Genomic DNA, 57,671 nt, shown 5'->3' with positions numbered 1-57,671 from the left:
TCGGATTGATCGAGAGCCTGCGCGAACCCGGCGACGGGCTGATCGTCTGCGGCGATTTCAACGTCGAGCCCGAGAGCGAGACCCTGAAACGCCTGAAAGCGCTGGGCCTGCGCGAGTTGGTGACCGAGGGCGGCTTCCCCGGCACGCGCACCGCCAGCTACAGAAAGCCCGGCCGTTTCGCGGATTACCTGCTGGTGAGCGACACCATCGATGTCCAGCATTTCGACGTGCTCTACGAACCCGAAATCAGCGACCACTGTCCGCTGGTGCTGGAGTTCTAAGATCCCTCACCGCAAAAGAAAAACCGGGCCCGAAGGCCCGGCTCTCAAGTCACGAGGTATCGCCTCTGATGGGCGGTTATTCGATCGAGACGGCCACGAAGCGCGGGTCGCCACCCGAACGGACCATCAGCAGCAGCGTGCGACGACCGGCATCACGGGCCCCATCGAGCGCCGTTTGCAGATCGGCGACCGAGGTCACCGGCTGCTGGCCGGCCTCGGTGATGACGTCACCGGCGCGCAGGCCCTTCGCCTCGGCATCCGAGCCTTGCTCGACACCGCGAACCACGAGGCCGTTGATGCCCGGCTCAAGGCCCATATCCGTGCGCATCTGCTCGGTCAGCGGGGCCACGTCGAGGCCCAGGATCGTCGAGGGCTCGACGGCATCCGGTGCCTGGCTGGAGCCCGACGCAGGCGTCAGACGCTCTTCGTCGCGCTGGGCGAGGGTGATCTTCAGCTGCTCTTCCTGACCATCGCGGAACACGGTCACGTCGACCTCGCGGCCCACGCCGGCATCGGCGACACGGCGCACCAGATCACGGGTGTCCGCCACTTCCGAGCCGTCGAAGCTGAGGATCACGTCCCCGGATTCAACACCGGCAGCCCGCGACGGGCCATCCATGACCTCGGTCACCAGCGCGCCACGGGCGGCGGGCAGGCTCAGGGCCTCGGCCACATCGGCGGTCACGTCCTGGATGCGCACGCCCAGCCAGCCGCGACGGGGCTCACCGTATTCGCGCAGCTGGAACACCACGCGCTCGACGACATGCGAGGACATGGCGAAACCGATGCCGATCGAGCCGCCGTTCGGCGACAGGATCGCGGTGTTCACGCCGATCACTTCGCCGCCCATGTTGAACAGCGGGCCGCCCGAGTTGCCGCGGTTGATGGCGGCATCGGTCTGGATGAAGTCGTCGTAATTGCCCTGCAGCGCGCGGCCACGGGCCGAAACGATCCCGGCCGAGACCGAGAAGCCCTGACCCAGCGGGTTGCCGACGGCCAGCACCCAGTCGCCCACGCGGGCCGCTGCCGAGTCGCCGAAGTTGACGAAGGGCAGTTCGTGATCGCTTTCCACCTTCAGCAGCGCGATGTCGGTGGCGGTATCGGTGCCCACCAGCTCGGCGTCGAGGCGGGTGCCGTCGAAGAACTCGACCTCGATCTCATCGGCACCTTCGATGACGTGGTTGTTGGTGACGATGAAGCCATCGGCCGAGATCACGAAGCCCGAGCCCAGAGCCTGGCTCTGACGCGGACGCGGCTGCTGACGGCCGTTGCGGTTGAAGAAGTCATTGAAGAAATCCTCGAAGGGGGCGCCTTCGGGGAGTTGCGGCATGGTCTGATCGAGATTGGCCGCGACGGTCGTCGAAGTGGTGATGTTCACCACTGCCGGGCTGACCTGATCGGCAAGGTCGGCAAAACTGACGGGACGGTCCTGCGCCTGCAGGGGCAGCGCCATGGCAGCCACGAGCAGCACCAATCCCAGGAAGTTCAGCCAGCGCAGCGCGATCCAGCCCGGCGCGGTCCGCGCAAGAGCGATTGCGCGAGGCGCCTGAGCGCGGGGGGCGCTCGCCTGGTGATGCGTCATGTTGATTTCCCCTTGAATGCTTGAAGACCCCGGGTCCCTCGCCCGGGGGCATTCCCGAACTTAGGAGCATTGTCGGCGAGTGCAAACCCGCATTGGCGCTTTCAAGCGAAGGTGAAGCCTGCGTGACGGACCTGAGAGGAGCGCGATGTTGGCAGGCGACATTTCATCCGCCGCACAGCTCTCGCACGCCGCAATCCTATCGAAGTCGCTGTGAAGGGAGGTTTTTTCGGGCGCAGCGACGTGCCGGAACTCCTTCTTGGCGAGGGTGGAAACCCTCTTGTCCTTCCGGATCACGGACAATATACGGGACGACGGAGACGTGGCCGAGTGGTCGAAGGCACACCCCTGCTAAGGGTGCAGACGGGGAACCGTCTCGAGGGTTCGAATCCCTTCGTCTCCGCCACACAATCCATATAAAGCATTGTTTTGGGTTGTATTTTCGGCATTCTGAGTCCAGCCGTCCCCCATTCTGTCCCCCAATCTGAGCCAGGCCCAAGTGCTACCACTGCAGGGCGCTTGCTCGAGGCTCCACCTTCCGGAACCCTTGTTCATCTCACGGCGCACCTGGCCTTTAGGGTCCCTTTAGGCAAAAAGTTGGGCCTCAGTGGTTATCATGTTTCAGGTGCAGGGCAGGCGGGTGAGGCGAGTACCGATCGTCCTTGTGTAGTTCAGTTTGTATCTGGATCAACAAAGACCTGAGTGGACATAGTGATGCAGATCTGACGATAGAGCTGCACGCGGCTGTATTCAGCAAGTTTCAGGGTACCTTTAGGTGGAGTTTGGACACCGTTTTGTCTTTAGGTCCGGGGCGCTTCAAGGCTTGAACTTGGAGCCCTGAATACAAGAGATTTCAGCCCCCGGATGCACCGAGGCTGAGACCGCTGTGGGTCGGGCGCCCTGATGGAGCACAGACACCGGTGCGCAGTTTGACTATGACTTAGCCTCGAACCATACCGGCTTGGTCGACTGCGGCATCTTGGCGATTGAGAAGGTAATGCCGATACTCCGCTAGAGCCGCCCGGCGAGGGCCTGCAAGATCGTTCTCCAACTCGTCGATCTTTCGCAACGCACTCGGGATGGTGGTCCATGGCGCTTCGTCGCGAAGCAAGTGGTCAGCGAATTCTTTCTGGATTTCCCGGCGCTCACGCACGGGGATGACCTGGGGCCACTCTGAACACACCATCCAGCGAGCGAGATGACGAGCCCTTGGATCCTTAAGGTCGGCGATTCGTTCCCATTTCTCTGCGGGTGAGCCCTTGTGAAAAGCGTCCAAAGCTGGACGGTCTGTCAGGGTGGGGAAGAACCCTCCGGAATAAAGCTGCTCACAGACATGCTCAGGGGGGCCGAACGAAGACCGGACGCGATCGGCTGCAGCCGCCAGCCGAAAGGCGAAAGCGGCGTCGACCGATACTCGGTCAATCAAGCGTGTGTCGAGCAACGGAATCGAAACAAGGTTTTCCACCGTCGCGCGATGAAACACCATCGGTGTTGTATTTGCCTTGACGCGAACCAGAACCGGATTCCTTCCTTTGTTCGAAAGCTGCTCCGCAAGGGTTGCAACGTCCATCTGAAGAACTCGGTCTGCGTCGTTCCCTAGCACCACACAAAGCCACGAGTTGGGATCTGTCCGGTCGGCCATGATGGGCAGGATAGACCGGATCAGCGGTGTTCCTGCATCGTAGTCCCAACTCACCTGAACCAAAGGCTCGCGCGCCTTCAGCATGAAGAGCACCTCGCGCTTTCGCCGGTTGCGAGCACAGAGGTCCCAAGCTTTGGGTGCACTGTTCCAGATGCGTATCGCAAGGTTCATGGTAGCCTGCACGTCACCAAGAGCGTCATGCGCGTTGTAGCGGCCGGTGCGATTCGCCGAGGAGAGAGCCTCGAGCTTGAAGGACGGCTTGCCGTCGGAACCACGAGGTACGGTGAAGGAACCAGGGGAAAGGGCTGCAATAGCCCGCGCCATGACCAGTAGGTCGACTCGCTCGCTGCCGTGCGTTTGGGTGACGTAGGGTGCGCGAAGATTTCCGAAAAAGCTGTGTCTGAGTAGTTCTTCATCGTAGCTCAACCCGTTGAAGGTCATGACAACGGAGGGAGCGTTAGCAAGAATGTCGGCATGGACGCGTCCGATGAACTCGTAGTGCGAAAGCGAGCTGCTTTGGATCCGAGAGATGGTCTGCCCGGTGACGAGAAGCGCTTCCGGATCGGGGAGCACATAGCGGGGAAGGCGCCCGCGCAAGTTGGTTACACGTAGCCGATTTCCGTCGGAATCGTAGGTACAGGCTGCGAACTGAAAAGGGCGATCGAACCGAGTGTGCACGCCTGTTGCTTCGGTGTCGTAGACATAGATATTCTGCATGAGGAGTTTCCTGGATTTGGGAGTGTAAAGGAAGGGAACCCGGAGCAAGGAACACGGCATTTGCCGTGATCCCCCAGCGCGCTCTTCCGCGGGCATGGTTCTTCACACCCCAAAAAAAATCCGCCCCAGCTTGTGGCTGGAGCGGTCCCAATTGGTGACGAAAGTGACGAAAGTGAGAGTTTCTACATTTATCGATTCAGGAGATCAGATCATGGGAAAACTAGTGTTTTCCGTAGGATGAAATGGCGCGCACCGTCACTTTCGTCACTTTCGTCATATTGGAGATGCCGCTTCCATAGCGGAAAATGTTTGCCCAGCCAGGCCTGAAGGCCTGACCGGGCTTGAGCTGCGCAATTCCGCTTACGCTTTCTCTTCGATCATTTGCAGTCCGGGGATCGTCATTCCGGTGTTTCGCTGAACCTGGCTGAAGCCCTGCTTTGAGAGGTCCTGAACGAAGCTCTTTCGCTTGTCTGCCTCTATGCCCTGACGCTGGCACCAGATCCGATAATGCTCGTATAGTTCTTGCGTCCTCACTTTGGCCTTTTGATCCTGGAACGTATTCTCCTCAAGGAAGGCCTTCAGCGTATCTTCATCGTCTAGATACTCAACCGATGCGGCCCGGAGAGCACTCGGGACGGCAAGACCGCAATTCTGCCATTGGATAGCGCCCTCGATTGCCCAGCGGAGGATCGCGGGCCCTTCTGCTTTCAGCTTGTCCGCGAGGTTGGGATCGCGCTCCTCCTCCGGAATGGTGACATTGAAGGGGACAAGAACCATCCGCGCCCGCATGGCCGTGTCCACGCCGTTCAAGCGGGGCTTGTCGTTGCCGGCAATCATCAACGTTAGCTGCGGCTTGAAGTCGAAGAAGTCCCCGCGCATGACCCTTGCGCTAAGCACCTCGCCACCGGTTAGGTCCTTGAGGCGCGCTTCATTCCAGGTGGCGTTCCGCGGAATTTCAGAAGCGACGGCAAGGCGTGCGCCCTGAAGCTTGGCCAGCCCCGTCGGATGCTGCTCGTTGCGTGAAGCCATTAGCAGCGAAGAGTCCGTCGTGGTAGCATAGTCGCCAAACAGCCACCTCAGAGTGTCGAGAAACACGCTCTTCCCATTGCGGCCTGAGCCGTAGAGGAAAAAGAACTTGTGCTCGGTGGTCAACCCGGTCGCAGAGTAGCCGCAGAGGCGCTGCAAGAAGGTGATAACATTTTGGTCGCCATCAAAGGCTCTGTTGAGGAACTTGAGCCACAGGCTTGGCTCGGCGCCTTCTGGTCCCGGCGCACAGGCGGTGCATTTGGTGATCAGATCTTCCGGGCGGGCGAGCGCGATCGTCCCTGTGCGAAGGTCGACAGTAAGCCCGGGCGTTCCTAGGAGTAGTGGGTCCCTGTCGAAATGGTCTGACTGAGCAACACTCATCGAATTGGTCGCCACAAGAGAAGCAACGGCATCAATCGTCGATCTGTTCTTCAGGTTTCGGGCTTCCTTCTTCGCCCAAATTATGAGCTTCGCCGCCTTGTCCTGCTTCATCGCACGCGCCTCTATGAGGGCCCTATTGACCAGATCTTTTGCCTCCTTACGAAGGAACTCCCGCGTATGAGAGAGATGGGTCTGTTGGGTGTCCAAGAACCAGCGGCCGTGGTCGTCGTCCCAGAAGTACCACTGTTTCTGAGCTGCTACATAACGCGCCACACGATCAAATGCCAACTGTCCCATGCGCTGAGCAAGAGCATCGTGGCTTAGGTCGATGTCTCGAACTGATGCCTTCTTCAGTGGCTCAGGAGGATTCATGTTGTTGCTTGCCGTGCACGCCGAACCGCACTTTTCGGTGGCATTGGCCCCAGCGCTTTGACGGATGTCCTCCGCCGCTTCGGCGTTGTTGTCACTGTCGGTGTTTTCGGTGCTGCCAACAGAGAATATTGCCAAGTCTTCCTGACTCGTGCTGATTTTTGCGGCGTCTTCTTGGTTTTGGATGCTCGAAGTTAAGCTATTCATGGATCGTCTCCATTGAACGGCCAGGTCAGCAGTGCTAGAGATGTTGTGCAAAGAAGATTATCTTTGGATCACGATCCAGAAATAATTCGAATCTCTACCCCCACTGGCTCTGGCCAGTGGGGTTTTAAATTTGCGTGGTGTTATCGACCCAAGTCGGGCCTTTCGCCAGAGGAAGTGACTGAATCCAGTCGATGACATGCTGCTTGTCCCAAGCAACATGACGTTGCGAGATCTTTAGCGGGCGCGGAAACGCGCCCTCCTTGATCTGTGCGTAGATGGCGGACTTCGACATGCCGGTCATTTTGATGACTTGAGGCATGCGGATCAGTTCCATCGAATTTCCGTTCAAGCTCATTGGGTTCTTCCCATGATAGGGTCCGAGAAGAACTCCGTTGTGCAATCCGATCGCGATTGGCTCCGAGGCATGGCCCGGGGTGCCTTAAACAGGATATTGATTGACCCAGCGGAGTGAAAGCCCAAGCCGATGGCAACATGCCAGTCGGAATGGTCGGCTCTCGGACAGTTGCTGTCTTGGTGAAGAAGACTCGCGCCTAAGCTCGTTGGTCTTTCACTCCAGTCGCGTCTCATGTGATCCGCGAATGAACCCGATATGGCCCAATCGTCCAGGGCGCGCAAGAGGAAAAATAAAGATCTTTCGATCAACTATCAATCCAGGGTGTTGGACGGGCAATGCGGTCTTAGTGAATCAGGCAGCTCACGCGAGCGAAGGGGGGATGGGAAAGGGTGTTGGAGCTAAGGGGCGGGGGGGTAGTTCAGGTGTTCCGCCCTGCCTCAATAACCACATTCCTCTGGTCTTTGAAAATATTTCAGAATTGGTATTAACTTGGACGAACTAGGACTATTCAAAACATCCGTATTCGTTCAGGCGTTCGTGTTCTTGTCACCGGAGGCCCTCCCTCCTGGCTCATGGCCGGCTCCGCTCCGCTGCGCCGACCCGAGCCACCGGTCGGGCGTCTTGGCCCAATCAAGTGATAGGCAGCCAAGGTTGGGGAGTCTGGAATATGTCAGAAATCTATGATGCTCGATTGAGAGTGGGGGTGGGCCCCAGGCAAGCGGGTTGACAGGCCCCCACAGCGCAAGACGATCGACGCCCCCCGCCCCCGGTCACGGAGGGCGGGGATGGCGTCGGTAGACGCCGAGCTGTGGAGGCCTGTCAAGGAGGCTGAAAGGCTCCCGCCCGCTTGGCCGGTCGCGGCCCGAAGGGCGCGCGCGAGACCCGTGGCTCGTGCGCGAGCGGCCGGTCAAGGAACAGATTTTGCGTCAGCAAAATCTGCGGGTGGGACAGCCTCCGACCCCTTGCCGGTTTCCATGACGGCGCGGTTGTGACGTCGCCAAAGTTGAGATGCAACGTTGTGACTTTGATACTTTCCGTCGAAGCGTAAGCGGGGTCCGGATAAAACTGTTGCTGCGCATATCGTTGGGTTCCAGAGGAGGAGAGTGCGGTGCTTTTTGGTGAGCGGGATTGGTGCGTGCCAGCACAATTGCTTACGCGTGCCTTCACTTAGCCTTTGGAACAACCGCTGAAGCACTTCATTGTTAAAGGTCATAGCACCTGATCGAAGGCCGCATCCTACAGCACCGATCCCTAACGCAACTGTACTCTGGCCGCGTGCTGCTCGGCTACACTGGCTCCTGCAACTTGGTCGCAGCCCGCGCGCAGGAGTGAAGGACTGCGCGGCAGCGCGAGCAGAACGCGATGGGGCATTGCGCCTTTGTGCCGCGAGCGTTCTGGTCTTCCGAAGTCTTTCAGCTCACGTGGAGTGAGAACTTTGCGATCGTTGCGGGCGCACGTGCCAAGCTGCAGGTTGTGCTTAAGAAGTTATCGCGCGGCCGGGCCTTCTTGGTTCGTGCTTATTTGCTGCCGACCCACGAGATATTGCTTGACGCCCATTGGCATGCTTTCCGCGTCGTCGGCGGCGTGCCCGGCCGAGGCAACCACGGCAAAATGAAAGCGGCGGTCGACCGCATCGGTCGCGGCAAGTAGCGGCAGTTTAACTTGCGCTTCTTGGCCATTGCCAACCATTATCTCGAGCTGAAGGGGTGTTTTTGGGTCGCGAACGGTTACTTCGCCGCTTATCACCCGTCCTTCTGTGGCTGCAAGGTCGGTTGGTCTTTGCGTCCGCACCGAAGTAAAGTTCAGGAGGACTGCACACCTTCCGCGCCGATTTCGATCTGATCTTCGGCGGATAGTAACCAGGCCGAGAGGAGTTCGGCCGAGGCGACGACCTGATCCGGCTTTCGCAGGGCGCATTCCCACACCGTAGCTACACGCCATACGTCTTCCAGAAGTTTCGCGCTAACGGCGTTGTCCCGAGCGACGTTCGCCTCGAACTTCACCCGCCAGAACTCCGGCCGGGTTGCCGGTACGGTCGCGTAGCGGCAACCCTCGTGTCGGTGCCAGAAGCAGCCGTGCACGAAGACCACGGCGCGGTGCTTCGGAAGGACAAGGTCCGGTCGGCCGTGAACCTTGCTGGAATGAAGCCGGAAACGAAAACCGCGCGCGTGCAATGCCCGCCTGAGAGCCAACTCGGGCCTCGTGTTCTTTCCCCTGATCCCCGACATCATCCGGGAACGGGTCTGCTGGTCCACGATATCGGTCACATCGGTCCTGGTTTTCGTCCGTGAACCTAGTATACACCGGCTGAATGAAATTCGTCAGGAGCCTGATTTGCCTTCCACTTTCGGCATTGTCGATCTGTTCGCCGGCCCGGGCGGTCTTGGCGAGGGGTTCGCTTCTCTCGTCGAGGACGGCTATGAGCCATTCCGGATCGGCATTTCGGTCGAGAAGGAGGCGTCGGCCCATCGGACCCTGACGCTGCGTGCCTTTCTGCGCGAGTATCGTGCACGTCACGGCGTCTTGCCGAAAGAGTTTATCGATTTCCATGCCGGGCGGACATCCGAACCGGACTGGTCAACCGTCGGTGCCGAAGCGTGGCAGCATGCCATCGACGAAGCCCGCGCGCTTGAGCTCGGCACCGGGGCTGCGGCGACCGCCATAGATGGCGCCATCGCGACGCTGAAAGCAAAGTACGACGACACGATCCTGATCGGCGGCCCGCCCTGTCAGGCCTATTCGCTGGTGGGGCGCGTCCGCTCCAGAGGCAAGGTCGGCTACGTCCCGGAGGAGGATGCGCGGCACTACCTCTTTCGGGAGTACATACGGGTCCTCGACAAGCTTCGCCCGGCCGCCTTCGTTATGGAAAACGTCAAGGGCATGCTTTCGTCGACAGTCGAAAGCCGGCTTGTATTCGAGATGCTGATGGAGGATCTGTCCTCGCTCGGCACGGGTCACGCCCATCACTACGAACTTCGTGCCGTCCGGGTAGAGGATGGCAAGGCCAGCCTGCAGGAGGCGGCGCAGCCCTCGGATTTCATCGTTCGCGCCGAGGCGTTCGGTGTTCCGCAGCGTCGCCACAGGGTGATCATCGTCGGCATCCGCTCTGACCTCGCAAGACGTGCCGCCGATGCGGAGATCGCTGTATCGGGGATGGTACGGACCGTCCGCGATGTCATCGAAACGATGCCTGCCTTGCGAAGTGGCATCAGTCGCGGGCGCGACGACGCGGCTGCCTGGCGAGGAGAAGTCCTCGACGCCGCGAAGCTGCTGGCCGGCATCTCCAAGGGGAAGGAGAAACGTGCAATCCGTGAAGCGTTTCTGACCGTCGCGGAGCGAGTGAAGAAGAATCCGCTTACCGTTCGGGCTGCGTCACAGTTGCCAGACGACTATGGCACTTCGAACGATGAGTTGCTGCAGTGGATCGAGCGACCGGAACTTCGCGCGATCGCCCAGCACGAGACGCGCGGGCACATGGCATCGGATCTGGGTCGCTACTTGTTTGCTGCCGTGTTCGGAACCGTCCATCGCTACAGCCCGAAGGCGGCCGATTTCCCTCTGGTGCTCAGCCCCGATCACCGCAACTGGCACAGTGGTGTCTTCAATGACCGCTTCCGGGTTCAGTTGGCGGACGAGGCCTCGACCACGGTCACGAGCCACATCTCGAAAGATGGCCACTACTTCATTCACCCCGATCCGATCCAGTGCCGGAGCCTTACGGTTCGCGAAGCTGCTCGGCTGCAGACATTTCCCGACGATTACCTGTTTCTTGGCAACCGCACGCAGCAGTATGTCCAGGTCGGAAACGCCGTGCCGCCGTTTCTTGCGAGGCAGATTTCTAGAGTGCTACTTTCAGCTTTGGGCTCTTGATCCGTTGGCGCCGAGCAGCGCGGCCTTAGCATCGTCAATTGACCACCAAGGGCGTCGAGCAGGCTCTGATGGTGTGACCGCCCCCCGACGGCATCCGTGTGCCAAAGTGGGTCTGCAAGGATCCACAAAGGAGAGCGGTCACACCATCAGAGCCGTGTCTCACCGATGTCTCGAACTTTTGCCATTTCTGTCCTGACCAAATGATCTCTATTGCTTGATTTCAGGAATGGACAAGGAATGAGGCGAGTAGTCCGCCGCTCTGATTTTGGCCCAAGTGTCTGCACGCTTCGCCACTTCCGAAATCTGCTGGCCCGGGGCAATCCTGTTGAACTCGGCGTTCACGACCACGGCCCAGTCCCAGAGCAGGTCACGCAGAGCGCCAGAAATCCCCTGTCGCATCCAGATCTGCTCGAGGTCCAGCCTGTCGCCGAGTCGATCTGCGACCACCGACACGACGTAGGTTGCGATGTTCACCCATCCTTGGCGGAACACCTCTTTCGCCTCCTTCGTCTTGATCATGCTCTCGATCGCCTTGAACAGAATGACCTTTGCGATCATCCCTCGATACCAACGGGCATCGAGCGGGCTCGGGACAATGGTCGGATCATCATCGAGTGCAGCCATGAAGGCAGCGAAGTTCTTCTCGCCAGCCATAGCGACCTGGTTCGGCTTGCCACGCCACGCTTCATGGTACTTAGCGATATCATTCTTGGAGAGCTTGCGCTTGGGCGGGATCATCTCTTTCAAGTTTCGCCTTTTAGCCGGGGTCGTGCCTTCTCTCAGCAGCATGACGTTGTAGGCGCCAGCTGCGCGCTCGTAGAACCATCGCGTTGCACCGTCAGGGCACCACGTGTCGTTCGCGAGTTTTTCAAGTTCTCGATGGAACGGGCGGTTCGCCGACAGGTCGGACATCTTCACCGCGTTCTGACTGTTCGCATACCGTGACACGTTGCTGATCAGTCTCTCGCGCGCTTCGTCCTGCGATCCCTTGAGGATGATGATCTTGGCTGGGACCATGACATGGCTAAGATCGATGGTACGATCATCGCGGGATGAGAAGTAGATGGTCGAGGTCGTCTGGCCGCCGTTCACGATCTGCAGACCCTTCAGGAAGGAAAGGCCCAGATTACCGTCGTCGGTCCGCTCGAAGGCCGCTTCGTCGCAGACAAGCACCAGGCCATTGTTGAAGGCGAGGAAGTGCTCCGGTTCCTTCCGCAGCGTATCGACGATGCCCTTGTTTACCGCGCGCTTGTTCCCCAGAAAGGTGCGAATATTGGCTTCGAGCAGCGTCGTCCCGTAGCGCAGATAGAGATCCCGAATGAGCTGCCCGGGAATGGCGGTTAGGGGATACTCGTAGTCAGCGTCAGGGTCTGGGACGTGTACGCAGGGGAGTGCCCGACCGATCGACTGGACGAAACTTACGGCCAGTTCGTCTCGCGGTTTGCCCTCGGTGTGGCGGAACAGCCTCTCCATATCCATGGCCTCGACGGCCACCATCTTCTGGTGAACCTCCTTGTTCGAGAACCGTTTGGTCTTGGTCTTGCCATCCGTGATCACGAACACTCGAAGTCGGTCGATGTCGCCCCAGCGAGACCGAATGGTCGCAACCAGATCCCTGACGGGATGCGTCGGATCGATCCTTGCATCGAGATTGCCGCTTGCCGCTCGAAACAGAAAACGAACGCCTTCGCTAGCTGTTGCGGTTGCATCCGAGTCCCTGAGATCGTTCAGTTCTTCGGTCCCGAAATAGTGGGTCACGAAGAGGTCGAGAGCCGTTTCATCGGAGCTCAGCGCATAGCCCGTAATGCGGAGTTTCGCGTTACCGACCTTGCCGCTCCAATGGCAAACGGTTGGTGCCTCGCAGATTCCAGTTTCTGCGACATGCTCCATAACCATTTCCGCAAAAACGAGCTCATCCGAAGGAAATGGGCCTTCCCCAGCCTCTACGCGCTCGGCGACAATGGTCTGCAGGTCGGAACGAAAGTTGCGGTGAAATTCGTCGAGGCTCATGTCAATCCAGTTCAAATTCGTTGATCAATTCGGAAATTCCGATCGAGGGGACTTCGAGCGCGTCGAGGTCGAGCACATATGCAGCTGAGCGGATGGCAGCTGGAAGCACAGCGCGAGTGAGACGCGGCATGTCACCTTCCGCGCGGAATGCCCTTGCGTCCTTCAATGACAGTGTACGCCCGTAGAGCGCTGCATGCTCGTGGAGGTACCCCATCACCATGAGCAGCGCTTCGAACCCGCGTTGCACTCCGGCCAGTCCGAACCTCTTTCGGAGTTCACTCACAAGGCCGACAAGCGAAATCCCGTCGGTACTCTCCTCGAAGCGAAAGGCGCACAGAAAGTTGGGCGCCCTGTCACAATCCAGCTGCTCGATGCTGTTGATCCGCGCAAGGAAGCTGCCGGTCCGGACCGTGCTCTTCACCTCTATCGCGCCACCCCGAACGTGGAAGTCCTGCGCCGCCCGCAACGGCCCTTGCCAGCAGTCTAGAGCACCGGCACCGAGGGAAGTGTCCGTGAGCAGCCTGAGCAGCCACAGCTCACCGAGCAGGCCGATCTGCGCGTCGGACGAGAGTGGGCGGTGCGATCGAGCCATGAACGCCTGCCACTCCATGACACGCTCGATGAAAGCGTCCATCACGTCGCGGTTTGCGGCGTCGGCTGCGGTTTCCAGCGTCCTCAAGACATCGACGGCCATGATGGCGAAAATATCCGGCGACCCCTCAGGCCGCCTCACAAGGGCGATGGCGGTCTTCCCGGCAAAGACGGTCTGACCTTCGATGCAAGAAACGTCGAAGCCTTTACCTTCGGGCAGCCTTGCCGGATTGACTGGCCATGATCCAGGAAAGGCGACGATCAGCGCTTCGCGCCCGAGGGGAAAGTGACAACCCGCCTCGACCGAGACAGTGCCTATTTCGGTGAGATGGACAAAGCGCCAGTCTTCATCGGCTTCCCGGCGCGTGAGTGCTCTCCACGCTCGAGCGAGCCCGTCTTCAGTCCACCCACTCATTGAGGCCTCCCCACAGTACGCTGTTGGCGATGTACTTCGAATTGGAGACCCTTCTCTCAGAGTTGCTTGACGGAAAACTGATTGCCCAAGCGACGACGGGATCGGCATCCTTTAGCTCTTCGACCTCGGCACCCTCGGGATCTAGCAGATAGAGCATCAGGAGACCGCGCTCCCGGCGCGCCCGGACGCCTGCTTCGGTGTCTCCTTCCCCGAGAATATGACGGATCTGCGGACCTCTCGGCTCTGACGGAGGCTCCTTGCCCTCATTGCGATCGGTATCGTTGCGCCACGTCTTCTGGCTAAGGCCGAGCGCAGCCTTCCATTCTGCTTCCGTCAGATCGATGGCCTGATCGCGAGGCGAGATCAGGGTCTTGATAGAATATCGATCCGCATGTTCGGTTGTTCTCCTCCGCTTCAGCATGTTGACCGAAGAGCCGCCGACCTTCCGGTACTTGTCGTCCGGGCTCGTGTCCTTTCCGATCAGGGCAACTGTCCAGTTCGTGAGCTCGCTATCCTTGTTCATCTCCTCGATAAAGTCCGCAATCAGCGGACTCATGATCCGGAAACTGGCAGGGTGGGTTCTGTAGTCCCGCAGGAACGAGATGACACTCAGAGCTGGTACGTCTCGCCACAGTTGACCGTTCCACTTCTGACCTTGTGGAACGAAATGCTGATGATTCAGATCCGTCGATGGACCGAGTGCGTTGATGAACCGATCCGTGGCCTTGAAGTTCGCCGTGATGTCGTCCTTGCGGTTGGGGAACACGATAGTCTGCAGAAGGTCGCCCGAATAAGTCAGCTGCATCGCTCGAGCGTTTCTCATCTTGGCCCGAGAGGTCACCGTCAGCACCGAATGCGATTTCACCCGCAGACCGAACTGTTTTGGTGTGGCGCCGGCCGCGACCATGTTGTCGAACTCCTGACGCAACTCTTCGGCGGCATCGGCGATATGGCCGAACCACTCCACCATTTCCTGCGACGTGTAGAGGCGGCAGACATCGAGGTAGCCGTCGCGGTAGCCGAACCAGCGCCCCATCTGCATGAGTGTGTCATACATTCGCGCGGTCCGAAGGAAGTAGCTCGTACAGAGACCTTCGAGCGTCAGACCACGCGCCAGCTTGTCGCCGCCGATGGCAATCACCTTGAGGCCGGTGGCATCATTCTCGACATAGTCGAGTGCATCCTTGGCCGTGCCGTTGATCTCGCGCACGCGAATGTCGGACAGGATGTCGGGGATGACGGTACGAATATCCTCCCAAGAAAAATCCTCCAACGTTTCACCTTCAACGAGTGCAGAGCGGATTCCCTGCATGCCTAGTCGGAAGGTATTTCCATATTCCTTGCGCATGGACGCCTCGAGGGCCGCAAGCTCGATGCCGCGGGTGTAGCGGCCCTTCAGATCCCGCACGTACTCTGCGACCTGGTTGACGACAGCGGTCTGTACCGAGGTGAAGCGGGTCACGTGGACGAGCATCGATGAGTGTTTGCTTCCCTGTCCGCGCAGCTTCCTCACGGCACAGGCATATAGGAAGGAGCGGATTGCCTCTGCGAGCGAATCCGGCACACGGTCTTCACCTTTCCAACGCGGCTGGTGTCCGTTTCTGTGTGGCTTGATTTCCGGAGATGTCGTGGTCTTGCTAGGCATCCACGACTGGAATTCTTCTTCCATCAAAGGGCGTACGAGCGGCAGCTCTTCGGGCGTGCTTGAAGCCGATCCGAAGACGCGTCCGGGTCCGACATAGTTCGATGGGGCTGCGAGGTTGGTGATGAAGGCTGCCGGGAAAAGGTCCGGTCCGTGCTTCACGGTTTCCCCGCGGTCATGAATGAAGATGTTCGCGAAAGGCGTCGCCGTATAGCCGACATAGGCCTTCCGCGAGAAATGGTGGAGGATCGACCGGATCAACCTGTTGATGGTTTTGGGCTCATGCTCGAGATCCGGGGCGCCAGACTCATCGACGACATCCTCACCGGTGTCGACCGATCCGTGATCCGACTCGTCGTCGATAACGAGCAGCGGTAGATTGGTAACTATTTTGCGTCCGGTTTCGGGGTCGACATGATTGGCGACGCGGTTGCGTATCCAGTGCAGAAGGCGCTCGAGGACGGTTTTGTTCTTTTTTACCACAAACAACCAGGGACGCTGTTCCGGACTGATGTTCATCTTGGCCGCAACCGCAGTGTTGAAGTCGCCCTTGTCGCTTCGATTTGTTGCAGCGTTGGGACGTACCGACACATCCTTGTCGATCAGCCCCACCCCTACAGCAGGAAGCTCGTCGGCATCAGCGATGGTGGCAAATCCGAGGAATCCCTCGTCGAGACGGATTTGGGTCTGGGCTCTCAAGTTGTTGTGCAGGCCGGCCAGCACGATGATGATCTTGTAACCGGCGTCGGCTGCCTTACAGATCAATCCGGTATAGTTGCCCGTCTTGCCTGATTGAACGTGGCCCACGACCAGTCCGCGACGATCCCATGCGCCTTCCCGGGTCGGGTCTTCGAGCTGGGAAAGGACTTCGTCAGTAGCGACATCGAGGGCATCGAGGGCCGTCCACGGGATACGCGATTCCATGTATTCCGAATAGCGCTGCCAATAGGTCCAGCCCTTCTTCCTTTCTGCATCAAGCCAGGCGACATGGTCCTCACCGCTCGACAGGGTGGCGTTCTTGCCCACTGTACGGCTTGAACGACGGATCAGTTCATCGACGAGCGAGTCCCGATCAACAAGAGCGAAATCGTCCTCCATCATGATCGAGAGCTTGGTCAGCTCCTTCTCGATCATTTCCGGCGTGACAGGACTCTGAGCGCGTTCCGCGGCGAGGCGGAGCATGTTCTGAGCCATTGAAAGGATTGAATCGAAGGCCTTCTGGTTTGAAATTGTCATTGGGTGTCTTTCACTTCGAGGGCTGCAACCAGATCGAGGTGCCGGTCGAATGGGGGCGTGCGACCGAGCCGCTCACGCGCCTCGGTCGGGCTTAGGCCGCGGAACTTCACCAGTGCTTCAAACATCGAAGAAAGTGTCTCCATCACTTCATTGGCGGCCGCGCCGGCGAAACCAGTTCTCGGCGTCTCCTTGTCTTCTGCCGTGTCCAGCCAGATGCGCTGCACGGGAACTGTCTCCTCGATCAGTCTCAGAAGAGCGAGAATGTCGGACTTGAGTGGGCCGGCGCGATCGAGGATCGAGGCAACAAGATCATGGTCACGAGCGATCCGGTAGGACGTTCCTTGTGCCGCCCGCCGCGCCTGCCATGCTTCGTCGACTCCGTTCGAGCGCGTGCCTGAGGCCGGGGTCACGTGTCCCGGGGGGGCGAAGACCCGCCGCGCCGTGTCGCGTGTTTCTGTTGCGAGACGATGAAGCTGGGATCGCAGGCGCACCGGCGGGCTGGCCGTCGATTTCAGAACATTGATCTTCCAATCGGCATCCGCGCTGTTCGGGATGTCGACCCGGATACGAGCGAGCCTGTGAGCTTCATCGCGCGGCCATGGCTTGCCGCCATCGCCGAGGCCAAGCCAACCCCCAGCGAGAAGGAGACGCCTGTTGCGGTACACATAGAAACCTTCCTGCTGCGTCCATCCTCCGGGCCCCGCCGCCTCTTCTGGTTCGGCAGTGCCGAGCATGTCGCGATGCGGAAGGACGTGGCATTGCGCGGTGACGCCGGTGGTGTGGAGTATCCTATACTCGGGGCTTTCGAGAGCCTTGCCGGGATGACCGATGAGGTATGGGTCCCAAGGCTTCAACGCTCGGCCATTGAGAGCGAGGCGCAGCGTGGGCAGTTGGCCTTCGATGAGGCGATGGAATGTCATCGCAAGATGCGCCTCCACGCGATCCGCGAGCTCGATCATGTCGGTGGCCGCGAAGCCATCGGTCACGATACGGTCCAGTTTTTCCCAGAGGACGACAGTTCCGTGGGCCATCTGGTCGAGCGGCGCGAGCAGATGCTCTGATCCCGGCGCCGGCCCCTCGAACAGCGGCCACTCGGCGCCTGGTTCCTGACCAATAAGATCGAGGTCCCAGCGCAAGCAAACGACCGGTCCACCTTCCTTCCGACTGGCAACGGTCAGGCGTCGAGCTTGAGAGAAGCTGGCCGTCTTCAGGCCCAGGCCGAAGCGCCCAAGGTCAGTTGCGGCGCGTTCGGCCCTGGGATCGCGAGCACCAAGGCGCATGCCGGCCTCCAGAGCCGCGTCGTCCATGCCGTCGCCGTCATCGACGATTCTCACCCAGCTCTCCGGGCCGGCCCACTCAAGATGAACTGCAACGTCGCGTGCATTTGCGGCGATGGAATTGTCGACCAGATCGGCTAGTGCGGTGGGAGGCGCGTAGCCGAGCCCGCGCAACGATTCGAGCATCGAACCGGCATGTGGAGGTGCATTTCGTACAGTCATTGGCTTTGCTCCCTGTCGGAGTCTGCTAGACCGAGGCGGCTCAGCTTTCCAATCACTGCATTTCGGCTGGTTCCCCCCAGTTCCTGCGCAATCTCACTTGCGCTCAAACCGGCTGCCCAGAGTTCTCTGAGACGACCTACCCGACTTTCAGACCAAGACGCCGGTGATTGCCTCTTTTCCTTCGGTTCCGCTGGGCTGTGCTGCTCTTGCGCAGTCGAAGAGTAAGACTTCGACCCGCGGCTGCTGTCGTAGCCCAGCAACTCTTGGAGCCGACGCTTGCGGCCCGGGTGGGCAAGTCGATCGAGGCCCTTCGCTTCGATCTGACGAATGCGCTCGCGCGTCACGCCGTAGATCTGACCGATTTCCTCGAGTGTCATGTCGGTCTCGCGTCCTATCCCGAAGCGCATCCGGATCACATCAGCCTGACGTTCCGGCAAGTCAGCTAGTGCTTCTGTCACAATCCTTTCGGTTTCCGCCTCGTCGAAGACATCCACTTCTGAAGGCTCGGGCAGCAGGTTGTCCCATTCGTCAAGGCTTACGGGATATTCGGCTTCACGCGGGATGTCGCGGAACTGCCTGACCTCGTCGATTGTCCATTCGAGCTCTTCGGCGAGTTCGAGGTCGGAGATGGCGCCGCTGACCCGAACGTCCAGCTTCTCCAAAGCGCGATCGAGCTTGGTGATCTTCTCGTTCCGATGCACGGGGATGCGGATCGCCGTGCCTTCATCTGCGCGCCATCGCATGACGGCCTGTCGCATCCAGTAAGTGGCGTAGATGAGGAAGCGATAGCCACGTTCGGGATCAAATCGCCTAGTGGAACGCTGCAGACCCATGAAGGCGACTTGGAAGACGTCCTCTGGGTCCTCGCCTTCATCTACGTTCCGCGAGGCAAAACGCCGGACGTATGGCAGATGCTCGCGGATCAGGTGTTCGGTAGCAGATTCGGAGATCAGTATTTCGGCTTCCAACTGACTGGCCCAGGCTTGGCACGCCGGGAACTGTTCCATTCGGCGGACCAACTCCTTCTGGAATGCCAGAGATAGATCCAACGCCTCGAGCGCAGCGAGTGCCTCTCTTCTTCGTTTGCCGTCCATCACTCGGCCGGTGGTTTGCCATGACCTCAGGGCTTCCACGGCGGCCATTACCTCTGAAGTCTCGGCATGGTCCGGACGCGAGGGAATGATGGTTCTCAGGGAGACCGAATTGGGGTCGCGCGCCCCGTCGCGAATGCTGTCCATGACGTCGAGAATCGTTTGGACGGCGGTCTCGGAGCCCAAGATACCTAGCTGGAGTTCTTGCTTGGCCCGCATCATTGGCTCAAGCAGTTGCAGCTCTTCTGATTTCTCCATGACGAATCGCTGTGTTCCGGGCAGCCGCGTCCGACGCGTAAGGGCTGCCTTCATCGCGTCAGCAAGGTCATGGGACGATGTGTCCGAAACCGCGTCCCAGAGCTCGGTATCATGCCCCGTCGCCTGAGAGATATCGAAGCCCGCTGCTTCCAAATTGCGCTGGAGATTGGCACGCAGTTCTTCGAGATCACCATTCCCTTCGGAAAGAGCGACCAGACGGTCGATATCGTCGAGGGAGCAGTGACCTTTTGCCAGAATCTCCTCCGCCCATGTGAGGCAGAGATCTGAGTCGATCGACATGCGCGTGCCGCTTTGGACGACCACTCGTTTGACCGATTTTCGGCCGCGGTTCCGGACCTGAAGGAAGTCACTCTCTCCACCCTGATCGGTCTGCGCCGCGGCGCTGGAGCCGATGCCCTCTCCGGCGATCGGTACGGGTGAGAGATCAAGTTCCCAATCAGCGGCCTCATCATCCAAAACTGCCGGCGATGAGTTAAGCACCGCGACGAATGCTCCTGAGGCCGTCTGGTTTTCAGTCTTGTCAAAGAATTTTTCAGGTTCTTCTTCGGCTTCGAAACTCAGTAGATCCTCGAGTTCTGCATGCTGCACCGGACTGCCTGATGTCACGCTATCTCGTGTGAACTCGACGGGATGCGACGGCTCTGCCTTGGACGAAAAATCCGGGAACTCATTCGTGAGTGGGTCTGTTTGTCCTCTGGCACGGTCATGTATGCCAAGTCTGTGGAGTTCAAACAGCACTGCACCGGGTGTCAGAACTCCTCCGAATGACCTTGCGATCTCGCGGGCACTTTTACCGTCCAACCACATCCGTTTTAGAACGTCGATCCTTGCGGCAGTCCAGAATGTTCCGGCGTGCCATTGACGCAGCGTTTTGGCGTCGGCGTTCTGGGGTCGCTGCTCACCGGCTGGAGTGAAAAGCCGGAGCCTGACTTTGCTAGGTTCTTCCGGCGGGTTCGAAGGGGCGTCGGAATCGACAGGTATCTGTTGACCTTCAGGTGAATCCACGTCCGGGCGCGATTCGTTCAGTATTCCGAGCCGAAACAGTTTGCTCAGGACGGCATTGCGACTTACGCCGCCCAACTCACGCGCAATTTGGTTGGCGCTCTGGCCTTCGGTCCAAAGTGCCATGAGGCGCTGGACCCGCTCTTCTGACCAAGACGAGCTCGCGAGCCCGTCGCGTGCCCTCTGAACTGCTTCATCTCGCACCGATCCGTCTGGAGACGGAGATGTCGCCCTAGAATCGCCCTCGAGCAAAGCCGCAGTGATGCCGTCTTTCGGGTTCTCTTGAACACTTTCAAGCTGTTCAGGCGGTAGCGGTTCGCCAATAAGCGAGTATAGAAGCTGTGCGGCGAGACTGTGGCCCTCTGCCAGAGCGATGTCGGCGGGTGTTTGCTGTTCATTATTCAAGGCCCGAGGATCGGAACCAGAACGCACGAACAAGTCACAAAGCACAAGATTGCCAATGCATGCTGCTATGTGGAGCGGTGTGTCCCCCTTTGCGTCCGTGGCATGAACACGATGAGAGGCAGCAAAATGCGCCAAGTCGTCGACCGTTCCCTCCAGAATCATGCGTAGTTCAGACGTTGTCAGCGGTCCTTGGTCTTCACGCGCATCAATCTGAGTATCTTGACCGTTTGGCTTGAAAGGACCTCCCTCATCTGGAGCCGTACGGTCCCGAGCTTCAGTTGCACTGCCTGCGGAACCCGATGACGCGGTAAGTTTCTCTGACTGTCGATCCGGGGTCGGTAGGACTTGGGCGGATTCGGCAGCATGACGTTCTGGTTCAGGCTTCGCTTGAATGCCACGCCCTAAGAGACGCGAGATTCTATCCATGAACTTCATGGACGGCCTCGCTGTTAAGAAGCACGATCTGTTGATCCTGCGGTCTTCTGGCAGACGGGTCCGTATCAAGCCCGAGCCGTCTGAGCGCGTAGAAGAGGAGCGCGCGTTTCACCTTGATCGTCGCCTTGCCGCCACGCATGCCGTAGTCGAGCGCGATGACCTTGGCCTGCGTCTCCGAGAGTTCAGGGTGGGGACCGATTTCCAGAGTGACTTCGGTATTCCAGTCGCTGTCGTCGTCGGCCAGTGTTTCGCTGTCGCGCGCCCCACGGGTCTCGAGGATTCGTGAGAGTAGGAAGTCCTTGAACGCTTCGTCAGTCAGGCAGAACGCTCGGGTGTGCCACCGGAACCCATCAAACGCGATGGCATGAGGTGCGATCCAGCGCCAGCGAGCCTCCGGCCTCGAGAGGGATTGATACTTGACCTCGATCGCCTCGCAGTGGCGGATGGCGCTGACGACTGAACGGAGCGTCAACGGATTGACCCCACGAGCCGGCATCGGGGCCACGGCGTAGGTCGGGAGATTGGCGATCCAGGAATCCTTTCTGTCGAGGATCGAGTCGGCTACCGACTGCAGCTGGGCAAGATAGCGACTCGCGTCGGGTTCGAGGAACTGCGGCTTGAAGCACGGGCCTCGGACATAGGTCCGCGTGCTCTTGTCGTAGACCATGTTGTCAGGAGCGTAGCCGATGTAACGGTTCAAGTCGGTGGATGCCTGGTTCACCGAGACCCCGAACTGCTTCATCAGATCACTGCGGTTCAGATTTCCCTCCCAGAACAGGCGGAACTCTATGAACTCGAGGCGCTGCTCGACGCCCCAGCGAAGCTCCGACCTGTCGTTGTCCATCTGGCTCTCCGAAACCGGGTGGAGCGCACTGTAACTATGCGCGCCCACATACTGGGCCTCAGGGAGGCTAGCCAAAGCCAGAATGCTGCACAACTTAAAAGAATGCGTTGTGGCGCGTTAAGCCGTGTAGGGATACAGGTTTCTCCGCATCGCAAGTCCGACATCGCTCCCTCCTGCATGGCTTTTCATGCGGTCAATTTGACCTCCATACGGTGTGGCAAGGGCCTGTTTGGCTATTGGGCATGTCGATAGACTTGATACATGTTTGCGAAATCAAGGGACGGCGTAGCGGGCGTTTGCGCCCTCTATCGTTCAATGGTTCCGGTTGTCGAAAGCGTCATGCAAATAGGAATCTCGCCCACGCCTCCATCATCTCGCGCCGGCGCGCCAGCATGTCCGCCCGCTGATAAGCCCGCTCGACCTCGGACCCGATCCAGTGTGCCAAGGCCAGTTCAGCCATGTCTCGAGGATAGCCCCGCTCGGCGGCCCACTGCCGGAAGGTGGACCGTAAGCCATGGGGGACGGCGGGACGCTTGCTGACTGGATCCAAGTAACCCGGTTTGCCGACCCTTTCCTGTGTGGCCTGCATGCGACGCATCACGGCCGACAGGCTCATGTCACTCAGTGCGCCCCCTTGCGGTGCGAAGAAGACGAAAGGGCTGCCTTCCAGCCGCGGCAGGTCATTGAGCAGTGCTACCGCTCGAACGGGCAATGGAACACGATGGGGGCGGCCGTTTTTCATCCGCGTGGCAGGGATCGTCCACACTTCGCCCTGATCGGAGTCGGACGCTATCTCGTCCCATGTCATGCCGCGCACCTCGCCGGACCGCGCAGCGGTCAGGGTGAGGAAGCGGAGGGCGCTAGATGCGGTTCCCTTCTTGCTTTCAAGCTCTTTCCACCAGCGCGGTATGTCAGCCACCGCAAGCGCCGGTTGGTTTTCGCTTCGGGCTATTTTGTTGGGCTTTGGCATGAGCTCTGACAGGTTGCCCTTCCAGCGTGCCGGGTTGTCACCGTCGCGATGCCCAGCAACCGTTGCCCAAGAGAGCACATTCTCGATGCGCCCGCGCAGTCGCGATGCGGTTTCTGTCTTTTGTTTCCAGATGGGCTCGAGGACTCTCAGAACATCCTGCACGGAGATCTCGGCTACATCCTTCCGGCCGAGCAAAGGCGCAGCATAGGTGTCCAAGGTTGAACGCCATTGCTTCCGGTGCTTCTCATTCTTGAATTCGTTGAGCTTGGAGGCAAGGTAAATGTCCACGGCCTCAGCAAAGGTCAGGGCCTGACGTGTCTGCCGCTTCACGGCCAGAGGATCCCCCCCTTGCATGACAAGGCCCTTGTTCTCGAGGGCGCGCTGCCGAGCCACGGCGAGGGAAATCGCAGGCGGGCTCCCAAGACCCACTTCAGAGCGTTTCCCCTGAATTGTGATCCTCTGAACCCAGCGGCGCGATCCATTCGTCTCGACACGCAGGAAGAGGCCATTACCATCGAAGTACTTTCCGGGATTGGTGACGGTCTCGACGAAGCGAGCGGTCAGGGCTTTTTGTGGTCGCCGTCCGGGAGGTCTTGCTGCCATTGTTGTCCCCCAATCTGTCCCCCATATAGTGCGAGATCAGGGCGAACTCAAGAGGACTAACCTGGTCGAAAAGCGCATGTAATCTCATGGTTTGCATGAACTAGTATGGATCGGCCAAGACCGTCGGCGCCGTGGGTTTGGCTGCCTTCGTCTCCGCCATCCATCTTTCTCATCCTTCGTCACGCATCGTTGTTTGCGCAACGATTTTTTTGCACGATCGCAGATTTTCGCTCGATGGCGTGCAATTTGCTGCGCAATTGCGGAACATTTCGCATCTTGTCGATTTGCATTTTTTGCAACCTTTTCGCATGCGATTCACAAACGTTCCGGTCATCTCCATGTACGCAAGCGCGTTCCACGTCGGTACGCGGCGATTGAGCCGCGCGAGTATGTTTGGATTTCACTCCACACTGATCCTGACGATGTGGCGAAGCGTAAAGCGCCTGCGATTTGGGACGAAATGCTGGAAGCATGGGAAGCCAAACTGCACGCCGACGAAGGAGATGCGGAGGCAAGGTTCGAGGCGGCGAAGGATTTGGCGGCTATTCGCGGCTATCGATACTTGCCCGCAGCCGATGTCGCCAAGCTTCCTCGGCCCGAACTGTTCGAGCGTCTGTCAAAGGTAAAGCGCAAGGATGGGTCCATTGACAAGATGGAGGCCACGGCACTTGCCGGCGGCGCACCAATGCCACCGATCACACTCTCTCGGGCTCTCGATGTCTATTGGACGCTTGCGCACGAAAAGACGCTGGGCAAGAGCGGGGACCAAGTCCGCAGGTGGCGCAACCCGCGCATCAAGGCCATTCAGAACCTCGTGCAGGTCATAGGCAACAAGCCGATCTCGGAGATCAGTGCTGATGATATGCTCGACTTCTGAGCTACGCCCCGAAATTCGGACACTGACATAAGCTACGATTTGCAGTCTGCTGATCTTCGACGAGAAGGAGATCAGAGATGTCGAAACGCAAGCAGCACGCGCCTGAGTTCAAGGCGAAGGTCGCTCTGGAAGCCCTGAAGGGTGAAGAGACGGCGGCCGAGCTGGCAAGGCGGTTCGGAGTGCATCCGACAATGATCCATCAATGGAAGCGAGCCCTGCTCGAAGGCGCGTCCGGCGTGTTCGAGCGCGGGGGCCGCAAGAAGCCCGAGATTGACGAGGAGCAGGTGAAGGAACTCCACGCCAAGATCGGGGAGCTGGCGGTGGCCAACTCTTTTTTGGAACGAAAGCTGAAGCCCTGGGGCGGGAAGTGAGGCGCGGCATGATCGAGCCTGACCACCCGGACTTGTCGATCGGCCAGCAGTGCAAGCTGCTGTCGATCGCGCGTTCGTCTTTCGACTACGAGCCCAAGGGCGAGTCGGAGCAGAACCTCGGCCTGATGCGGCAGATTGATGAGCAGTTCTTGGAGACGCCGTTCTTCGGCGTCCGGCAAATGACCTGGCACCTGCGCAATGACGGGCATCTCGTAAACGAGAAGCGGATACGCCGGCTGATGCGCCTGATGGGGCTCATGCCGATTTATCAGAAACCCAATACCAGCAGGCCGGCGAAGGGGCACAAGACCTATCCCTATCTGCTGAGAAGCCTGCGCGTGGATCGCCCGAACCAGGTCTGGTGCTCGGACATCACTTATCTGCCGATGCGCCGCGGGTTCCTATACCTCGTGGCGATCATGGACTGGCACACCCGCAAGGTTCTGTCCTGGCGGATCTCGAACACGTTGGAAACCCAGTTCTGCCCCTCTCGGCAGATTTGCATGGCAAATCGCCTGCCGGGCAATGGTACGACGCGTTGAACGAGGCCATCCACAAGTTCGGCCCGCCCGAGATCATGAACACCGATCAAGGAAGCCAGTTCACATCCTTCGCCTGGACGGATCGGCTGCGTCGATCTGGCGTGCGGATCTCGATGGATGGGAAAGGTCGGTTCCTCGACAATATCTTCATCGAGAGGCTATGGCGCACCCTGAAATACGAGTGTGTCTACCTGCATGCTTGGGAGACCGGTTCGGAGACAAAGACGGCCATCCGGAAATGGATGACCTTCTACAACCACCAGCGCCCGCATTCTGCTTTGGGTGGCCAACCTCCGGCGCTGGTCTATTGGCAGAGAAATGATATCAACCAACCCGATCAGCAGGTGCAACGAGTAGCTTAATTTACGCCAGATCCTGTCCAAGAGATGGGGAGTAGCTCACTCGCCAGCCATGTCGCTCGGAATACCGGCGCGTTTTCCGCTGTCCACCTCTGCCTTTTTGACCTAGGAGTTCAGCGTATTCGCCGAACATCCGATCTTTGCAGAAATCGACGTGAAGGCCTGCCAGCGAGAGCCATGCTGGCCCTCGTGATCAAGGACCATACGCACCGCACGCTCGCGCATTTCAGGGGAAAACTTATTCGTCGTCTTGCTCATGATGCTCCATCCCACTCCAGAGTTGGAGCCTCCGGCAAACCCGGCGCGGTTCAGACCCACAACGCCACAGGATCGCAGTAACTATTGGAGAAAGGGGGAGCAGTTTGCGCGGGCGATGGGGGCGTGACGTGTCTCCGCGCTCTATGGCAGGTGCCTGAGCCTGTTCCTCTTTGCTCTCGCTGTCACCGAGCCCTTCCGGTTGTGATAATCAACAAGTCCGGAACTTAGAGATTCTCGGGCGTGACGATTTCGAAGGCGACCGTGCGCTGCAGGGTGGCTTCGCGGTCGCCCTGGGTGATGACATCGACCATCGTCTGCACGAGTAGTTGCGAGGTCGCCTCGAGCGGATGGCACAGCGCCGCGGTGATCAGGCCCTCGGAAAGGCCCGTTCGCGTCTCCGGCCCGATGTCGCGGCAAATCAGGCGGATGGTCCGCCGGCGCTCCTCGGGGATCTCGCGCAGGGCCCTCAGGACCCCGGCCACGCCGCCGCCGACGATCAGGATGCCGGCAAGTTCGTCCTCGGATTGCAGGATCTCGCGGACCATGCGGTAGGCCTCGTCCGATTCCTCATTGGTCGGGCGGCTGTCATCGACCGTCAGGCGCGGGGCGTGTTCGCGCAGATACGAGCGCAGGCTGGCATCGGCCACGTCCTGGCATTGATAGCGATGGTTGCCGAGGAAGACCGCGACGCGGCCGGGCCCCGACGTCGTCTGCGCAATGAACCAGCCCGCGGTCCGGCCCAGCTTCCAATTGTCGGCGCCGACATAGGCCGCGCGCTCGGGCGCGGATTGGTCGGTGATATAGGTCACGACCGGCGTGCCGCGCTCTCTCAGCGCGCGAATCGCCTGGCCGATCAGCGGGTGATCGGCGGCGATCACCGCGGCCGCGTCGCATTCCTTCCCTAAGGCGAGGAGCCTCGCGGCGATGTTCTCGGGGGTCAGCAGGTCGACGAAATCGATCAGCGGCTCGATGACATCCTGATGCCGGCGGCGGCAGGCCGAGACGATTTCGCGCCCGAAGAGCTGGTAGAGCTCGCGCTTCGACTGTTGCAGCAGGAAGCCCAATTTGTAGGTGGGCACGGTTTTGCGCAACCGGTCCTCGATCGCACCGATGCCATAAAAACCAATCTGTTCCGCCGCACTCTGGACCCGCTGCATGGTCGTGCCGCGTACCGGCGCGGTGCCGCTGAGAATGCGGTTGATCGTCGAGACGGATACACCCGACGCTTCGGCCAGATCAGAGATTGTCGGTCGTTTCATGGCTCCCTCCCTTATGCCGATCTGTATCATTTTGAATGACACTTGATGATACAATCGACACAAAAGATACTATTTGAGCGTATCGCGATGATCAAGCTTTGGGTAACTGTCTGCCTGTCGATACGCTCTGCCGAGGGGGCGGGGCACCGGGAGGAGGAACCCATGCAACTGAAGAACTGGCTCAAGGGTGGCGTGGCCACCGTGGCTCTGACGCTTGCCGCTGGCACAGCGATGGCCGATGGCGCGAATATCTTTGTTATCGGCGGCAAGCCCGACGATCCCTTCTGGTCGATCGTCATGCGCGGCGCGATGGATGCCGGCATCGTGGTCGAGGCCCAGGGTGGCTCGGTCACCTGGCTTGGCCCGCAGAACTACGACAATCTCGGTGTCGATGCCGCCGAACTGATCCGTCAGGCGATCGACCAGGGCGCTGACGCCATCGTCGGCCCGGATTGGGTGCCGGAAGCCATGGACCCGGCCTTCGAGGCCGTCGTTGCCGCCGGTATCCCGCTGGTGATCTACAATGCTGGCGGTCTGGCCGCGGCAGACCGTCTGGGCGCGATGAACTATGTGGGCTCGGATGATTACCGCGCTGGTGAATCGGCCGGTGCCTATATGGCCGAGAACGGCAACACCAACGGTGTCTGCCTGAACACGCTGCCTGGCGCGGCCAATGTGGAAGCCTTCTGCTCGGGCTTCGTCGACGGCATCACCGCCGCGGGCGGCACCGGCGACGTGCTGCCGCTGCCGGCGACCTCGTTCGGGTCGGCCACCGCCGTGGCGCAGGCTGTGCGCGCGCATCTGCTGCAGCACCCCGAAGTCAACGCGATCTTCGCGGTCGGCAATGTGGACTCGAACTCGGCCGTCAGCGGCATCGCGCAGGCCGGTCGCGCCGGTCAGGTGCAGGTCTGCGGGATCAACTTCGACGAGTCGATCCTGAACAACATCGCCAATGGCACGCAGCTTTGCGCCATCGACCAGCAGGGGTATCATCAGGGCTTCATGGCCGTGTCGATCCTCAATGGCTACGTCAATTACGGCCTGTCGATCCCGACGCGCGAGATCCTGACGGGTCCGGGCATCATCGACAGCTCGAACGTCGAAGCCACGATCGCGGGCGTCGCCGCCGGCACCCGCTGATCCCGAAACGGTGATCCGGGCCCGCCCCGCTCCCGGGCGGGCCCAAGATCCGCGCGCCGGAGAACCCGGCTCGCGACGCTGGCAAGGACTGGACGATGAGCAACGAGACCCTTCCCACCCGGACTGCACGTCCCGGGGCCGGGGCGGCGCTGATGCGCCTGACCCGCCGACCCGAGACCGGGGCCGTCATCGGCCTGATCGCGGTCTATACCTTCTTCGCTCTGCTCGGCGGACCGGTCTTCACCGGCCCTGCGGGCTTCGCCAGCTGGCTGAACATCGCCGCCGAGATCGGCATCGTCGCGCTGCCGGTGGGCCTGCTGATGATCTCGGGCGAGCTCGATATCTCGGTGGGGGCAACGATCCCCGCTGCCTCGCTGACCACGGCGATCCTGGCCGGGCATTATGACCTGCCGGATTACGTGGGCGTGCTCGGCGGGCTGGGCGTCGGGCTGATGATCGGCTTCGTCAACGGCATGCTCCTGATCCGCACGGGCCTGCCCTCGCTCATCATCACCATCGGCACGATGTTCGGAGTGATGGGGCTGACGCTGGGTCTGACGGTAATGATCGCGGGTTCGACCGGCGTGTTCCTGATGTCCGACGTGGCCACCCGCTTCGTGCTGGGCCAGTTCATCGGCGGCATGTTTCAGGTGACGATCTTCTGGTGGCTGGCCTTCGTCGCGGCTTTCGGCTTCCTGCTGCATGTCTCGCCGGTCGGGAACTGGATCTTCGCTTTGGGCGGCGACCGTGTCTCGGCCCGCAATGCCGGCATCCCGACCGACAAGCTGACCGTCGCGCTTTACATGATGTCGGGCTTCTGCGCGGCCTTTGTCGGGGTGAGCCAGGTCGTGGTTTACAACAGCGCGCAGGTGCTGGCGGGGCAGAGCTTCATCTTCAACTCGATCATGTGCGTGGTCATCGGCGGCGTGCTGCTGACGGGCGGCTTCGGCTCGATCGTGGGCATCGTCATCGGCACCATGACCTTCTCCATCGTGAACCAGGGCGTGTTCTTCACCGGCATCGACCCCAATGTCGGCTCGGTGATCATCGGCGCGCTGCTTCTGGTCGCGGTCATGACCAATGACGGTTTCCGGGCGCTTGCCCTCAACCTGACCTCGAAGAAGAAGTGAGGGCCGGAGAATGCAACTGATCGCACGTTTCCTGACCCAACCCGCTGCTGGCGCCTTCCTCAGCTTCCTGGGCATCATCCTGTTCTACGTCCTCTTCGGCGGCGTCGACCTCGGCAACCTTGCGGGCGCCGCCAGCTGGGTGAACCTCGCCGCCAATCTCGGCATCGTCGCCATCCCTGTGGGCCTGCTGATGATCTCGGGCGAGCTCGATATCTCCATCGGCGCGATGATCCCTGCCGGGTCCATGACCACTGCCATCCTGTCGGGCTATTACGACCTGCCGATCATCGTCGGCATGCTGGGGGCCCTGAGCTTCGGGGCGCTGGTCGGGCTGGTCAACGGCTTGCTCACGGTGCGCACATCGGTGCCGTCGCTGATCATCACGCTGGGCACGCTGGTCGCGATGCAAGGCATCGTCCTTGCGGGCTCGGTGCTGGTCACGGGGGCTGCCAGCGTGCCGCTCGCCGCGCCGGACTGGGCGAAGTTCCTCTTCGGCCAGCTCATCGGCGGCAGCCATCAGGTCGTCATCCTGTGGTGGCTGGGCTTCGCGCTGCTGATGGGCTTCGTCGTCCACCGCACGCCCCTGGGCAACTGGCTCTTCGCGCTGGGCGGCGACAAGGAAAGCGCCCGCAATGCCGGGATCCCGGTGCGCGGGATGACCATCGGCCTGTTCATCCTCTCGGCGACCTCAGCGAGCTTCGTCGGCATGTGCCAGGCGATCCTGTTCAACTCGGCGCAGGTCTCGGGCGGCATGAGCTACATCTTCAACACCGTGGTCAGCGTGGTCGTCGGCGGTGTGCTGCTGACCGGAGGCTTCGGCTCGGTGCTGGGGATCGTGCTGGGCACGCTGACCTTCGCCATCGTGAGCCAGGGCATCTACTTCACTGATATCGACCGCAACTGGTCGAACCTGATCATCGGCGCGACGCTGCTGCTGGCGGTTCTGATGAACGAGAGCTTCCGCAAGTTCGCGCTGAACTATTCCCCCCGCAAGAAGGCGAGGAACTGAGCCATGAGCGATACCACTCCTGTCCTGGAACTGCGCAAGGTCGACAAGTCCTTCGGGCCCATCGACGTCCTCCACGAGATCTCGCTGAAGGTCCGCGCGGGCGAGGTGCTGTGCCTCCTGGGGGATAACGGCGCCGGAAAGTCGACGCTGATCAAGACCCTCGCCGGTGTTCACAAGCCAACCCGCGGCGAGATCCTGATGGATGGCGAGGCCGTCACCTTCGACCGGCCCAAGGATGCGGCTGATCGCGGCATCGCCACCGTCCACCAGTTCGGCGGCACCTTCCCGTTGATGTCGATCGGGCGTTCCTTCTTCGTCGGGGTCGAGCCGACCAAGGGTTGGGGGCCGTTCAAGATCTTCGACCGCAAGACTGCGAACGAGATCGCCGTGAAGGCGGTGCGCGATTTCGGCATCACCCGGATCGAAGATGGCGACCGGCTAGTCGGCGGCCTCTCGGGCGGGGAACGCCAGTCGCTGGCCATTGCCCGCGCCGTCCATTTCGGCGCCCGCGTGCTGATCCTCGACGAGCCTACGGCGGCTTTGGGCGTGAAGCAGGCGGCGCATGTGCTGCGCATCGTCGGCGAGGCGCGCCGCCGGGGCCTCGCGGTGATCTTCATCACCCATCAGGTGATGCATGCCATGGCCGTGGGTGACCATTTCGCCGTGCTGATCCGCGGCGCCATCGCCGCCGATTTCCGCAAGGGAGAGAAGACCCGCGAAGAGATCACCGACCTGATGGCCGGTGGCGAGTCGATGGCCGATCTGGAGGCCTCGCTCGACACCTACATGGAAAACCACGAGGGCCACGCACCCCAGCCCGCCGCCTGATCCGACCGACCGGCCCGATGGGGCCGCACCCTGAATGCTCCCTCACCCGCAGGACGCGGGTGGGTTGATCCCCTGCACCCTGAACCAAGGACAGTTGAGATGAAGATCGCCCTCGACCCGTTCATGCACCGCCACCTCAGTCTCGAGGATCTGCCCTTCAAGGTGAAGGAGCTGGGTTTCGACTGGATCGAAATGAGCCCACGCGGCGATTTCCTCGAATGGTTCAAGGCGCCCCGCGTCTTCCCCGAGCGGATCCGCAGCTTCAAAAAGGCCCTGAAGGACGCCGATGTCGGCATCGCGAGCCTGCTGCCGATGTACCGCTGGGCCTCGAATGACGAGACCGAGCGTCAGGCCGCCGTGAAGCATTGGAAGCGCGCCATCGAGATCTGCATCGAGATGGAAGTGGACACCATGAACTCGGAATTCGGGCGCGGCCCGCACCCCGACAAGGGCGGCTGCTATTGCTGCCACACCGGCTCGATGATCGAGGCCTGCGAGGATGCCTGGTGGCGCTCGATGGAAGAACTCGTGCCGATCTTCGAACGCGAGGGCATCAACCTGCATATCGAGCCCCATCCCGAGGATTGGTGCGAGACCCTGCAGCCCGCGCTGGACATCATCCGCACGGTCAATAGCGACCGGGTGAAGTTCCTCTATTGCGCGCCGCACACCTTCTATTTCGGCGACGACACCAAGGCCATGCTGCGCGAGGCCAAGGACGTGCTGGCTCATGTCCATGTCGGCGACACGTTCAACCACAAGGCCAGCTCGGGCCTGCGCTACATCCTGAACCCGCCGGGCACGCAGGCGCGCGTCCACCAGCATCTGAACATCGGCCAGGGCGAAGTGCCGTGGGACGATTTCTTCGGCACGCTGCACGAGATCGGCTTCGACGGGATCATGACCTCCTGCGTCTTCGCCTGGGAAGACAAGGCAGACCATTCCGGCAAATTCCAGCGCGCGGAAATGCAGCGCTACATCGACAAGTTCTGGGGGACGAAATGACGCTCAAGGTTGGGGTCATCGGCACCGGCATGATCGGGCAGGATCACATCCGCCGCCTGACGCAGGTGCTGTCCGGCGTGGCCGTGGTCGGCGTGACCGACATCGACCGCGCCCGCGCCGAAGCCGCAGCACCCAAGGGCGCCGAGGTCTTCGAGACGCCGCAGGCGCTCATCGCCTCGGACAAAGTGGAGGCCGTGGTCATCTGTTCCTGGGGCCCGGCGCATGAGGAGCAGCTTCTGGCCTGCATCGCCGCCGGAAAGCCGGTGTTCTGCGAGAAGCCGATGGTCACCTCGGAAGCCGCCGCTTTGCGCGTGATCGAGGCCGAGGTCGCCTTTGGCCGCCGCCTCGTGCAGGTGGGGTTCATGCGCCGCTTCGACGCCGATTACCGCCGCCTGAAGGCGGTGATCGACGGCGGCAGCCTCGGCGCGCCCTTGATGTATTACTCGAAGCATCGCAATGCCGCCGTGCCCGAGGGGCTCTATACCTCGGAGATGCCGCTCAACGACACGCTGGTGCATGACGCGGATATCGCGCGCTGGCTCCTGTCCGACGAGATCGTCGGCGTCGAGGTCCGCCTGCCGCGTCGCTCGCGTCAGGGCGGCGAGTTGCGCGACCCGCATCTGGTGCTGCTGCACATGGAGAGCGGCGCGATCGTCGATGTCGAGATCTCGGTCAACATCGCCTATGGCTACGACATCCGGGGCGAGGTGAGCTGCGAGCAGGGCATCGCCGCGCTGCCGAACCGCCCCGCCGCCGTGGTCACCGACAAGAACGGCATCCGGCAGGCCATCCCCGAGGATTGGCGCGAGCGCTTCATCGAGGCCTATGACCAGGAATTCCGCGAATGGATCGTCGCGGCCGGGCAGGGGACGGCGACCGGCCCCTCGGCCTGGGACGGCTATGCCGCGACCCTGACTGCCGATGCCGCCCTGCGCGCCGTCGACAGCAAGGCCTATGAGCCCCTCACCATGATCGCCAAGCCCGCGCTTTACCGCGCCGGTGCGGCCTGAACGCTGCGCAGGAGAGCGAGCGATGAAACTGTCCATCTGCACCGACGTGATGGGGAACCTGTCCTTCACCGACATGCTCGACAAATGCGTCGCGCTGGGGGTCGAGGGGATCGAGATGACGGGCGGCGGCTGGTCGAAAGGCCCGCATTTCCGCGCTGACGAATTGCTGGCCGACAAGGGGCTTCTGAAGTCGAAGCTGGCCGAGATCGAGGCGCGCGGGCTGAAGATCGCCGCGCTCAACTGCTCGGCCAATCCGCTTGATCCGGGCGCGATGGGCAAGCGGCATCTGAAGGAAATGAAGGAGACGATCACGCTGGCGGGCGAGATTGGCGTGGAAACCGTGGTCACCATGTCCGGCCTGCCCGAAGCAGCGCCCGGCGACATGGTCCCGAACTGGCTGGTCTACACCAAGTCCTGGCCCGACGAGATGCCCGAGCGCGACCGCTACCAATGGGAGGACCGCGCCTTCCCGCTCTGGCACGACCTCGTCGCGCATGGCAAATCCGCCGGGATCAAGCGGTTCGCGCTGGAAAACTTCTCGGCCATGCTGGTCTGGAACCCCGAGACCCTGTTCCGCCTTCGTAACGAGGTCGGCCCGACCGTCGGCATGAATCTCGACCCCTCGCATCTGTTCTGGAAGGGCGCGGAGCCCATCGCCGTCGCCCGCGCGCTGGGCGAGGCCATCCACCATGTCCACGGCAAGGACACCCGCATCGAGCGCGGCGTGGCCGATGTGAACGGTCTTCTGGAGCTGAAGGACGTGACCGACGTGAAGAACCGCGCCTGGAACTACGTCGCGGTCGGCGCCGGGCATGACCTGCAATACTGGAAGGAGTTCTTCTCGGTCGTCGGCATGATGGGCTACGACGGCTGGGTGTCGCTGGAGATGGAGGATTTCACCATGTCCACCGAGGCCGGCATCCGCTCGTCCATCGATGCGCTCCAAGCCTCGATCATCCGCTGATGTACAAGTTCATCATCACCCTCGACCTGCAGCCCGGCACGCGCGACGCGGTGATCGCCCGCGCGCCCGAGGCGCAAGAAGCGACCCGCGCCGAGGCCGGTTGCCTGATCTACGATTTCTACGCCTGCACCGACGATCCCGACCGCATGGTCTTCGTCGAGGCCTGGGTCGATCAGGCGGCACATGCGTTCCATCTCGAGCAGGCGCATACCAAGCGCTTCATCGCCTTCCACGAACAATTCCACCGCAAGCTGACTTTTGAGACCGTCAATCCGGCGGCCTGACCGGCTGAGACAAGGGCATCGACCATGACCAAGACCCTCGACGTCATCACCATCGGGCGCGCCGGCGTGGACCTTTACGGGTCGCAGATCGGCGGGCGGCTCGAGGATATGGGCTCCTTCGACAAATATATCGGCGGCAGTCCGACCAACATGGCCTGCGGCACCGCGCGGCTGGGCCTGAAATCGGGGCTCATCACCCGCGTCGGCGACGAACATATGGGCCGCTTCATCCGCGAGGAGCTGGTGCGGCACGGGGTCAATGTAGACGGCGTGAAGACCGATCCGGCGCGGCTGACGGCGCTGGTGATCCTCGGCATCCGGGATCAGGAGCAGTTCCCGCTGATCTTCTACCGCGAGAATTGCGCCGATATGGCGCTCTGCGAGGACGATATCGACGAGGCCCATGTCGCGTCCTCCCGTGCCGTGGTCGCGACGGGCACGCATCTGGCGCATGAGACCCCGCGCGCGGCGGTGCTGAAGGCCCTGCGCTTGGCGCGGGCGCATGGGGGCCGCACGGCGCTGGACATCGACTACCGGCCCAACCTCTGGGGCGTGGCCGGGCATGGCGACGGCGAAAGCCGCTTCGTCGAGAGCGCGCGCGTCACCGCCAGCCTGCAGGAGGTGCTGGGGGAGTTCGACCTGATCGTCGGCACCGAGGAGGAATTCCACATCGCCGGCGGCTCGACCGACACGATCACCGCCCTGCGTGCCGTCCGCGCGGTCTCGGGCGCGACGCTGGTCTGCAAGCGCGGCCCGATGGGCGCCGTGGCCTTCGAGGGCGCGATCCCGGATAGCCTCGATGACGGCCAGACCGGGCCGGGCTTCCCGATCGAGGTGTTCAACGTGCTGGGCGCGGGCGACGGCTTCATGTCGGGCCTGCTGAAGGGCTGGCTCGATGACGAGGATTGGCCGACCGCGCTGAAATACGCCAATGCCTGCGGGGCCTTCGCGGTCTCGCGCCATGGCTGCGCGCCTGCCTATCCGTCCTGGGAAGAGCTGCAATTCTTCTTCCAACGCGGCGTGGTCCGCCCGGATTTGCGCAACGATGCGGAGCTGGAGCAGGTCCATTGGGCAACCAACCGCCACGGTGATTGGTCCAGCGTGAAGACCTTCGCCTTCGATCACCGGATGCAGCTGGAGGAAATGCCCGGCTATTCGCTGGAAAAGGGCGGCGCGTTCAAGCTTCTCTGCCTCAAGGCGGCCTCGCAGGTGCAGGACGGCCAGCCCGGCTATGGGATCCTCTGCGACAACCGCATCGGACGGGCGGCTTTGCATGCCGCCTCGGGCTCGGGCCTCTGGATCGGTCGGCCGACCGAATTGCCCGGCTCGCGTCCCATCGAGTTCGAGCCCGAACTGGGCCCCGACATGGGCCAGCTGCGGGAATGGGCGCGCGAGAATGTGGTGAAGCTTCTGGTCTTCTGCCACACCGATGACAGCGCCGAGACCCGCGCGCTGCAAGAAGCGCGCGTCAAGCGGCTGTTCACGGCGGCGCGGCGCAACAACTTGGAATTCCTTCTGGAAATCATCCCGTCCAAGGTCGCTCCGGTCGATGACACGACCAGCGCCGTGCTGATCCAGCAATTCTATGACGCGGGCATCTACCCCGATTGGTGGAAGCTCGAACCCTTCAAGACCGAGGCCGCCTGGGCAAATGCCGTCGCCGCCATCGAGCGTAACGATCCGCGCACGCGGGGCATCGTGGTCCTCGGCCTTGACGCGCCCGAGGCCGAGCTGGCCGCGAGTTTCGCGCTGGCCGCCAAGCAGTCGCTGGTCAAGGGCTTCGCGGTCGGCCGGACGATCTTCGGCGATGCGGCGCGTGGCTGGATGAAGGGTGAGATGAGCGATGATGAGGCCGTCGCGCAGATGGCCGGGCGCTATGCCCGCCTGTGCGACATCTGGGACAAGGCGCGACTGGATGCGCGCCGCAATGCTGCGTGAGGGTTGGGACATGACGAAAACGATCCGGCTGACCGCCGCTCAGGCGATGGTGAAATGGCTCTCGGTGCAAAAGACCGAGGAGGGCGAGCGCTTCATAGAGGGGATCTGGGCGATCTTCGGCCATGGCAACGTGGCCGGCATCGGCGAGGCGCTGCACCGCTATCGCGATGACTTCCCGACGTGGCGCGGGCAGAACGAGCAGACCATGGCGCATGCCGCCATCGCCTATGCCAAGACCAAGCGGCGGACGCGGGCGCATGCGGTGACCTCGTCCATCGGGCCGGGCTCGACGAACCTCGTCACCGCTGCGGCGCTGGCGCATGTGAACCGGCTGCCGCTCTTGATGATCTGCGGCGATGTCTTCGCCAACCGCCGCCCCGATCCGGTGCTGCAACAGATCGAGGATTTCGACGATGGTACGGTCAGCGCGAATGACTGCTTCAAGCCCGTCGTGCGCTATTTCGACCGCATTACGCGGCCTGAGCATCTGCTAACCTGCCTGCCGCGCGCGCTGGCGGTGATGACCGATCCGGCGAATTGCGGGCCGGTTTGCCTCGCCTTCTGTCAGGATGTGCAGGCCGAGGCCTATGACTATCCCGAGGCCTTCTTCACGCCCAAGGTCTGGCGCATCCGCCGCCCCGAACCCGATCCGCGTGAGGTTGAGGATCTGGTCGCGGCGATCCGGGCCGCCAAGCGGCCGATGATCGTCTCGGGCGGCGGCACGCTCTATTCCGGCGCCGAGGCGACGCTCTCGGGTTTCGCCGCCAAGCACAACATCCCCTTCGTCGAGACGCAGGCGGGCAAGGGCGGGCTGTCCTTTGAAGACCCTCTCAACTTCGGCTCGCCGGGGGTGACGGGTTCGGCCTGCGCCAACGAACTGGCCGCCTCGGCGGATCTGATCATCGGCGTCGGCACGCGGTTTCAGGACTTCACCACCGGGTCGTGGACGGTGTTCGGCGAGGCTTCGCGGCGGCTCGTGTCCATCAACCTGCACGGCTATGACGCCACGAAGCACAATGCGATGCCGGTCGTCGGCGATGCGCGGGTGGCGCTGGAAAAGGCCTCGGCCTTGCTGGGTGAGACGCGTTTCGACTGGCACAAGCCGGCAGCGCGGAGCGACTGGCATGATCTCGTGCGCCGGGTGACGGCGGCGCCGAACCATGACGGCCTGCCCTCGGACGCGCAGGTCATCGGCGCGGTGCAACGCGTGGCGCAGGACAACACCGTGGCGATGTGCGCTGCGGGCACCATGCCGGGCGCATTGCAGGTGCTGTGGCAGGCGGCGCAGGGCGGCTATCACATGGAATATGGTTATTCCTGCATGGGTTACGAGGTCGCGGGCGCCATGGGCATCGCGCTGGCCGATCCGTCAAAAGAGGTGATCTGCTTCGTCGGCGACGGCAGCTACATGATGGCCAACAGCGAGCTCGCGACCGCCGTGATGCGCCGCGTGCCCTTCACCATCGTGCTGACCGACAACCGCGGCTATGGCTGCATCAACCGCCTGCAACAGGAATGCGGGGGGGCCGAGTTCAACAACATGTACAAGGACTCATTGGTCGAGGTTCAGCCCGAGATCGACTTCGTTGCCCATGCGGGCTCGATGGGCGCACATGCCGAGAAGGCCGTCTCCATCGCCGATCTGGAAGCCAAGATCACCGCCGCGCGGGGTCGCAACATCCCCAGCGTGATCGTCATCGACACCGAGGCCGTGTCCGGCACCGGCGCGGGCGGGCATTTCTGGGATGTGGCGGTGCCGCAGGTCGGCGGGCCCGAGCGACTGGAGAAGGCCCGCGCGCGCTACACCGAGAACACCGCCAAGCAGCGCGTCATCGACTGAGGAACCCGCCATGCCCGATCTTCTGCGTAAGCCCTTCGGCACCCATGGCAAGGTGCATGACATCACCCCCGCGAATGCCGGCTGGCGCTATGTCGGCTTCGCGCTGCACCGCCTGCGTGCGGGCGAAAGCGTGACCGAGGCCACGGGCGACCGCGAGGTGATCCTCGTAATGGTCGAGGGCAAGGCGCATCTGCGCGCCGCCGGGCAGGATTGGGGCGAGCTGGGCGAGCGGATGTCGGTCTTCGAGAAGACCGCGCCGCATTGTCTCTACGTCCCGAACGGCCAGCATTGGGCGGCCGAGGCGACGACCGATTGCACCATCGCAATCTGTTCCGCACCGGGCATGGGCGGCCACGAGGCGCGGCGCATCGGGCCGGAGGGCATCACGCTGACCCAACGCGGCAAGGGGCCGAACACGCGCTGGATCAACAATATCGCGATGGAGAACGAGGATTTTTGCGACAGCCTGTTGGTGACCGAGGTCTTCACCCCGGCCGGGCATTGGTCCTCCTATCCCAGCCATCGGCATGACGAGGACGACTTCCCGCGCATCACCTATCTCGAGGAGACCTATTACCACCGGCTCAACCCGGCCGAGGGGTGGGGGATCCAGCGCGTCTATACCGATGACGGCGCGCTCGACGAGACGATGGCCGTGCGCGACGGCGAGGTGGTTCTGGTGCCGCGCGGTCACCACCCCTGCGGCGCGCCGCACGGGTTCGAGATGTATTATCTCAACGTCATGGCCGGCCCGCTGCGCAAATGGCGCTTCGTTGCCGCGCCCGAGGTCGAGTGGATCTTTGAGCGGGACGCCTGAGCGACGCGTATAGATGAGGTGCCCCGCGTTTCTTAGACGCCTTGGCGTCTCAGTTTCTGCTGCCGCTCGAAGTCGCGCCGAAGCACAGATGGACTGCCTCAAGCTCTCTGGCGACCGGAGCAGGTCCTGCGACCCCGACCGCCAGACCGCCGAAATTCAGATCCGCAGCGCCATCATGAACCGCTACTCGGCTCTGGGAAGGGCCGAGATCGAGGCCGTCGCCTGACACATGTGGAGAATGGGGCGGATCATCCTGGCGTCTGATTTGCGTAACAAGGTCAAATGGCCACGTAGATTCTACGACCGAGCCCCCGTAGAAAATGGGGGATTGCCGGGAGATGTCAGTCCCAGCTGCCCGAGAGATGAAGACAATTTGATGGGTTCTCGAGCGCAGTGTCTGTCCGCTTTCAACCGGCAGCACTCCGTTCCCCGAGTGTGCCGGAGGGGCGAGAGGTATTCTTAAATATAAATATGTCACCCTTTTCAAAGTGGTAGCTTTTCAAGGCCCGCTACCGTCGAGCTATCGGGAAGTATTCTTCCAACAGGCCACTGGCGCCACCGGACTTTCGTGCTCTACTTTTGCGTGTGTTTTCAGATGTTTCTGGCGTAACCGATAATAAAGAAGTCGGGCTCTACAGCGGGTTGTTTTGTCCGGAGTCCCCACATCCATGCCCGCTATGTTGGTCTCGCGCTTTGTCGCGACTGCTGCTCTGATCCTCGCTTTGTTCATCGGTTCGTCGGGTTCAGGCCGGGCGGCTTCTTTCATCCTCCTTGACCTGTACGAGGCCAGCTCTTCGACCGGGAATATCGCGCTCCTCTCGCGACTCGGGGAGGAGCCTTTGGCACCGACCGCCCGTTTCGTGTCGACGCCGGACAACGATACATTTTCGAATTCACTGAGTTCCGGCGTGCTTCGGGGTGTCGTCACCTGTTCCAACATCTTGATCTGCGGCCCGTCAGGTAGCTCCGGCTACTTCAATCGTCGCGCGCCTACAGGGTCCACGGTGATCTCGGCCGTGACCTTCGTCGCGGATTTCGGCACGCCGTTGGCCATGTATTTCGGCAACCAGACGTTCCTCGTGGTGATTGGAAACGGCAGCAGCTACCGCAGCATCTATGACAGCTTCGGCTCGGTTTCGACATCGGCCAACGCGACGGCTGCCGACATCGCGGCGCAACTCGACAGCTATTTCGCAACCGTTTCCAGTGTCAGCGCTGCAACGGAAACCGAGGGTACCGCCCTTGTTCACACGGTCACCCTGTCGCGCCCGAGCCTTGGGACCGAAGTGCTGGCGTTCAGCCGCACGAATACCACGACCGCCGACGCGGATATCGGTGCAATCAGCTTCTCGAACGGCGTCACGCTTAACGGAAACTCGCTCTACCTGCCGTCCGGCATCAGCTCCTTCACCGTGACGGTGCCCAGCGTTGACGATTCCGACATCGAAAGCGCCGAAAGCTACGCCTTGTTGGTCGGTGGTGTGACGGCGACTGGCACAATCAATGACAATGATTCCAACGTGACGGTGTCGGCCGTCGGGTCCGCGAGCGCGCTCGAAGGCAGTGATCTGGCTCATGCCGTCACCTTGTCCGGCCCGACAAGCAACGTCACCACGCTGGCATTCAGCCTTGCAGACGTCACCAGTACTGCAGCCGATTACGGCGCCCCAAGCTTCTCTGACGGTGTAACCCTGTCCGGCGGGACGCTCAGTGTTCCGGCGGGTGTTGCCAGCTTTACCGTCACGATAGCTGCCGCCGACGACGCAGAGATCGAGGCGACGGAGTCCTACACCTTGACGATTGGCGGCATCGCCGCGACCGGAGCGATCAGCGACAGCGACATCGCTGCCTTCCATGCGGTCAAGACCGCGAGCTTGAGCGATCTCGACGGTATTGCCGGCCCCAGTGCCGGTGATCAGGTGACATGGACCATAACCGTCCATAACGACGGCACTGTCCCCTTGAGCGGACTTCGAGTGATCTCGGACGACATGATCCGGGCCGGCGGCGGGGCCATTTCGGGTTTCGGTGCCAGTGATTTTGGTGCTGCCGGCGTCGCAACGCTGGCAGTTGGCGGAAGCACCACGATGAGTGCGACGTACACGCTGAATCAGGCGGATATCGATGCCGGCGGTCTGATCAACACGGCAACAATTGGCGCGACACCTACAGGTGGCAGCGAGCTCACCGACGTTACGGAAGACGGCGATCTAACGGACGGCAACACCACCGACGATGTCACAGAGCTTACGCTCTCGGCGACGGGCGGGCTTGCGCTGATCAAGAGCGCGACGCTGAACGACGACGACGGCACGCCGGGGGTGAGCGCCGGGGACAGCATCGACTACAGCTTCACGCTGGTGAACACCGGGTCGGTGACGCTGACGCACCTGACGGTCAGCGATCCGATGGTGAGCGTGAGCGGCGCGCTGGCCTCGCTGGCGCCGGGGGCGTCGGACAGCACCGGCTTCACGGCGAGCTATACCCTGACCCAGGCCGATATCGACGCGGGCGGGGTGACGAACCAGGCGACGGCCTCGGGCGCTCTGCCGGGCGGGGGTACGGTCAGCGACACCTCGGGGACGGCGTCGGACAATGACGACGCGACCGAAACGCCGCTCTCGGCGATGGGCGGGCTTGCGCTGATCAAGAGCGCGACGCTGAACGACGACGACGGCACGCCGGGGGTGAGCGCCGGGGACAGCATCGACTACCGCTTCACGCTGATGAACACCGGGTCGGTGACGCTGTCGAACCTGACGGTCAGCGATCCGCTGGTGAGCGTGAGTGGCGCGCTGGCCTCGCTGGCGCCGGGGGCGTCGGATTCGACCAGCTTCACGGCGACCTATACGCTGACCCAGGCCGATATCGACGCGGGCGGGGTGACGAACCAGGCGACGGCCTCGGGCGCTCTGCCGGGCGGGGGTACGGTCAGCGACACCTCGGGGACGGCGTCGGACAATGACGATGCGACCGAAACGCCGCTCTCGGCGACGGGCGGGCTTGCGCTGATCAAGAGCGCGACGCTGAACGACGACGACGGCACGCCGGGGGTGAGCGCCGGGGACAGCATCGACTACAGCTTCACGCTGGTGAACACCGGGTCGGTGACGCTGTCGAACCTGACGGTCAGCGATCCGATGGTCACGGTCTCGGGCAGCCTTGCCTCGCTGGCGCCGGGGGCGTCGGACAGCACCAGCTTCATGGCGAGCTATACGCTGACCCAGGCCGATATCGACGCGGGCGGGGTGACGAACCAGGCGACGGCCTCGGGCGCTCTGCCGGGCGGGGGTACGGTCAGCGACACCTCGGGCACGGCGTCGGACAATGACGATGCGACCGAAACGCCGCTCTCGGCGACGGGCGGGCTTGCGCTGATCAAGAGTGCGACGCTGAACGACGACGACGGCACGCCGGGGGTGAGCGCCGGGGACAGCATCGACTACAGCTTCACGCTGGTGAACACCGGGTCGGTGACGCTGACGAACCTGACGGTCAGCGATCCGATGGTGAGCGTGAGCGGCGCGCTGGCCTCTCTGGCCCCGGGCGCGTCGAACAGCACCAGCTTCACGGCGAGCTATACGATCACGGCAGCGGACGTATTGGCGGGGGCAGTCACCAACCAGGCGACCGGCATCGGCATCCTCGGCGTCGGCAGGACGGTGAATGACCTCTCTGGCACCGCGCAGGACAACGACATCGCGACGGTGACCTTCCTCGGGTCGATCGCCGGCAGCGTTGCCGACATGCGCGGCGCCCGTGCGGGATCGATCGTGACCCTGCTCGAGGCCAACAGCCGGATAGTCCTTGCCTCAAGCTCAACAGACAGTCGCGGCCGCTATAGTTTCATCGGCCTCGAACCGGGCAGCTTCTGTATCCGCTTCGATCATGGAGAGGACGAGGCAGTAATCTCGACACCCGGGGATTCCGTGCGTGGCGAAACGCAAGGGGATCAGGTCTGCGGCATCGACATCGTTCTGGGCGCAAACCGGACTGTCAGCGGTGTCGACGCGGTCATGGTCGACCCGAGTGGTGTTGTCTATGACGCCGTCAGCCGCAGCCCGATCACCGGAGCCACCGTCACGCTGCTGATCAACGGCAGCCCCGTGCCGGACGCCTGGCTCGCCGCGAGCGGAAACCTGAACAACCATGTGACAGGGGCGGATGGGCTCTATTCTTTCCTGCTGCAATCGCCGGCCATTTCGGGAACCTACACGCTGCAGGTCACGGCACCAGGCTATGAGACTTCGACCCTGCTGCCGGCCCATCAGACCGCTTTGACACCGGGTACAGGGCTTGGCGTGCAACAAATCGTGCCCTTTGCCACCGCCCCCGCGGCGGGACAGGATACGACGCATTACCTCGCCTTCGCCATGAATTTCCCAGATTGGACCAATGCGGCCTCGCTGTCGATGGGAGTGGTGCATAACCACATTCCACTCGATCCGACCGGGGTGGCGACGGCCCTCGTTCTGACGAAGACGGCCGATACCACCGGCCTGAATACGCCGGCGCGGGTGGGCGACGTGATCCGCTACACGATCACGGCGCAGAACACCGGCCCGCTGGCGGTGAGCGGTCTGAGCCTCGACGACCCGCTCACTGCGGACGAGGCGCTGGTCGCCGAGACCGGAGTGACGACGGACGGCATCCTCGATCCGGGCGAGACCTGGACCTGGACGGCCACCGTGACGCTCGATGGCACCAGCGTGAACCTCGACCGGATCGAGAATCTCGCGACGCTGACGGCGACTGACGCTTGGGGCGCACCGCTGGTTCTCGAAAGCCGTCCGGGGGGCAACGACATCCTTGGCGCCGGCCATGGGCAGCCAACGGTTGTCGAACTCGCCGGGCTGATCGACGAGATCCGAGATGATCTGCAAGCGATCCTCGAGGATGACTTGCGTGAGACCCTGTACCGGCTGGGCCATAGCTTCTCAGGCTATGCCAGAGGGGCAGCGCAACGACTGCGCAACGGGGCTCCGTCTGGCTGCGAGAGTGAGGACGTTGCACAGACTGACCTGTCGCTGCACGCCGATGACACGGGCATCGAGGCGAGTGGCAACAGTTACCGCGAGGCTTGGGATTGCATCCGACAGGAATGGCGGATCGACACTGTAGAAGTATCGAGTAGTCAGACTGAGCTGTCCGGCAACCAGACGATGGTCAGTTACACCCACCGGGCCGAGCGTCTCATTGGCGCTGATCGCCTTCGGGGCCGCTTCTGGGGCGGGTATCTCAGCCGCACCGACATCCAGCGCTCGGATGCCGAGGGGCGGATCGACGGGATCGGCGTCTACGGCGGGATCTATGGTGCCCGCAGGCTGGGGGCCGAAGGGATGCTCGACTACTACCTCGCTGGAGCAATCGGGCGGCACAGCTTCACTTTCGACTTCCCGCGCGCCGTGACCATCACCGCAGACGGCAGCTACACCTATGCGGCTGTCTTCGCCGGCGCCGCTCTGTCCAGACCGTTCCAGGCTGGTGCCTTGGCGATAGCGCCAAGACTGGGCTTCGATCTGGCCTATGCGCCGGGCGCGCGTGTCTCGCTGACCGCGACCCAAGGGGCCCGCGAGCAAGCCGGCAGCTTCCGGATGGACCGCGTTGGCACCTGGCGCACTTTCGCCGAAGTGGAGTTCCGGCACGAGGTCTCGGAGGGTGATAGCCCCGCTTTGAGCAGCTTTGGCATCACGCCTTCGGTACTATGTGAAGGCGCGCTTGGGATAGAGACAAGCTGTGGTGTGGGGCTGCTCATCGACGCGACGATGCTCAGCCGCGACGGACAGGCCATCTGGACGGCAGAGCTGGACGCCAGTCATACGAGCTTGCGCGAGACCATCGCCCTTAGGCTGTCATATGAGCGGCATTTGCGCGGGATTGACGGGGTCATGCGCCTCGGGGTTTCAGCTGCGGACACCGGTGCCTTGCAGGCGAGCGCTTCGATGATGATGGAGTTCTGACGGTCCGCAATTCTTGTCAACGGTTACAAACCACTTGGCACGCACAGGGGCATGGGCTTGCCGCTGTGCGTGTTGTGGTGGGCGCTGTCCCTTGCAATCGCTGTGACCTGCTCCTGGCCTGCACCCAACGGGTGTTCCGTTTTCGGTCCTAGTGCATGCCCGGGCTCGGCGCTACAGCTGGGCTGTGTTGCATAAATTGAGAGGGGATTCATCCCGGGAATCCAACGTGGTAGCTGGGTGGCATAAGCAGATCGACACCCGTGATCGACAAAACCGCGAACTGGCCAGCATGCAATGAAGCGCTCAAGCGCCGAGCATCGCTGAAGATCTGGTTCGACCGCGAGATTAAATGGGATGCAGTGCCGCACGGTAAGCGCGACTGACAGAACACCTACAGTGACGCAGCAATCCAAATCTGCCTATCGGTGACGGTACCGTTCGGCATGGCGCTCTGCCAGACGACCGGCATTGTCGAGAGCCTTCTGCGCCTGGTCAGCGTGGACTGAACTGTGCGTGATTTCAGCACGCTATCCCGCAGCCAGAAGACCTTAGCGGTGAACATCCGCTACCGGCTCCAAGTAGCCCATGGGTATTAAGGTGGGGGAAAAAGTCGAGCGGCGCGCCCGCAAACATGAGGGTTCCAGACGGTGGATCTTGCGCCAGACCTGCCTCGAGATCGACAAACATACATTGGAAGATTTGGCCGTCGAGATCATCGGAAGCCGCATCGGCCCCTCTCGGCAGCGTGCTCCGCATGCACCTGCCGGGCAATGGATGCGCCGGTGCTGGCAGATCTGCTCGACCAGATCACGGTGGACCAGAAGATCGGAAGTGTTACCGCCGACAGGGCTTAAGACACCCGTAAATGCCATGATGCAAACGCCGATCGCGGCGCCCAAGCTGCCATCCCGGCCCACGAGAGCGCGAAGCCATGGAAAGCGATCACTGCCGGCGCCGTGGCGCGCCGCGAAGCGGGCTTGCAACTACCTCGACCCCGCATTGTGGGTACGATGGTGTAGCTATCACCGTCAAAGCCGCGTCGAAACCAAGATGCATTGCCTGAAGCTGCTGGGGCAGCGGTTTATGGCGTGGGACTTCGACAGCCAGGTCGCCGAACTCCAGGTCCACATCGCTGTCCTGAACTGCTACACCGCCCTCGGAATACCCGTCACAACGGTCGTACGATAAGTCTGTCCGGGGGACAGGGGGAACTCGATCGTCAGCGGATTTGTGCAACACAGTCGTGAAAGGTGGCCCCGCGGTTTTTGAGAAGCTCTGTGCCCCAATGAGGAGTTCTTCCGAGGGCTTGTTTCGGAGTTAAATGATTGATTCAAAAGATAATATTTAACATTTCGCATGCAGCGTTCTTAGTGCGCTGACCGAAGCGAGGTCATCATCCTTACTCGTTGTTGGACCATTGACGGTGCATCGATTGTCGTCCCTGTTAAGGACAAAGAAAGTGAGTGTACCGCATTTATCCGGTTGAGGCGCTGCCACGGCGAACTTGTCTCGTCGTGCTTCCTTCCATTCCGTCGAATGGATCGCACCATCAAACACCTAGAGGTGCGAAGAAGCCCGATACCCAACAGATCTGTTCGGCGCCCCTAGCAATGGGATATCTTGCAGTTACTCTACCAAAGGTAGCGATTTAATCGCCCATAGGCTGAATTCCGCGCTCCTGTGGCGGGGAGTAGCTATACTTCCAGTTGATTGCCCTTAGGCTGATCATCAGATCCGCTCACGCAGCGCACGCATCAGCACCTTCGGACATTCGGGTCTCGAATACTGGCTTGGTCGAGCGTGTTGTCATATCTATTGGCTAGAATGGTCTTCATTCTTGCGCGCCGAGTGCGATCGAAAGTCTTTGCCAACACGGAATGAGGCTCTGGACGGTGCTGCAGATAAGCCGAGCCAAAAGACCTTTAGAGTAATCCCTCAAACGACTGACAGTAAGAGCGTCTAGCTATAGTGCAGTAATGTTATGCAATAACATTCTGGTGCAATTGAAGAATCCGGCCACCCGCTCCTTCCCCCCAGCATGTAGGAGAAGGCCCTTCGCTGCCACGATCCGTATCTACGCGTTGCCTGATCTCGGTGGCCAGCCGCTTCCCCCTGAGCTTTGCACTCAGCCCGCGACCGCGCCCATCAGCACCATCGCAGTCCCCGATCTCCTCGACAGAGCCGGTGGGTTTTGTCGTCGCGTTTCTGCGCTGGCCCAGAAGGAGCCGGCTCAGCGCGGGGTGGGTTAAAAGTCCCCGGATCGTCATCGCCCGATTTGACTCACGGTCAGGCAGCCGGCCCCATTGAATTCGCTCAACGGTCAAAGGCTATGGCGTCTGTGGGATATGCCCGGCTTGCAGTCCGGTCTGCTCCAGTGGGTGTTCGCCCCCGCACCGCACCAAAGGCACGGAGGCGAGGAGGAATCACGCGACAACGACACCAGCCTGCACCGCCATGGCGTAAGGGCATCGAGTGATGGAATGGAGGACTTGGGTCGTCAGCTTGCGGCGATGACATCGGGCGGCGCCTTCCAGAGTCCGCTTATGCACGAGCGCACTTGGGCCCGTATCGAGAACCTCGAACAACCCGCCGAGAAACGATGAGAGCGGGACTGCGGCATGCGGTGGACGGCGTGCCATATGAAGCAGGTTGCAATGGTTTGAGGTTCGGATACGGTGCCGCTGATCGCCAGTCGCACCAAGGTGAGGTGGCACTTTTTGCTGCACATCGCGCTGCTCAAATGATGCCAAAATTATCAGGTAAGTATCTGTTTTATAATAACAGTAGCTTGGGGTTGGAAGCCCTTCGTCTCCGCCATCCTCCATCATCATTGAATGACTTGGGGCGCTGGATAGCTTTCAAGTCTATGGACGTATACGCTTATTCTCGTTCGTTGATTGCGCTCGGATCTGTTCGATCCGTGGTGTGGGCGGTGGCGCGTCCGATGGGCTTTGTTGCAGGAAGGCGGTCTGAAGCGTGGGGGCCTCTTTCTCATTCAGGTTCAGGATGCGCGGACGACGTCGGCGATGTCGGGCGTCTTGAAGCGATCGATGAGGGCGGCCCGTATGAAGATTTCGGCGTGTTGGCGTCAGGGGCCCTTGCCGCGACGCGCTCGCCCAAGGATTTGAGGCCGCGCATCTTCGCCGCCACGCTGCTGCGAGGGTAGCCCCGCTCGGTAATCTGCGCGACTGCGTCACGCATGAACGCGTCGCTGAACTTGCCTATGCCCATCTCGGCCTCCTCGCCTCAAAATTCGGGAAGAAGGCGTCCACGGTTCCCGGGCGATGCGCCTAAACCACTCGTTCATACAGTGATGCTAATCCTCTCGTTCAGCGGTGTTCGTTTCCAGTCCCTGTCGGAGAGACCCATGAAACTTCGTCATCAGGTCCTTGCTCTTGCCGCGATCCCTCTTCTCGGGCTCGCAATTGTCAGCGTCTATTTGGCGGGGCAGGAGGTGTTGCGTGTTCTAGACGCCTCAAGGACAGAATTGGCCGTTGCCGAAGGGGTTGCCTGGGGCGACCTGGTTCATCGCCTGCAGGTGGAGCGTGGCCAAAGCGCCGGCTTCATCGCGTCACAGGGCGCGAATTTCGCGACGACGTTGCCGGAAATGCGGGGCGAGACGGATCGGGTTCTGGCCGACATCGGGACACTTCCGGACGACATCGTGTCCGCGCTTTCAGACCTTGAGGCGTTCCGCGACAGGATCGACCGCCAGGCGGTCAATGTCCCTCAGGTCGGGCAGTTTTACACGGCGGCCGTCCGCGCGGTGATGAGCCGCACCCAAAGCCGGCTTCTGTCGCCTGCGGACCCCGAGATCGTGCGCCTCTCGGCGGGCATTCTCGCCTTGGCGGAGGCCAAGGAAGCGGCAGGACTTCAGCGTGCGGCGGGGGCCACGGGATTTGGCTCAGGGGCCTTCGCTCCGACGGTCTTTCAAGCGTTTGTCGAACGTGGCGCGACGGAGATTGCCCAGTTGCGTATGGCGCAGGTCGAACTGGGGGAGGCACGGATTGACCGCGACCTGACGACTTTGGCGCAGGGAACTGCCGTGGCCGAGATGCGGTCCGCCGTCGTTTCGGCGGGTCCGAATGCCGCAATTCCAGGCATATCGGGGCCGCAATGGTTCGCTGCAGCAACGGAATGGATTGATACCCTTCGGCAGTTCGAAATTGAGGTTTATCAAGATATTGCAGCAGTGTCCGCGGCGCATTCCTCCAGTGCGGTTCTCCGGCTCGGACTCGTGGTGGCGGTTGCCTTTTTGGCTATCGGCGGAAGCTTGTTCGTCGCGCTCAATGTCGTGAAGACGTTCAATGGGAGTTTCGCAGCACTGAAGGAGGCGATGGACCGGTTGGGTGAACGGGATTTCGACGGCTGGACCCGTAAAGCCGGGATCGCCGAGGAAATCGACACGTTGTTCGACACGGTCGAGCGGACCCGCGATGCCTTGCAGGACGCGGATCAGCGTATCGCCGACGCCACACGTCGCCAGCGCGAGGATGTGATCGACCATCTCGATGCGGCGCTTATGCGGCTGTCGAATGGGGATCTGTTGTGCCAGATTGAAACGCCATTCCCGCCCGAGTTCGAAAGCCTTCGCGACGGTTTCAATGAAGCGGTCCTCCGCCTGCGCGATACGTTGGGCGGCGTTTCCATGGCGGTCGAGACCTTCCAGCGTTCCAGTAGCGATCTCAACCGCGCGACGGAGGATATGTCGCGCCGCACGGGCTCTCAAGCGGCCGCGCTAGAAGAGACGACCGCCGCCCTTTCGCAATTGTCGGACATGGTCGCGGGGACGGCGCGTTCGTCGCGATCCGCCGGCCAATCCGCGACCGGACTACGCAGCGCCGCTGTCGAAGGGCGAGGGCGCGTCGACGAGGCGATCGCGATCATGCAGAAGATTTCCAAATCTTCGGAGGAGATGACGCGCATGATCGCGTTGATCGACGACATCTCGTTCCAGACCAACCTCTTGGCGCTCAACGCTGGGGTCGAGGCGGCCCGTGCGGGCGAATCCGGGCGCGGGTTCGCGGTCGTCGCGGGCGAGGTTCGGGCGCTTGCCGTGCGCTCGGCCGATACGACGAACGAGATCCGCTCGCAGATCCGCGCCTCGATAGCGATTGTCGAGGAAGGGGTCTCGTTGGTCGAACAGGCGGCGAAGTCCTTCCACCAGATCAGCGAGGGGGTTGAGGGAACGACTGGCGCGATGGAGCATATCGCCGGCGAGGCCGCGGCGCAGGCCTCCAGCATTGCCGAGATCAAGGCGGCTATGGAATCGCTCGATCAAGTGACGCAACAGAATGCGGCCATGGTTCAGGAAAGCTCGGATCTGATCGCGACGCTGAACCACCAGTCGGGCGATTTGTCGACGCTGGTCGGCGCGTTCCAGACGGGAAAGGGGCTGGACAAGGAGCGTCGTCGCTCGGCCGCCTGACTGTGGCCGGCCCCCCTGACAAGAAGCTTCGGTGCCGACGCCTCGCCTGCGCGGCGTGAGTCGGCAGGGGCGGGCTTCCGGCCGTCGCGCTCTCCAACGGTGCCTGCCCCTTGTATCCCGCGCGTCTTTGCCCTAGGTGCCGCGCCTTCGCGAGCATTCCAAGAGACACATCGGGGGCGACATGACGCTGACGCAAAGCCTGGCGATCGATTTCGGCACGTCGAATTCAGCGGCGGCCGTTTTGGACGGAGACCGTATCCGCCGCATTCCGATCGAGGCGGGTAGCGACAAGCTGCCGACAGCCGTCTTCTTTCCCGCCGACCGGGGGGCGATGCGGGTCGGCGCCGCGGCATCAGAGGCGCTGATTGCCGGCGAGGAAGGCCGCTACATGCGCGCGCTGAAATCGGTGCTGGGCCTGCCCCTGTTCCACGAATCCCGTCTGATCGCCGGCAAGCGCCGCACCTTGGCGGATATCGTCACTTCCTTCCTGCGTCTTCTGCGCGAAAGGGCCGAGGCCGAAACCGGCCAGCGCTTCACCCGAGCCTTGTCCGGGCGTCCGGTACACTTCCACTCCGATCACCCCGAGCGGGACGCCAAGGCCGAGGCCGATCTGCGCGCCTGCTACCTCGCCGCAGGGTTCGAGAGCGTGGATTTTCTGCCTGAACCGGAAGCGGCTGCACTGGCCAGCCACGGGTTGGGCGGGGCTGAAGGAACCGGGATCATCGTTGATATCGGCGGTGGTACCTCGGACTTTTCGGTTTATCGCAGCCGTCAGGGCAAGCCGCAGATCCTCGCCAGCCACGGCATCCGTTTGGGCGGCACCGATTTCGACCATGCCGTCTCGATGAGCCATGCCATGCCGCTGTTGGGCCTCGGCTCCGAACTGCGGCGCACGATGGGGGAGGGTCTGCTGCCCGTACCGCGTGCGCCCTATGTCGAGCTGTCGACATGGGCGACAATCCCGTTCCTCTATTCGCCAGAAACCCGCCGGCTCGCGGCCGACATGACCCGCATGGCTGTCGAACCCGATCGCCTGCAGCGCTTCCAGGAAGTGATCGAGGAAGAACTCGGCCACGTCCTCGCCTTCGCGGTCGAGCGCGGCAAGATCGAGGCGAACCATCCTGACGGCGCCGGCCGCATCTCGCTGGCCGAGGTCGAGCCCGGCCTCTCCGCTCCGATTGACGCCACCAGCCTGAACACCGCGCTGGCGCAATATCGCGCGGATCTGCACGCGGCGGCGCGACAGACGCTGGACGCGGCCGGCATCGAACCGGGCGCTGTGGATGACGTGATCCTTGTCGGCGGCTCCAGCCTGATGAGGATGGTCGAGGAAGAGATGCGCGCCCTGTGCCCGGCAGCGCAGATCCGCAAAGCCGAGGCCTTTACTGCCGTCGTCGACGGTCTGGCGCTCGCCACGGCCTGACGCCGACCACTGGCACGAGCATCATGGGCGCGGGGAGTGTTTACACCCGCGCCCCCCTCGGGCATGAGGGAGACGCCGCAGCAAGGAGCCTTTGCCATGGCAAATCCCGACCCGATCACCCCCATAACCCGGAACCCTGCAGGGCCGCTGGTGATCCTGGCCGCCCTCGGCACGGGCAGCTTGCTCACGCTGATGTTGCTGTCCAACAGCACCATGGCCGCCCATACCAGCGCGCTCTATTCGTCCTTCGCGGCGCATGGTGTGGGCTCTGTCGTGGCGGCGTTCGCGCTGCTGGCCCTCTGGCGCTTGCGCGGGACGCAGAAGGATCGCACCGTCCTGCGCCGGCATGCGCCGCTCTGGGCCTATCTCGGCGGGATCTCGGGGGCGTTGACGGTCGTGGCAACCTCGCTGGCCGCGAATTCGGAACTGGCGCTGACCGGGACGCTTGCGCTGGGCATCGTCGGACAAATGGCGCTGGCGCTGATCTTCGACGCGACCGGGGCCATGGGCATTGAGCGCCGGCTCCCCAGCGGACGTCAGCTCCTGTCGCTCGCGGCGATCGTGGTCGGCACGCTGTTGATCATCTTCTCGCGGGGGATGAGCTGATGCTAGTGATGATCGCGCTGGCCCTCGCCGGGGGCATGCTGGTGGCTTTGTCGCGCCAGATCAACGGACGGCTGGCCCTGCAGACCACGGCGCTGCAATCGTCGTTCTGGAACCATGTCGTGGGCTTGGCGGTCCTCACCATCGTGGTTCTCGGCGCCGGCTCATTCTGGCCGGAGGGCGCGGCGACCGCCCCCTTCATCGCCTGGATCGGCGGGGCGGTGGGCGTGGCCTTCGTGGGGCTGGGCAGCTGGCTGATCCCCCGGCTGGGCGCGGCGATGACCGGCGGCTTGCTGGTCGCCGGGCAGATGCTGTCGGGCGTCGCGCTGGACCTTTTGCGTGGCGAGGATGCCGTGCTGTGGATGCAGCTTGGCGGTGTCGCGTTGATCCTGGCCGGGGTGGCGCTCAGCCGGCGGTGAGGCACTACAGCCCCAGCGCCGCCTCGATATGCTCGGCCTGCGCGCGGACCATCCGGCGGCCTTCGTCGATACATTCCCGCGCGCGGTGCAGGTCCATGATCGACACGCCCTTCAGCCGCGCGCCCAGCAACACTTGCGGCGGGTCGCCCGCCAGCCGGGAGCGGCGGATCTGGTCGGACATGATATCCAGCGTCGCGTTCAGAAGGGCCACGTAATTCGGCTCGGGCGTGTCGGGCATATCCTTGTTGTTACGCCACAAATTCCGCAAGGATTGCGGGATGAGCGCGTTGAAGGCGGCACTGCGGGGCGTCGCTTCGGCGATGTCGTAATAGCCCGAGGCCACGCCCGCATCCGGGTTGACCGCGATCACCGATTCCGCCCCCAAGGCCCGCGCGGCCGAGACCGGGACCGGGTTCACCACGCCGCCGTCGATCAGCCAGCGCCCCTCGTGGTATTGCGGGCGCAACAGGCCAGGGATCGAGACCGAGGCCCGCACCGCCGTCGCCAGCGGCCCGTCGCGCAGCCAGACCTCGCGCCCGTGCCGCAACTCGGTGGCGACGGCGACGAAGGGCAGGGACAGCTCTTCGATACTGTCGGGCATGCGCAGGCCCTTGAGCATGGTCAGCACCCCGGTGCCGCCCATGATCCCCGCGCCGGCGATGCCGATATCGATCAGCGGCAGGATGGTGCGCAGGGTCAGACTGCGGGCCCAATCCTCCAGCGCGTCGAGCTTGCCCGCCGCATAGGCCGCGCCGACCAGCGCCCCCATCGACGAGCCGGCCACCACGTCGGGGCGGATGCCCATCTCCTCCAACTCGCGCAGGACGCCGATGTGGCACCAACCGCGCGCACCGCCCGAGCCTAAGGCCAGCCCGACCACGGGTTTCTTCATCGTCTCATTCCTTCCCGAACAGCCGTTCCAGCACCTTCAGCCCCTCGTCGATCTTCTGGCGGTCCTCGGCGCTGAGGGGGGCGAGCATCGCCTCGGTGGCCGCCTCCATCTCGGGGCGAATCTTGTTGAAGGCCCGCTTGCCTTTCAGGGTGAGGCTGGCATGGGCGACGCGCCGGTCCAAGGGGTCTGTCTGTCGCGTCACCCAGCCGCGCTCCTCCAGCGCCTGAAGCGCGCGGCTGACCTTGGTCTTGTGCGCCGGCACGCGGTCGCACAGCTCGGAGGCCGTCAGGGACGGGGCCTCGGCCAGATTGACCAGCACCCGCCATTCCGGCCGGGTCAGATCATGGCGCCGACGGTAGATCGCCTGCGTGTTCTCTGACGTCAATTCGGCCAGAAGATTGAGCCTGTAGGGTAGATATCCCTTTAGAAACATATCTCTACGTCTTCGCATTGATAGTTACATTTTCAACCAATACCCTGCCTGAACATGATTCGCATAGACAAGAAACGGGAGCGTTGCGGATGACCAAGAGTTTTGCGTCGGCCGGCGACATGGCCGAGAAAAAGATCTCCTTCACGCAGGTGGGCGAGGGGCTTTACGCCTTCACCGCCGAGGGCGATCCGAACACCGGTGTGATCATCGGCGATGACAGTGTGATGATCGTCGAGGCGCAGGCGACGCCCCGTCTGGCGCGCAAGGTCATGGAATGCGTCCGCTCGGTCACCGACAAGCCGATCAGCCACCTCGTTCTGACCCATTACCACGCCGTCCGCGTGCTGGGGGCCTCGGCCTATGGGGCGCGCGAGATCATCATGTCCGACACCGCCCGCGCGATGGTGGTGGAACGTGGGCAGGAGGACTGGGACAGCGAATTCGGCCGCTTCCCCCGCCTCTTCCAAGGGCATGAGGAAATCCCCGGCCTGACTTGGCCGACCACGACCTTCTCGGACTCGATGACCGTCTATCTCGGCAACCGCCGGGTCGACATCATGCACCTCGGCCGCGCGCATACCGCCGGTGACGCCGTGGTCTGGGTCCCGGATCAGGAGGTGATGTTCACCGGCGATATCGTCGAATACCACTCGGCCTGCTATTGCGGTGACGGGCATTTCTCGGACTGGGAAGACACGCTCGCCAACATCGCGGCCTTTGAGCCCAAGGCCATCGCGCCCGGTCGCGGCGACGCACTTGTCGGCGAGGACATGGTCGCCGCCGCCATCGAGAACACTGCCGATTTCGTCCGCTCGACCTATAAGCCGGTGGCGCGTGTTGTGGCCCGTGGCGGCTCGCTGAAAGAGGCCTGGGACGCCGTGCGCGCGGAATGCGACCCGAAGTTCAAGGATTACGCGATCTACGAGCATTGCCTGCCGTTCAACGTCGGTCGCGCCTATGATGAGGCCCGCGGTATCGACACCCCCCGCATCTGGACCGCCGAGCGCGATCAGCAGATGTGGGCCGACCTGCAGGGCTGAGCCGATGCGCGACCCGTTCCTGACCATGTCGCTGAACAATGCCTGGGCGAATACGACGCTCTATGGGGCGATCGCGGGCCTCTCGGGCGAGGCCTTCGCCGCGCCGCGTCCGGGGTTCTTCCCTTCGCTCAAGGCGACGCTCAACCATATCTGGCGGGTCGACCTCTATTACCTCGACGCGCTGGAGGAAGGCGGGCTCGGCCCCCGCGCCTTTGACGAGGCGCCGGAACAGGACAGCGTGGCGGGCCTCGCCGCGCGTCAGGCCGAGGCCGACATGCGGCTCGCCCAATTCTGTCAGCGCCTGACGCCCGAGATGCTGGACGCGCCGCGCACAACGCTGCGCCGCCACGGCCCGGTCACGGAACAGGTGGGGCCAATCCTGCTGCACCTGTTCCAGCATCAGGTCCATCACCGCGGGCAGGCGCATACGATGGTGGCGGATGCGGGCCTCGCGCCGCCGCAGCTTGACGATTTCCATCTCGAATTTGGCCGCGTCCCCTCGGCGCAGGCCTATTTCACCTGACGACCGCCTGATCGGGGAGGAGAACCCATGACCGTGCAACCGAAAATCTTCGAGACGCCGCTCTACGCCTATCAGCGCAGCGCTGATCAGGACGCGCCCGCGCCGGTGCGCCACCCCGTCGTGGTGGTGGGGGCGGGGCCGGTCGGCCTCGCGCTGGCCATCGACCTTGCGCAGCAAGGCGTGGGGGTCGTGGTGCTTGATGACAATGACAAGGTGAGTTTCGGCTCGCGCGCGATCTGCTTTGCCAAGCGCCCCCTGGAGATCCTCGACCGGCTGGGCTGCGGCGTCGAGATGGTCGACAAGGGCGTCATCTGGAACCTCGGCAAGGTCTTCTTCGACGACCGCCAAGTGTACGAATTCAACCTTTTGCCGGAGGACGGGCACAAATTCCCGGCCTTTATCAACCTGCAACAGTACTATTTCGAGGATTACCTCGTCGCCCGCCTGCGCCAGATGCAGGCCGAGGGCGCGCCCATCGAGCTGCGCGGCAAGAACCGCGTGACCGGGTTGGAGCAGTTCGCCGACCATGCCGCGCTGCAGATCGACACGCCCGAGGGGCCCTATGCGCTGGAGGCCGAATGGCTGGTCGCCTGTGACGGCGCGGGATCTCCGATCCGCAAGATGCTGGGCCTCGATTTCGTCGGCGAGGTGTTTCAGGACAACTTCCTCATCGCCGATGTGATCATGGAGGCGGACTTCCCGACCGAGCGTTGGTTCTGGTTCGATCCGCCCTTCAACCGCGGCCAGTCAGCGCTGCTGCATCGCCAGCCGGACAATGTCTGGCGCATCGATTTCCAGATCGGCTGGGATATCGACCGCGAGGCCGAGCTGAAGCCTGAGAACATCGACCGCCGCCTGCGCGCGATGCTGGGCGAGGACATCCAGTATTCGCTGGAATGGTCCTCGATCTACACCTTCCAATGCCGCCGGATGGAGCGGTTCCACGAAGGCCGGGTGATCTTTGCCGGGGATTCCGCGCATCAGGTCTCGCCCTTCGGCGCGCGGGGCGCGAATTCGGGGCTGCAGGATACCGACAACCTCGCGTGGAAGCTGAAGCTGGTGCTGGAGGGGCTGGCGCCCGAGAGCCTGCTGGAAAGCTACGATATCGAGCGGATCCATGGGGCGAAGGAGAACATCCTGAACTCGACCCGCTCGACCGATTTCATCACGCCGAAATCCGAGACCAGCCGGATCTTCCGCGATGCGGTGCTGGACCTGTCCGAACGTTTCGATTTCGCCCGGCCCTTTGTCAATTCGGGCCGGCTGTCGGTGCCCTGCACCTATGACGGCTCTCCCTTGAACACGCCCGACGCGCTGCCCGAGGGGCCTGCGCGGACCCGGCCGGGCTCGCCCTGCGCGGACCTGCCGTTGGGCGAGGGCTTCCTGTTGGAGACGCTGGGCGTGCGGGGCAAGCCGGGCTTCCAGCTGCTGGTGATCGACACCGAGGCGCCCGAGGCCTTGGTGCTGGAGGGGCTGGCGGTCGAGGTGGTGGCCCTGTCGTCGAAAGACGCGCCGCTTCTGAAGGACCGTTATCTCGGCGGCGCCGCCTCGGCGGTCTATTTGATCCGGCCCGACCAGCATGTCGCGGCGCGCTGGGCCACGTTCGACGCAGGCGCCGTGGCGCAGGCGGTTTCCCGTTCCCTCGGCAAGGAGGCGTGAGGCATGGCCAATCTGACCCTGACCCGCAACATCGCCCGCGCGGATGACGTCTACCAGCAGTTGATCGACGCTCATCAGGGCAAATCGAAGCCTGAAAGCGATGCTTTCAACGCACGGCTGATCCTGATCCTGATGAACCACATCGGCGATGAGGCGGTGATCGCCGAGGCCTTGGCGGCGGCGGAGGGATAGGGCGGCCGAAGCACCCTCC

At 62.2% G+C, this 57,671-nt stretch carries 40 protein-coding genes, 1 tRNA gene and 4 pseudogenes (1 of these 45 running past the window's edge); 29 read left to right on the top strand and 16 right to left on the bottom strand.

Translation table 11 applies throughout. The annotated features are described in order from the left end of the window. On the top strand, positions 1-281 hold the final stretch of the coding sequence (locus tag BCY78_RS12695; RefSeq protein ID WP_068302339.1) for an endonuclease/exonuclease/phosphatase family protein. 517 nt of this gene lie to the left of the window's left edge; the window shows 281 of its 798 coding nt (coding positions 518-798); its start codon lies off the left edge, out of view; the stop codon is at positions 279-281. Between the two features lie 76 nt (positions 282-357). Here BCY78_RS12695 and BCY78_RS12690 read toward each other — a convergent pair whose 3' ends face one another. Beyond that, entirely contained in the window at positions 358-1,863 is a 1,506-nt protein-coding gene (locus BCY78_RS12690) for a Do family serine endopeptidase (RefSeq protein ID WP_068302336.1), read from the bottom strand. 313 nt (positions 1,864-2,176) lie between these two features. Here BCY78_RS12690 and BCY78_RS12685 point away from each other — a divergent pair. Further along, a tRNA-Ser gene (locus tag BCY78_RS12685) sits at positions 2,177-2,266 on the top strand. Between the two features lie 534 nt (positions 2,267-2,800). Here BCY78_RS12685 and BCY78_RS12680 read toward each other — a convergent pair. The 3 genes from BCY78_RS12680 to BCY78_RS12670 all read right to left on the bottom strand — a co-directional run bounded on the left by BCY78_RS12680 (position 2,801) and on the right by BCY78_RS12670 (position 6,536). Beyond that, positions 2,801-4,219, bottom strand: coding sequence for a hypothetical protein (locus BCY78_RS12680; RefSeq protein WP_068302334.1), 1,419 nt, complete (start codon positions 4,217-4,219; stop codon positions 2,801-2,803). 360 nt (positions 4,220-4,579) lie between these two features. Then, positions 4,580-6,202: a phage/plasmid primase, P4 family gene (locus tag BCY78_RS12675; protein WP_068302331.1), complete on the bottom strand. Its 1,623-nt coding sequence runs from the start codon at positions 6,200-6,202 to the stop codon at positions 4,580-4,582. A 124-nt stretch (positions 6,203-6,326) separates the two neighbouring features. Then, positions 6,327-6,536, bottom strand: a complete 210-nt coding sequence (locus BCY78_RS12670) for an AlpA family transcriptional regulator (RefSeq protein ID WP_068302328.1) — start codon at positions 6,534-6,536, stop codon at positions 6,327-6,329. Positions 6,537-7,919: 1,383 nt separating this feature from the next. Between BCY78_RS12670 and BCY78_RS12665 the strand changes: the two genes are divergently transcribed. Continuing rightward, positions 7,920-8,207, top strand: a complete 288-nt coding sequence (locus BCY78_RS12665; RefSeq protein WP_068302325.1) for a hypothetical protein — start codon at positions 7,920-7,922, stop codon at positions 8,205-8,207. A 152-nt stretch (positions 8,208-8,359) separates the two neighbouring features. On the opposite strand, the gene BCY78_RS12660 is transcribed toward BCY78_RS12665, so the two are convergent. After that, a complete protein-coding gene (locus BCY78_RS12660) occupies positions 8,360-8,824 on the bottom strand; it encodes a very short patch repair endonuclease (RefSeq protein WP_068302323.1) in 465 nt (154 codons plus the stop codon). A 67-nt stretch (positions 8,825-8,891) separates the two neighbouring features. On the opposite strand from BCY78_RS12660, the gene BCY78_RS12655 reads away from it, so the two are divergent. Next, complete coding sequence (locus tag BCY78_RS12655) at positions 8,892-10,427, top strand: DNA cytosine methyltransferase (RefSeq protein WP_199523150.1); 1,536 nt, start codon at positions 8,892-8,894, stop codon at positions 10,425-10,427. Between the two features lie 207 nt (positions 10,428-10,634). Here BCY78_RS12655 and BCY78_RS12650 read toward each other — a convergent pair whose 3' ends face one another. The 7 genes from BCY78_RS12650 to BCY78_RS12620 form a co-directional block, all read right to left on the bottom strand. Further along, positions 10,635-12,437 (bottom strand): AIPR family protein, encoded by a 1,803-nt coding sequence (locus BCY78_RS12650; protein ID WP_068302317.1) that lies wholly within the window; start codon positions 12,435-12,437, stop codon positions 10,635-10,637. Position 12,438: 1 nt separating this feature from the next. Continuing rightward, a complete protein-coding gene (locus tag BCY78_RS12645) occupies positions 12,439-13,443 on the bottom strand; it encodes a PD-(D/E)XK motif protein (RefSeq protein ID WP_068302315.1) in 1,005 nt (334 codons plus the stop codon). Next, entirely contained in the window at positions 13,427-16,267 is a 2,841-nt protein-coding gene (locus tag BCY78_RS12640) for a Z1 domain-containing protein (protein ID WP_233499400.1), read from the bottom strand. Before BCY78_RS12640 ends, BCY78_RS12645 begins: the two co-directional genes overlap by 17 nt. A 50-nt stretch (positions 16,268-16,317) precedes the next feature. Beyond that, positions 16,318-17,784: an ATP-binding protein gene (locus tag BCY78_RS12635; RefSeq protein WP_233499399.1), complete on the bottom strand. Its 1,467-nt coding sequence runs from the start codon at positions 17,782-17,784 to the stop codon at positions 16,318-16,320. A gap of 32 nt (positions 17,785-17,816) precedes the next feature. Continuing rightward, on the bottom strand, positions 17,817-20,759 hold the full coding sequence (locus tag BCY78_RS25260) for a sigma-70 family RNA polymerase sigma factor (RefSeq protein ID WP_233499398.1): 2,943 nt from the start codon (positions 20,757-20,759) through the stop codon (positions 17,817-17,819). Positions 20,760-21,015: 256 nt separating this feature from the next. Beyond that, positions 21,016-21,876, bottom strand: coding sequence for a WYL domain-containing protein (locus BCY78_RS12625; RefSeq protein ID WP_068302306.1), 861 nt, complete (start codon positions 21,874-21,876; stop codon positions 21,016-21,018). Between the two features lie 337 nt (positions 21,877-22,213). Next, positions 22,214-23,449: a site-specific integrase gene (locus BCY78_RS12620; RefSeq protein WP_068302303.1), complete on the bottom strand. Its 1,236-nt coding sequence runs from the start codon at positions 23,447-23,449 to the stop codon at positions 22,214-22,216. Positions 23,450-23,642: 193 nt separating this feature from the next. On the opposite strand from BCY78_RS12620, the gene BCY78_RS25980 reads away from it, so the two are divergent. Together BCY78_RS25980 and BCY78_RS25240 are read left to right on the top strand one after the other, a co-directional pair. After that, entirely contained in the window at positions 23,643-24,326 is a 684-nt protein-coding gene (locus tag BCY78_RS25980) for a DUF6538 domain-containing protein (protein WP_139103161.1), read from the top strand. A 77-nt stretch (positions 24,327-24,403) separates the two neighbouring features. Continuing rightward, positions 24,404-25,601 (top strand): annotated as a pseudogene (locus tag BCY78_RS25240) (IS3 family transposase). Positions 25,602-25,706: 105 nt separating this feature from the next. Here the strand turns inward: BCY78_RS25240 and BCY78_RS24645 are convergent. After that, positions 25,707-25,856: pseudogene (locus BCY78_RS24645) on the bottom strand (IS3 family transposase); the annotation flags it as partial. A 224-nt stretch (positions 25,857-26,080) separates the two neighbouring features. Continuing rightward, positions 26,081-27,115: a substrate-binding domain-containing protein gene (locus BCY78_RS12600; protein WP_068302295.1), complete on the bottom strand. Its 1,035-nt coding sequence runs from the start codon at positions 27,113-27,115 to the stop codon at positions 26,081-26,083. Positions 27,116-27,277: 162 nt separating this feature from the next. Between BCY78_RS12600 and BCY78_RS12595 the strand changes: the two genes are divergently transcribed. The 19 genes and pseudogenes from BCY78_RS12595 (at position 27,278) to BCY78_RS12510 (ending at position 52,913) form a co-directional block, all read left to right on the top strand. Then, a complete protein-coding gene (locus tag BCY78_RS12595) occupies positions 27,278-28,255 on the top strand; it encodes a sugar ABC transporter substrate-binding protein (protein WP_068302292.1) in 978 nt (325 codons plus the stop codon). 95 nt (positions 28,256-28,350) lie between these two features. Further along, positions 28,351-29,385 carry an ABC transporter permease gene (locus BCY78_RS12590; RefSeq protein ID WP_083195003.1) on the top strand — a complete coding sequence of 345 codons (1,035 nt, stop codon included), beginning with the start codon at positions 28,351-28,353 and terminating at the stop codon, positions 29,383-29,385. Between the two features lie 10 nt (positions 29,386-29,395). Then, positions 29,396-30,394 carry an ABC transporter permease gene (locus BCY78_RS12585; RefSeq protein WP_068302290.1) on the top strand — a complete coding sequence of 333 codons (999 nt, stop codon included), beginning with the start codon at positions 29,396-29,398 and terminating at the stop codon, positions 30,392-30,394. A 3-nt stretch (positions 30,395-30,397) separates the two neighbouring features. Beyond that, complete coding sequence (locus BCY78_RS12580) at positions 30,398-31,222, top strand: ATP-binding cassette domain-containing protein (protein WP_068302288.1); 825 nt, start codon at positions 30,398-30,400, stop codon at positions 31,220-31,222. A gap of 99 nt (positions 31,223-31,321) precedes the next feature. Next, positions 31,322-32,227 carry a sugar phosphate isomerase/epimerase family protein gene (locus BCY78_RS12575; RefSeq protein WP_068302286.1) on the top strand — a complete coding sequence of 302 codons (906 nt, stop codon included), beginning with the start codon at positions 31,322-31,324 and terminating at the stop codon, positions 32,225-32,227. Further along, entirely contained in the window at positions 32,224-33,237 is a 1,014-nt protein-coding gene (locus BCY78_RS12570; RefSeq protein WP_068302284.1) for a Gfo/Idh/MocA family oxidoreductase, read from the top strand. The genes BCY78_RS12575 and BCY78_RS12570 overlap by 4 nt, the downstream gene beginning before the upstream one ends. Positions 33,238-33,259: 22 nt before the next feature. Then, positions 33,260-34,201 carry a sugar phosphate isomerase/epimerase gene (locus tag BCY78_RS12565; RefSeq protein WP_068302282.1) on the top strand — a complete coding sequence of 314 codons (942 nt, stop codon included), beginning with the start codon at positions 33,260-33,262 and terminating at the stop codon, positions 34,199-34,201. Beyond that, positions 34,201-34,485, top strand: a complete 285-nt coding sequence (locus BCY78_RS12560) for a putative quinol monooxygenase (RefSeq protein WP_068302278.1) — start codon at positions 34,201-34,203, stop codon at positions 34,483-34,485. Before BCY78_RS12565 ends, BCY78_RS12560 begins: the two co-directional genes overlap by 1 nt. A gap of 24 nt (positions 34,486-34,509) precedes the next feature. After that, positions 34,510-36,423 (top strand): 5-dehydro-2-deoxygluconokinase, encoded by a 1,914-nt coding sequence (iolC, locus tag BCY78_RS12555; protein ID WP_068302276.1) that lies wholly within the window; start codon positions 34,510-34,512, stop codon positions 36,421-36,423. A 10-nt stretch (positions 36,424-36,433) separates the two neighbouring features. Then, complete coding sequence (iolD, locus tag BCY78_RS12550) at positions 36,434-38,263, top strand: 3D-(3,5/4)-trihydroxycyclohexane-1,2-dione acylhydrolase (decyclizing) (protein ID WP_068302483.1); 1,830 nt, start codon at positions 36,434-36,436, stop codon at positions 38,261-38,263. A 10-nt stretch (positions 38,264-38,273) separates the two neighbouring features. Beyond that, positions 38,274-39,080 carry a 5-deoxy-glucuronate isomerase gene (gene iolB / locus BCY78_RS12545; RefSeq protein WP_068302273.1) on the top strand — a complete coding sequence of 269 codons (807 nt, stop codon included), beginning with the start codon at positions 38,274-38,276 and terminating at the stop codon, positions 39,078-39,080. 64 nt (positions 39,081-39,144) lie between these two features. Beyond that, positions 39,145-39,306 (top strand): annotated as a pseudogene (locus BCY78_RS12540) (IS5/IS1182 family transposase); the annotation flags it as partial. Positions 39,307-39,757: 451 nt separating this feature from the next. Continuing rightward, positions 39,758-45,040 carry a DUF11 domain-containing protein gene (locus tag BCY78_RS12535; RefSeq protein ID WP_158515934.1) on the top strand — a complete coding sequence of 1,761 codons (5,283 nt, stop codon included), beginning with the start codon at positions 39,758-39,760 and terminating at the stop codon, positions 45,038-45,040. A gap of 242 nt (positions 45,041-45,282) precedes the next feature. Then, positions 45,283-46,228: pseudogene (locus BCY78_RS24640) on the top strand (IS5 family transposase). A gap of 1,411 nt (positions 46,229-47,639) precedes the next feature. Continuing rightward, positions 47,640-48,206 (top strand): hypothetical protein, encoded by a 567-nt coding sequence (locus BCY78_RS25235; protein WP_139103160.1) that lies wholly within the window; start codon positions 47,640-47,642, stop codon positions 48,204-48,206. Between the two features lie 201 nt (positions 48,207-48,407). After that, entirely contained in the window at positions 48,408-50,468 is a 2,061-nt protein-coding gene (locus BCY78_RS12525; protein ID WP_068302264.1) for a methyl-accepting chemotaxis protein, read from the top strand. Positions 50,469-50,649: 181 nt separating this feature from the next. After that, positions 50,650-51,891 (top strand): Hsp70 family protein, encoded by a 1,242-nt coding sequence (locus tag BCY78_RS12520; RefSeq protein ID WP_068302263.1) that lies wholly within the window; start codon positions 50,650-50,652, stop codon positions 51,889-51,891. Positions 51,892-51,987: 96 nt separating this feature from the next. Next, on the top strand, positions 51,988-52,497 hold the full coding sequence (locus BCY78_RS12515; RefSeq protein WP_068302262.1) for a DMT family transporter: 510 nt from the start codon (positions 51,988-51,990) through the stop codon (positions 52,495-52,497). After that, positions 52,497-52,913, top strand: coding sequence for a DMT family transporter (locus tag BCY78_RS12510; protein WP_068302256.1), 417 nt, complete (start codon positions 52,497-52,499; stop codon positions 52,911-52,913). The genes BCY78_RS12515 and BCY78_RS12510 overlap by 1 nt, the downstream gene beginning before the upstream one ends. Positions 52,914-52,917: 4 nt before the next feature. Here BCY78_RS12510 and BCY78_RS12505 read toward each other — a convergent pair whose 3' ends face one another. Together BCY78_RS12505 and BCY78_RS12500 are read right to left on the bottom strand one after the other, a co-directional pair. Then, positions 52,918-53,805, bottom strand: coding sequence for a patatin-like phospholipase family protein (locus BCY78_RS12505; protein WP_068302253.1), 888 nt, complete (start codon positions 53,803-53,805; stop codon positions 52,918-52,920). A 4-nt stretch (positions 53,806-53,809) separates the two neighbouring features. Further along, positions 53,810-54,238: a MarR family winged helix-turn-helix transcriptional regulator gene (locus BCY78_RS12500; RefSeq protein ID WP_158515933.1), complete on the bottom strand. Its 429-nt coding sequence runs from the start codon at positions 54,236-54,238 to the stop codon at positions 53,810-53,812. An 89-nt stretch (positions 54,239-54,327) separates the two neighbouring features. Between BCY78_RS12500 and BCY78_RS12495 the strand changes: the two genes are divergently transcribed. Genes BCY78_RS12495 through BCY78_RS12480 form a run of 4 tightly spaced genes read left to right on the top strand, consistent with a single transcriptional unit; the run spans position 54,328 to position 57,652 of the window. Next, positions 54,328-55,278, top strand: coding sequence for an MBL fold metallo-hydrolase (locus BCY78_RS12495; protein WP_068302240.1), 951 nt, complete (start codon positions 54,328-54,330; stop codon positions 55,276-55,278). Positions 55,279-55,282: 4 nt separating this feature from the next. Continuing rightward, positions 55,283-55,801: a DinB family protein gene (locus BCY78_RS12490; RefSeq protein ID WP_068302238.1), complete on the top strand. Its 519-nt coding sequence runs from the start codon at positions 55,283-55,285 to the stop codon at positions 55,799-55,801. Between the two features lie 27 nt (positions 55,802-55,828). Continuing rightward, the gene (locus tag BCY78_RS12485; RefSeq protein WP_068302236.1) at positions 55,829-57,460 is read left to right on the top strand and encodes an FAD-dependent oxidoreductase; all 1,632 of its coding nucleotides are present in this window, start codon (positions 55,829-55,831) and stop codon (positions 57,458-57,460) included. 3 nt (positions 57,461-57,463) lie between these two features. Then, the gene (locus tag BCY78_RS12480) at positions 57,464-57,652 is read left to right on the top strand and encodes a DUF2783 domain-containing protein (protein WP_068302233.1); all 189 of its coding nucleotides are present in this window, start codon (positions 57,464-57,466) and stop codon (positions 57,650-57,652) included. The last annotated feature ends 19 nt before the right edge of the window (positions 57,653-57,671 follow it).

The sequence above is a fragment of the Pararhodobacter sp. CCB-MM2 genome (assembly GCF_001691415.1).
Lineage (GTDB): Bacteria > Pseudomonadota > Alphaproteobacteria > Rhodobacterales > Rhodobacteraceae > Pararhodobacter.
Note: the sequence above shows the minus strand (reverse complement) of the source record. Positions and strands in the feature narration are given on the sequence as shown.

Coding starts and splice junctions, on each gene's coding strand:
- BCY78_RS12635 (WP_233499399.1), bottom strand. CDS start 17,784: ATGCTCGAATCGTTGCGCGGGCTCGGCTACGCGCCTCCCACCGCACTA.
- BCY78_RS12495 (WP_068302240.1), top strand. CDS start 54,328: ATGACCAAGAGTTTTGCGTCGGCCGGCGACATGGCCGAGAAAAAGATC.
- BCY78_RS12565 (WP_068302282.1), top strand. CDS start 33,260: ATGAAACTGTCCATCTGCACCGACGTGATGGGGAACCTGTCCTTCACC.
- BCY78_RS12575 (WP_068302286.1), top strand. CDS start 31,322: ATGAAGATCGCCCTCGACCCGTTCATGCACCGCCACCTCAGTCTCGAG.
- BCY78_RS12600 (WP_068302295.1), bottom strand. CDS start 27,115: ATGAAACGACCGACAATCTCTGATCTGGCCGAAGCGTCGGGTGTATCC.
- iolB (WP_068302273.1), top strand. CDS start 38,274: ATGCCCGATCTTCTGCGTAAGCCCTTCGGCACCCATGGCAAGGTGCAT.
- BCY78_RS25260 (WP_233499398.1), bottom strand. CDS start 20,759: ATGATTCTGGAGGGAACGGTCGACGACTTGGCGCATTTTGCTGCCTCT.
- BCY78_RS12625 (WP_068302306.1), bottom strand. CDS start 21,876: ATGGACAACGACAGGTCGGAGCTTCGCTGGGGCGTCGAGCAGCGCCTC.
- BCY78_RS12640 (WP_233499400.1), bottom strand. CDS start 16,267: ATGCTCCGCCTCGCCGCGGAACGCGCTCAGAGTCCTGTCACGCCGGAA.
- BCY78_RS12595 (WP_068302292.1), top strand. CDS start 27,278: ATGCAACTGAAGAACTGGCTCAAGGGTGGCGTGGCCACCGTGGCTCTG.
- BCY78_RS12650 (WP_068302317.1), bottom strand. CDS start 12,437: ATGAGCCTCGACGAATTTCACCGCAACTTTCGTTCCGACCTGCAGACC.
- BCY78_RS12560 (WP_068302278.1), top strand. CDS start 34,201: ATGTACAAGTTCATCATCACCCTCGACCTGCAGCCCGGCACGCGCGAC.
- BCY78_RS12505 (WP_068302253.1), bottom strand. CDS start 53,805: ATGAAGAAACCCGTGGTCGGGCTGGCCTTAGGCTCGGGCGGTGCGCGC.
- BCY78_RS12520 (WP_068302263.1), top strand. CDS start 50,650: ATGACGCTGACGCAAAGCCTGGCGATCGATTTCGGCACGTCGAATTCA.
- BCY78_RS12570 (WP_068302284.1), top strand. CDS start 32,224: ATGACGCTCAAGGTTGGGGTCATCGGCACCGGCATGATCGGGCAGGAT.
- BCY78_RS12490 (WP_068302238.1), top strand. CDS start 55,283: ATGCGCGACCCGTTCCTGACCATGTCGCTGAACAATGCCTGGGCGAAT.
- iolD (WP_068302483.1), top strand. CDS start 36,434: ATGACGAAAACGATCCGGCTGACCGCCGCTCAGGCGATGGTGAAATGG.
- BCY78_RS12665 (WP_068302325.1), top strand. CDS start 7,920: ATGGGGCATTGCGCCTTTGTGCCGCGAGCGTTCTGGTCTTCCGAAGTC.
- BCY78_RS12525 (WP_068302264.1), top strand. CDS start 48,408: ATGAAACTTCGTCATCAGGTCCTTGCTCTTGCCGCGATCCCTCTTCTC.
- BCY78_RS25235 (WP_139103160.1), top strand. CDS start 47,640: ATGAGAGCGGGACTGCGGCATGCGGTGGACGGCGTGCCATATGAAGCA.
- BCY78_RS12690 (WP_068302336.1), bottom strand. CDS start 1,863: ATGACGCATCACCAGGCGAGCGCCCCCCGCGCTCAGGCGCCTCGCGCA.
- BCY78_RS12535 (WP_158515934.1), top strand. CDS start 39,758: ATGTTGGTCTCGCGCTTTGTCGCGACTGCTGCTCTGATCCTCGCTTTG.
- BCY78_RS12675 (WP_068302331.1), bottom strand. CDS start 6,202: ATGAATAGCTTAACTTCGAGCATCCAAAACCAAGAAGACGCCGCAAAA.
- BCY78_RS12480 (WP_068302233.1), top strand. CDS start 57,464: ATGGCCAATCTGACCCTGACCCGCAACATCGCCCGCGCGGATGACGTC.
- BCY78_RS12620 (WP_068302303.1), bottom strand. CDS start 23,449: ATGGCAGCAAGACCTCCCGGACGGCGACCACAAAAAGCCCTGACCGCT.
- BCY78_RS12585 (WP_068302290.1), top strand. CDS start 29,396: ATGCAACTGATCGCACGTTTCCTGACCCAACCCGCTGCTGGCGCCTTC.
- BCY78_RS12580 (WP_068302288.1), top strand. CDS start 30,398: ATGAGCGATACCACTCCTGTCCTGGAACTGCGCAAGGTCGACAAGTCC.
- iolC (WP_068302276.1), top strand. CDS start 34,510: ATGACCAAGACCCTCGACGTCATCACCATCGGGCGCGCCGGCGTGGAC.
- BCY78_RS12485 (WP_068302236.1), top strand. CDS start 55,829: ATGACCGTGCAACCGAAAATCTTCGAGACGCCGCTCTACGCCTATCAG.
- BCY78_RS12510 (WP_068302256.1), top strand. CDS start 52,497: ATGCTAGTGATGATCGCGCTGGCCCTCGCCGGGGGCATGCTGGTGGCT.
- BCY78_RS12680 (WP_068302334.1), bottom strand. CDS start 4,219: ATGCAGAATATCTATGTCTACGACACCGAAGCAACAGGCGTGCACACT.
- BCY78_RS12670 (WP_068302328.1), bottom strand. CDS start 6,536: ATGGAACTGATCCGCATGCCTCAAGTCATCAAAATGACCGGCATGTCG.
- BCY78_RS12500 (WP_158515933.1), bottom strand. CDS start 54,238: ATGTTTCTAAAGGGATATCTACCCTACAGGCTCAATCTTCTGGCCGAA.
- BCY78_RS12645 (WP_068302315.1), bottom strand. CDS start 13,443: ATGAGTGGGTGGACTGAAGACGGGCTCGCTCGAGCGTGGAGAGCACTC.
- BCY78_RS12590 (WP_083195003.1), top strand. CDS start 28,351: ATGAGCAACGAGACCCTTCCCACCCGGACTGCACGTCCCGGGGCCGGG.
- BCY78_RS12515 (WP_068302262.1), top strand. CDS start 51,988: ATGGCAAATCCCGACCCGATCACCCCCATAACCCGGAACCCTGCAGGG.